This is a genomic window from Mycobacterium sp. SP-6446 (assembly GCF_001954045.1).
GTDB lineage: Bacteria > Actinomycetota > Actinomycetes > Mycobacteriales > Mycobacteriaceae > Mycobacterium.
In genome coordinates, this window is the sequence record NZ_MBEM01000137.1 from 1 (window position 1) to 56,307 (window position 56,307).

The following is a 56,307-nucleotide window of genomic DNA, read 5'->3' on the forward strand; positions in this document are numbered from 1 at the left end:
TGATGCGCGACTATCCCTACCTGACCGCCTTCTTGCGGGCGATGCGAGCCCAGGGCAACGCACAGGTGCGGCGCGGCGGCCCAAAATACCCGGGTTCCAAGGCCTTACGCGACATCGTCACCGGGATCATCGAGGATGCCCGGGCGCATGGGATGCTCGCCCCCGACATCGGCACGGCGGCTACGGCGGAGACCATCTGCGCGCTGGCGCGTGGTCTGTCGGAGCAAGCGGGCACTTTGTCGCCGACGGACTATGACGACACGGTGGACTCGGCGAAAAAATTAATCAGGGGAACGCTTTTCAAGCGCTGATGCGGGCGCGCTTACCGCGCGAAGCGGGCACGGCCGCAAGCGAATCGCCCAGGGTCCACACGGCAACTCCGATCAGCACAAGATCCTTGAGCAGAAATTGGCCGGGTAGCGCCGACAGGACGGGAAGGCCGGCGGCGTGGTGCGCGACCACGCCCGGGGTGGTGAACAAAAAGCTCAGCGTTCCCAAGAACAGCACCACCGCCAGCGTGCTGCCGGCCGCCGAGGCCCGCGGCGATAGCGGCCGCAGCGCAATGAGAAGCGCGGCAACGATTTCCATCGTCCCCAGGCTCCGTGCGACGGCGGTGGCGCTGAGGACGTCGTAGATCCAGCTCATCAGCGGGCTGTGCTCGATCAGCACCCGGGATTCCATCTTCACGTACTTTCCGAACCCGATCCAGGTCAAGACCACTACCAGCCCGTAACGGCTGATGAGCTGTCCCCAGCTGGTCAGCGATTGCGCCACCGGGCGAGATGTTGCGCCAAGGATCGGGCTGTTGTCGGTCATCGAGGAGCGTCCTTCCGGGCATAAATGCTGAGAGCAATTGTTCCTAGAGGACACGATTGGCGACACGATTGGGTTCAGTGACCCAATCGGTCGAGATGAGTTGCAGCCCGGAGATCCGGCCTGGCCTATCCGGCGTAGCGGTCGCGCAGGTTGGCCAGCGTCTTCTCTATACCCGTCGCATTGGCCTTCCGGAAACCCATCCGTTCGTAGTACTTCAGCTTGTTCTTGAGCGCACCGGCGTCGCGATAGTCGAACGTCTCGGTGACCCGGGTCAGGGTCGGCGAAAGCGCCTCGAATTCCCAGCGCCAGCGGTGCCCGAGCGGGTGCCGCCATTCGACCACTTCGTTGGGCTTGAGTTCGGTGATCGTGCTGGTGATGCGGTAGGGCAGGCCGTACATCCTCATCTTCGTCGAAAACTTCGATCCCTCAACGAGTTGCGGCGGCACTTCGATGTTGTCGCGCACCGTGCCCGAGCCGTCCAGCTCGGGGTGGCGCCGGGGATCGGCGGCGAGCGCGTACAGGTCGGCGGCCGGCGCGGCGACTTCGACTCTGCGGCTCACCTGTCGGGGTCCCCGGTCGACGATCGTGACGGTCATGACGTCCTCCTTCCGGCTGTCCGGCAGCGCCAGGTCGAGGCTACGCTTCGGACCGATGAGCCAGTCACTCTCGGGGAAAGTCGCGCTGATCACCGGCGCCGCACGCGGACAAGGCCGGGCACACGCGGTGCGACTCAGCGCCGAAGGCGCCGACGTCATCGCGCTCGATATCGCCGGACCCTTACCCCCCAGCGTTCCCTACGATTCGGCGACCCCCGATGATCTGGCCGAAACGGCCCGGCTGGTAACCGCCAACGGCCCGCGCGTCATCACCGCGGCCGTCGACATCCGCGACGTCGACGCGCTCACCGCCGCCGTCGACAACGCGGTCGGTGAGCTCGGCCGGCTCGATATTGTTGTCGCCAACGCCGGCATCTGCAGCCCGGCGCCCTGGGATCACATCACCCCCGCCGCCTTCCGCGACACCATCGACACGAACGTGACCGGTACGTGGAACACGGTGATGGCGAGCGCTCGTCACATCATCGACGGAGGCCGCGGCGGCTCGATCGTCCTCATCGGCTCGGCCGCCGGCATCAAAATGGAGCCGTTCATGGTGCATTACGTGGTGAGCAAGCACGCCGTCACCGGGATGGCGCGCGCCTTTGCCGCCGAGCTCGGCCGCCACGGCATCCGCGTCAACAGCGTGCATCCCGGGGCCGTCGCCACACCCATGGGCGGCGGCCGGATGCGCGACGCAATCCGATCCGCCGCCGACACCTATCCGTACCTGCGGGGCCTGAACAGGCCACTGTTGCCCGAAGGCACCGCCCAGCCCGAGGACATCGCCGACGCCGTCGCCTGGTTGGCGTCCGACCAATCCAGATTCGTCACCGGCACCCAGGTGTCGGTCGACATGGGCGTTTCCTACTGCTAAATCCTCGCCGGGCACAATCGTGGTGACCTCAGTGAGTGTCGCCGACCGACGCACTATTGGGCGCCGCGCGCCGGCCCTAACGGGAATACCGCGTTGCATCTGAGGTTGTACCCCTATGGGGTATATGCGGAAGGAGCTTCATGACCACCAGCGAATACCGGCTGACCGGGCGCCACGGCGGGCAGGCGCGCATTATCGAGCTGGAAATCGCGGGAATGACCTGCGCCTCGTGCGCCATGCGCATCGAAAAGAAACTGAACACTCTCGACGGCGTCACCGCGTCGGTCAACTACGCGACGGAGAAGGCCACCATCACCGTGCCCGCCGGGTTCGACCCGCGGTCGCTGATCGCCGAGGTCGAGAAGACGGGCTACCGCGCAGCCCTGCCGCCACCGCACGACGAACCCGCGACGAAGTCGAGGGGTGACGACGCCGAGCTGGCCTCGCTTCGCACCCGCCTGATCGCCGCAACCGTGCTCGCCACCCCGGTGATCGCCATGGCGATGATCCCGGCGTTGGAGTTCCGCTACTGGCAATGGGCATCACTGGCGCTGGCCGCGCCCGTCGTCGTCTGGGCGGGCCGGCCGTTCCACGCGGCCGCATGGGCCAACCTCAAACACGGGGTCGCCACGATGGACACCCTCGTGTCGATCGGGACCCTGTCAGCGTTCGTTTGGTCGCTGTATGCGCTGTTCCTGGGTGCCGCGGGGGAACCGGGCATGCGCCACAGCTTCGAATTGACCGTCAGCCGTGGCGACGCCGCCGGCAACATCTATCTCGAAGTCGCCGCGGGCGTGACGTTGTTCGTGCTGGCCGGCCGCTACTTCGAAAAGCGCTCCAAGCGGCGCGCGGGGGCGGCGCTGCGCGCCCTGCTGGAGCTCGGCGCCAAGGACGTCGCGGTGCTGCGCGACGGGTCCGAGAGTCGCATCCCCGTCGACCAACTCGTCGTCGGCGACGTGTTCGTGGTGCGGCCCGGCGAGAAGATCGCCACGGACGGGATCGTCGTCTCGGGCTCCTCGGCCGTGGACGCCTCGATGCTCACCGGCGAGTCCGTCCCCGTCGAGGTCGGACCCGGCGACACCGTCACCGGCGCCACCGTGAACGCCGGCGGCCGCCTTGCCGTGCGCGCCACCCGGGTCGGCGACGACACCCAGCTCGCGCAAATGGCCCGGCTCGTCGAGGCGGCCCAATCGGGCAAGGCCGAGGTCCAGCGGCTCGCCGACCGGATCTCCGGCGTGTTCGTCCCGATCGTCATCGCTATCGCCGTGGCCACCCTCGCGGGTTGGCTTGGCGCCGGATTCCCGCTGAGTGCGGCATTGACGGCCGCCGTCGCGGTGCTCATCATCGCCTGCCCGTGCGCGCTCGGGCTGGCGACACCGACCGCGCTGCTGGTCGGAACCGGTCGCGCCGCGCAATTCGGCGTCCTGATCAAAGGACCCGAAATGCTGGAATCCACCCGCAGGGTCGACACGATCGTGCTCGACAAGACCGGCACCGTGACCGCCGGCAAGATGACGCTCGTCGACGTGATCACCGGACCACACACCGACCGCCGGACGTTGTTGGCCTACGCCGGCGCCCTGGAAGACGCCTCCGAGCACCCCATCGCACGGGCGATCGCCGACGCGGCGAAGGGGGAACTCGGCACGCTCCCGGCAGCCGAAGACTTCGCGGGCGTAAAGGGCAAAGGCGTCCGGGGAGTGGTCGACGGCCACGAGGTCGTGGTCGGGCGGGAGGGCCTGCTGGCCGATCGAGCACAGCACCTCGACGCGACGTTGTCGGCGGCGAAGGCCCACGCCGAGGCCCAGGGCAAGACCGCCGTCGCGGTCGGCTGGGACCGCCACGCCCGCGGCATCCTGGTGGTCGCCGACACCGTCAAACCGACCAGCGCCGAAGCCGTCCGGCAGTTCAAACGCCTCGGGCTGACGCCGGTGCTGCTGACCGGCGACAACCAGACGGTCGCCGAGCGCATCGCCGATGAGGTCGGCATTACCCACGTCATCGCCGACACGATGCCCGCCGACAAGGTCGCCGCCGTCAAGCGTCTGCAATCCGAGGGCAGGGTCGTCGCGATGGTCGGCGACGGAGTGAACGACGCCGCCGCGCTGGCCGCCGCCGATCTGGGGCTGGCGATGGGCACCGGCACGGATGTGGCGATCGAGGCCGCCGACCTCACGCTGGTGCGCGGGGACCTGCGCGTTGCCGCGGACGCGATCCGGCTCTCCCGCCGGACGCTGGCCACGATCAAGACCAACCTGTGGTGGGCCTTCGGCTACAACGTCGCCGCGATCCCGCTGGCCGCGCTCGGACTGCTCAATCCGATGTTCGCCGGCGCCGCGATGGCGTTCTCCAGCGTCTTCGTCGTCGGCAACAGCCTGCGGCTGCGCGGCTTCGCTACCACGATCGACGACGTCGATATGGGATAGTTGGTGTCCTCAACCTCCGGATCTAGCGAAGGTCGCGACTGTTGAGTCACTTCTTCGGACAGCTCTCGTTGCTGCGCGGCTGGTTCCCGGTCGCGGTGCAGGCGATCGCGCTGCTCGTGGCCGTCACCGCCATCGGAGTGCGCAGGCGGCGCTGGCGCAGCTGGGCATTGCCGGTGGCGCTGGGCGTCGCGGGCGCGGCGACGGCGCTGTCGTACTGGTACATCACGTCGCTGGGGGTGGCCGGCGACCCCGCGCCCGTGTCGCTGTGGCTGTGGCTGGCCATGAGCGGACTCGCGCTGGCGGTGCTTCTGCTGGGCTGGCCCGGGGCCCGGTGGTGGCGGCGCGTGCTGGCGCTGCTGGCCGTTCCGCTGTGCGTGTTGTGCGCGGCCCTGGCTGTCAACGGGTGGGTGGGTTACTTCCCCACCGTGCTCGCCGCATGGAATCAACTCACCTCGGGACCGCTGCCCGATCAGATCGACCGGCTCCGGGTGACCGAGATGCAGGTGGCGGGAACCAAGCCCGCCAAAGGCGTTGTCGTGCCGGTGAATATCAGCGCCGACGCGTCGCACTTCCCCCATCGCGAGGAACTGGTGTATCTGCCCCCGGCATGGTTCAACAGCAACCCGCCGCCGCGGCTGCCGACGGTGATGATGGTCAGTTCGGCCTTCAACACGCCCGCCGACTGGCTGCGTCCGGGCGGCGCCTTCACCACCATCGACGACTTCGCCGCGCGCCATCACGGATTCGCCCCGGTGCTGGTGTTCGTCGATCCCACCGGTTCTTTCGACAACGACACCGAGTGCGTCAACGGCACCCGCGGCAACGCCGCCGACCATCTGACAAAGGACGTCGTGCCGTTCATGGTCTCGAACTTCGGCGTCAGCGCCGACCGCGCCAATTGGGGCGTCGCCGGGTGGTCGATGGGCGGGACCTGCGCGGTGGACTTGACCGTCATGCATCCGGACATTTTCAGCGCGTTTGTGGATATCGCCGGCGACCGCGGTCCCAGCATTGGCAGCAAGGACCTCACGGTCGCCAAGCTGTTCGGCGGCAACACCGCCGCCTGGGCCGCGTACGACCCCATCACCGTCATGAACAAACACGGGCACTACACCGGGGTGTCGGGGTGGTTCGACATCCCGTCGTCCTCGGATGCGCAAAACATGGCCGAGGCGACCAATCCCGCGCTCGCCACCGCCCGCACCGACCCGTCCGCCAACCCCGAAGGCCAGGACGCCGCCGCCAAAGCGCTGTGCGACGCCGCCTCCGGCCACGGCATCAGCTGCGCGGTGGTCACACAACCGGGCAGGCATGACTGGCCGTTTGCCGCGCAAGCGTTCGCCGCGGCGCTGCCCTGGCTGGCCTCGACGCTGGGCACCCCCGGCGTCGAGCCCGTGCAGCTACCACAACGGGGCGGCGGCGAGCCGCATTAGTCCACGCTGCGGGCCCGCGACCCCCTCCGCCGGCAATTCACAGCTGACTCTCCCGTACCGGATCCGACATATTGGCGCTGGCAGTGGTACGGTTCGCTGCTGTGGTGGCTGCGCAGTTCGGCAAGACGGGCGTCTCGCGCGTCCGCGTGCCCGCCACAATCGACCTGCAGAGAATCGGGTCGGGTTACCAACCTCGAAAGCTGCGCGGCCGGGTTTGTGAGACCGTGCCATGTTTGAGATGAATCGCCGTCGTTTTCTGGGTTCGCTCGCCGCGGCGACCGTAGCCGGCGTGGGCGCGGCCCGTCTGGTGGTCGATCCCCAGCCGCGAACATTTGCTCAGGCGCCCGCAGCGTCCGTGGCGACGTCGGGCCCGACCGCCCCGGCGGCCCTGTTGCCGCCCCCGCCACCGAGCGCTCGCATTCCGCTGCCCGGTGGCGGAGCGCTGATGAAGCTTCCCGGCGAGGGCGACTTGCTGGCGCTGACGCTGGACGACGGGGTCAGCAGCGAAGTGGTCCGCGCCTACACGCAGCTTGCCAAGGACACCGGCGCACGAATGACCTTTTTCGTCAACGGCGTGTACGACTCGTGGACCGAGAACCTGAAGATGCTGCGGCCGCTGGTTGATTCGGGGCAGATACAGCTCGGCAACCACACCTGGTCGCATCCGGATTTGACGACGCTGAACCAAGGCCAGATCGCGGAACAGATCACACGCAACGACGAGTTCCTGAAGAAGACCTACGGGGTCGGCGCGAAACCGTACTATCGGCCGCCCTATGCGAAGCGCAACGCCGCCGTCGACGCCGTGGCCGCCGAGCTCGGCTACACCGTTCCGACCTTATGGTCGGGTTCGTTGTCGGATTCCACGCTGATCACCGAGGAATACATCCTGAAGATGGCCGACGAGTACTTCACGCCGCAGTCCATCGTCATCGGTCACCTCAACCACTTGCCGGTCACTCACGTCTATCCGCAGTTGATCGACATCATCCGCGATCGAAACCTGCGCACCGTCACCCTCAACGACGTTTTCCTCAGGACTCCGTAGCGGACAGCAACGTCAGCAACGTCTCACGGAATTCCGCCAGCCGGCGCTCACCCAACACCTGTTGCCATCGTTTCTCGAGTTCGATTGCGCTGGAACGCATCACACGCAGCGCTTGCCGACCGCGCGGTGTCAGCTCGATGATTCGGGCCCGCGCGTCGACCGGATCGGGAACTCGACTGACGTAGCCATGTCGCTCCAGCCCGGCTACTGCCTGGGCCACCGCCTGCCGGCTCACCCTGAGTCGCTCCGCGAGATCCGAGGCATGCAGTCCGCCGGCCGCAAGCGGCACGAGTGCGACCGATTGCGCCGGGCGGATCCCGTCGAGTCCCGCTGCAGCGAACGCCGCTCGCAAGCGGGGCGCCCCGGACGCCGTCACCAGGTTCACCAGTGCCGGCACGGTCGGCTCCCACTGGGAACCCGCAGCGCGTCGCATGGTCCTAGAGTCTGCCACCCGCATGAGATTGACAAGTTGCTTGTCAAATTCCGGTTCGGCTGACACGATGGGGCCATGCGATCTCGATGCGTTCGGGTACTGGGCGGGTGTCTCCTTCCGGCGTTGGTCATCGCGCTCGGCGGCTGCCTCGGTGGCGGGCACGCGTCGGGAACGCCGGGCGCACAGTCGATCCCGTTGGGACAGTCCACTCAAACCATCCAGTCGGGCGGGTTGAGCAGAACCTTTCACCTGTACCGGCCGCAGGGGTTGTCCGACGGCGTACCGCTAGTCGTCATGCTGCACGGCGGCTTCGGCAGCGGCGCGCAGGCCGAGCGCTCCTATCACTGGGACGGCGAGGCGGACAACGGGCGTTTCCTGGTTGCCTACCCCGACGGCCTCAACCGCGCTTGGAACGCCGGAACGTGTTGTGGCGAACCCGGACGCGACAATGTCGACGATGTCGCATTCATCGGCGCCATGGTCAGAGCGATCGAGCAGCAGATCCCCGTCGATCGCGCACGCGTCTATGTCACGGGCATGTCGAACGGGGCCATGATGGCCCTGCGACTGGGCTGCCAGACCGACACCTTCGCCGCGATCGCGCCCGTCGCCGGCACACTGCTGACGGACTGCTCGCGAGCGCGGCCGTCGTCCGTCCTCCAGATCCACGGCACCGCCGACGACCGGGTCCCCTACAACGGTGGACCCGGGAAAGCGTTCGCGGCCAACGGGAATCCGCGCGTCGACGGCCCCTCCGCGGAATTGGTCAACGCGACCTGGCGTTCCATCGACTCGTGCGGACCGCCGAATTCCAGCACCGCCGGAAGCGTGACGACGCAGACCGCCGGCTGCCCCGACGGGCGCACCGTCGAGCTGATCTCGGTCGCGGGCGCGGGTCACCAGTGGCCGGGCGGCGAGCCGAGCCCGCTGGCGGAAAGGGTGGCGGGCCTCCCGGCGCCGTCGACGGCGCTCGACGCCACCGACACCATCTGGCAATTCTTTGCCCAGAGCCATCGCTGACGACCGATCTCTAAAAAGTTAGAGAAATGCTCTTCCCCCGGGGCCGCTGCGTTGTTACCGTTTCGTGATGCGTCGGGTAGGGGGAGTCCTCGCTGTCCTGCTGGTGATCGGTTTTGCATTTGTCAGCCCCGGACTCGCACGGGCCGACGGCGACGAACCGCAGTACGCGGAGTTCTACACCCCACCGGATCCCCTGCCGCCGGGCCAGCCGGGTGACCTGATCCGCACCGAGCCGTCGCGGCTGGTGCTGGAGCCGTCGGGTCAACTGGGCGCGATCATGGCCACTGGCACGCGAATCATGTACCGCAGCAAAGACACCCACGGCAATCCGATTGCGGTCACGGGTACCTACTTCGAGCCGTATAACGACTGGCCGGGCGGCGGCCCGCGGCCGTTGATCAGCTACGCGCCCGGCACGCAGGGCCAGGGCAACCAGTGCGCGCCGTCGCGAATGTTCAACCAGGGCATCCACTATTCGGGTGGCTGGGACATCATGTTCAACTACGAGGAGCTGTTCGTCGCCACGATGGTCGCCCGCGGCTTCGCGATCGTGATGACCGACTACGAGGGCTTGGGCACCCCCTCGATGCACACCTACGTGGGCCGGGTGGCCGAGGGGCAGGCCGTGCTCGACGCCGCGCGGGCAGCGATGCGCCTGCCGGGAACGTCACTGGATCCGCATGGGCCCGTGGCCTTTTGGGGCTATTCGCAGGGCGGCGGTGCGGTCGCGTCGGCGGCCGAACTGGCGCCGTCCTATGCCCCGGAGCTCCATATCGTGGGCACCTACGCCGGCGCCCCGGTGGCCGACCTCAAGGAACTGCTGCCCTACGCCGACGGCAGTGCCCTGGTCGGCGTGGTGGGCTACGCAATCAACGGCGCGATCGCCACCTACCCCGAGAATGCCGACGCGATCCGCTCCAAGCTCACGCCGCGAGGTTTGGCCATGCTCGAATCGGCCTCACGCCAATGCGTCGGACAAACGATCCTCGATTTCATGTTTCGCCACCTGCAGCCCTACTTCAACGACAACGTCTGGAAGGTCATCAACGAGGAGCCGTTCAGCAGCATGTTGGATGAGCAGCACGTCGGACGGTACAAGCCCAACGCGCCGGTGTTGATCAACAGCAACCGCTACGACCCGTTGGTGCCGTGGACCGCGGCCAACCAGCTTGGCCGCGACTGGTGCGCTCAGGGTGCCGACGTGGAATTTCGCACCAACGAGGAACCGCCGTTCCTCAACAAGCTCGTCGTCAACCATGCCCTGCCAATGCTCGTCGATGGTGAACCGGCGATGCAGTGGATCGCGGCGCGCTTCAACGGAGAACCCACCGCGCCCAACTGCGGCCAGTTCTAGACTGGTCGCATTGCTGCACGTAGAAAGCACAACGCGCCCGAACGGCGCCGTCAGCTCACCGACGCCGCGATAGAGCTACTCGGCACCGACGGGGTTCACGGCGTCAGCCACCCCAAGGTCGACGAACGCGCCGGGGTGCCCGACGGCACCACATCGTTCTACTTCCGGACCCGAAAAGCGTTGCTGCACGCGGTCGCAACTCGGCTCAACGAACTCGACGTCGCCGATCTGTCGTTGCTGACCGAACTCGCGGGCGACCGGCCGACCGAATTCGCCGGCACGGCGGGCCTGGCCCGCATCGTCATGTATGTCGCCACCGAGCCCTGGCTCACCCGCGCCAAGGCGCGCTACGAGATCGTATTGCTGGCCAGCCGTGATCCCGAACTGGCGGCCACCCTCAACGAGTCCGCGGAGGGGCTCTACGCGCTGGCGCGCGACGTTGTCGCCCAATGGCACCCGGCCGATAGCGTCCCGGATCCCGCACTGGTCGAGGATCAGGCCATAGCCACCATGACGTTCATCAACGGGGTGATGATGACGTTCGTTGCGGGCCGCCCGGCGGTCGAAGGTCCTGAACACCTCGACCGGCTCATCCAGGGAGTCATCGCGGGAGTCGCGCACGTTCGCCGCGACTGACCGTCAACGCTCGTCCAGCATGGCGTCGATGAGCCGGTGCAGCACCTGCCCGGTTTCCCGCCGCGCGCGTTTCGGGTCGTCGGCGGTGGCGATGACCATGGCGGCCTCGTCGAGCGCGCCGATCAGGATGTGGGCCAACGGCCGCATCGGTTGCTTGGCCAGCTGCCCGGCCCGGACGGCCTCGGTGAGCAGCTGCTCGGTCATGCCCAGGCTGTACCGCTGGGCGACGTCGCGAAAGGCCGGCCAGCCCAGCACGCTCGGCGCGTCGAGCAGGATCAGCTGGCGCACCTCGGGATCACCGGAGACGTCGAGCCAGGCGTCGACCGCGGCCCGGATCGCGTCGGCGGGCGTCGCCGCCCCCGACTCGGCGACCAGCGTGGCCATCCGGGCCATCACATCCTGCTCCACGGCCTCGACGACCTCGCCGAAAAGCGCTGCCTTGTCCGCGAATTGGTGGTACATCGCGCCCCGGGTGACGCCAGCCGCCGCGGCGATCTCCGGCGTCCCCACCTCCGCGTAACCGCGCCGGCCCCACAGCTTGCGGGCGGCCGAGATCAGCGCGTCGCGGGTCGCCGCGGAGCGCTCCTCCTGAGTGCGTCTCTTGATTTCCATACAGCCTGTTGGTAACTTACGAACAGACAGCCTGTTTGTAAGTATACCGTTCGAGGTAGGAGTTATCCATGTCGACGATCGACATTAGTGCGGGAACCATCCACTACGAAGCAACCGGACCCGAGAATGGCCGGCCCGTCGTGTTCGTGCACGGGTACATGATGGGCGGCGATTTGTGGCGCCGGGTCGGCGAAAGATTGGGTGATCGCGGCCTGCGCTGCATCGCCCCCACCTGGCCGCTGGGCGCGCATCCCGAGCCCCTGCGCCCCGGGGCCGATCGGACGATCAACGGCGTCGCCCGCATCGTCGCCGAGGTGCTGGCCGCCCTCGAACTCGAGGACGTGGTGCTGGTCGGCAACGACACGGGCGGCGTCGTCACCCAACTCGTCGCCGTGCACCACCCCGAGCGGCTCGGAGCGCTGGTGCTCACCAGTTGCGATGCGTTCGAACACTTTCCGCCGCCGATCCTCAAGCCGGTGATCCTGGCCGCCAAGTCCAAGGCGACGTTTAAGACCGTGGCCCAGGCCATGCGCGTGCCGGCGGCACGCAAGCGCGCGTTCCACGGCCTTGCGCACCGCAACATCGACGAGCTGACGGAGGCGTGGGTGCGCCCGGGGCTATCCGACCCGGCCATCGCCGAGGACCTGCGTCAGCTCACCCTGTCGTTGCGTACGGAGGTCACCACCGGGGTGGCCGCGCGGCTGCACGAGTTCGACAAGCCCGCGCTGATCGCCTGGTCGGCCGATGACATGTTCTTCGAGCTCGGCGACGGCGAACGACTGGCGGCGACCATTCCCAACGCGCGGCTCGAGGTGATCGAGGGCGCGCGGACGTTCTCGATGGTGGACCAGCCGGATCGGCTGGCCGACCTGCTGTCGTCGATCGCGGTGCGCGCCTAGCGGGCCGGCGCGCGTCGGCTAGCGTCTTCGCTATGCCAGACGCGACAGCACCACTGCACGGCCGGCGGATCCTGGTGACCGGTGGGGCTACCGGCATCGGTGCGGCCGCCGTCGGAGTCCTCACCGAGGCGGGGGCCGAGGTCGTCGCCACGTACCACCAAACTCCGCCGCCGGAAGGCCTCGCGGCCGCGTGGCTGCAGTGCGATGTGCGTGACGCCGGCGCCGTTTCGGCGATGGTGCAACAAGCCGTCGACCGCCTCGGCGGGCTCGACGTCCTGGTGAACGCGGCGGGTCTGTGGCAGGCCGGGGTGCCGGGATACATCGGCGGCGACGAGATCTCGTTCCTGTTGGACACCAACGTGAAGGCGACCATCCTCACCAACCAGGCCGTGTACGCGGTGATGAGGGACCAAGATCCCAAGGGCGGCCGGATCATCAACTTCGGATCCTCCGAAGCCGTTATGGGCAGCCCGATCTCGGCGGTCTACGCCGCGACCAAGGGCGCGGTGCAGGCCTGGACGCGATCGGCCGCCAAAGCCTGGGGCGCCGACAAGGTCACCGTCAACGCTTTGGCGCCGGCCGTGCAGACGCCCGGCTCGGACCGTTTCCGGGATTTCCTCGGCCCGGACGCGAGCGCCCTCATCGATCAGCAGATGCAGATGATGATTCCGGTCGGCGGGGCGCTGGGGGATCCGGCGCGCGACGTCGGGCCGATGCTGGTCTTTCTGGCCGGTCCCGGTTCCGGCTTCATCACGGGCCAACTACTGGCGGTGGACGGCGGGCTGATGATGGTGGGCGGCTAAGCGCGATGGCCGATGACACGATGCAAGCGCTGCTGCGCAAGCGCCTGTCGGACTCGGCGGTCGCGGTGAAACACGGTGATTTGCAATGGAGTTGGAGCGAGTACCTCAGCAAGTCCGCGGCCCGGGCCGCGGCGCTGCTCGGCGCCGCCGATCCGCAACGGCCGATGCACATCGGCGCCCTGCTGGGCAACACGCCCGAGATGCTGGCGCAGATGGCGGCGGCCGGTCTCGGGGGGTACGTGCTGTGCGGTCTGAACACGACGCGGCGCGGCGCGGCGCTGGCGGCGGACATCCGGCGCGCGGACTGCCAATTCGTTGTGACCGACGCCGAGCACCTTCCGTTGCTCGACGGTTTGGACCTCGAGGGAACGCGCATCTTCGATAGCTCGACGCCGCAGTGGGAGGAATTCGTCGGCGGCGCCGGGGAGTTGGTGCCCCATCGAAACGTCACCGCGATGGACCCATTCATGATGATCTTCACGTCGGGAACCAGCGGAAATCCCAAGGCCGTGCCGGTATCACACCTGATGGCCGCGGTAGCCGGCGTCGGCCTGACATACCGTTTCGCCCTGACCGAGCGGGACACGTGCTACGTGTCCATGCCGCTGTTTCACTCCAATGCGGTCGTCGCCGGGTGGGCGCCCGGGGTAGCCTCCGGCGCCGCGATCGTCCCGGCGAGGTTCTCGGCGCGCAGCTTCCTTGACGACATCCGCCGGTACGGCGCCACATACATGAATTACGTCGGCAAGCCGTTGGCCTACATCCTGGCCACCGCCGAACGCGGCGATGACGCCGACAACCCGCTGCGGGTGGCGTTCGGCAATGAGGCCAACGACAAAGACATCGAAGAGTTTTCACGCCGCTTCGACGTGCAGGTCGAGGACGGGTTCGGCTCCACCGAGAACGCTGTCATCGTGATCCGCGAACCGGACACACCGAAGGGATCGATCGGCAGGGGCGTCGACGGGGTCGCTGTGTATGACAGCGAGACCGTCACCGAATGCGCCGTCGCGCGCTTCGACGAGCACGGGGCCCTCACCAATGCCGACGAGGCCGTCGGCGAGTTGGTCAACACGACGGGGTCGGGTTTCTTTACCGGCTACTACAACGACCCGGAAGCCAACGCCGAACGCATGCGCCACGGCATGTACTGGTCCGGCGACCTCGCCTACCGGGACGCGGAAGGCTGGATCTACCTCGCCGGCCGCACCGCCGACTGGATGCGGGTGGACGGCGAGAATCTGGCCGCGGCGCCGATCGAGCGACTCCTGTTGCGGCACAGCGCCATCAACCGCGTCGCGGTGTACGCGGTCCCGGATGGGCGCGTCGGCGACCAGGTGATGGCCGCGATCGTCCTCAACGAGGGCCACGTCATCGACCCCGACGAATTCGAGGCTTTTCTCGATGCCCAACCCGACCTGTCGCCCAAGGCCCGGCCGCGATTCGTCCGCATCGCCGCCGACCTGCCCAGCACCGCGACCCACAAGGTGCTCAAACGCCAGCTGATCGCCCAGGGAACGGCGACGGGCGACGGCGAAATCCTTTGGGAGCGCGAACACCGCGGCACGGCCTATCGGGTCGCATCGGACACGCCTAATCCCCGGGTGCCCGGCGGCGGATCTGCCCCTTCGAGCGTCGCACCCGCTTGACCGGATCGCGGGTTGTGCCGCTGGCGATCTCGTCACGCAGCTGCGCAATGTTGGAGATCTCGGCGTACAAGCCGCGGATCGCGTAGTCGAGAACGGCGAAGGAGAACCGCTGCTCCGGATCGTCGGCGATGCCGAGCTCACGGGACCGCTGGCGCGACCACAGCGCCTCGTCCAACCGGGCTCGAGTCGCCTCGAGATGTCGCTCCAGCGAATCGATTACGTGCTCGGGATCGTCGCCGCGGGCAAGCCAGGTCTTGAGAATGACGGGATGCTTGATGACGACCTGGTCCTGGCCCGGAAAGTGCTGGACCCAGCGGCGCAGCGCGTCGAGCCCGGCATCGGTCGTCGCGTACAACGTGATGGCACGCTTGCCGGATTGCGCGGGGGACTCGCTGACCATGCCCCGAGCCAGCAACCGGGTCAGTTCGCGCCGCACATGGCTGACCGACGGCGACCAATAGAAGTGGCCGACCGACAGCTCGGCGCGCATCTTGATCTCACCGGCGGTGAGTTGCTCGTCGTTGGCCGCCAGCACGCCCAGGACGAGGTAGGCGGTTACCGGCAGGCCGTTGCTGGTGCGGGCGGGGCTCACGGCGCCCCGGTGAAGTAGGGGAGGGTCACGTCCGGCCCGACGGCATGAAACTGCACCCGCACCCGCATGCCGACGGCCAGCTCATCGGGCGCGACACCGACGATGTTCGTCAGCATCTGATAACCCTCGTCCAGGGTGACGATCGCCGGCGCATAGGGCGGGGCGAACTCCGCGGTGACAGGCCTGTGCACCACCGTCCAGCTGTAGATCTCGCCGACGCCGCCGCTCCGCTCCCACAGCAATTCGTGCGAAAGGCATTCGCGGCAGTGCTCGGTGGGCGGGAAGTTCGAGTGGCCGCAGTCCTCGCAGCGTTGATATCGAAGCTCCCCCGCCTGGCATCCCTGCCAGAACGGGGAACTGACCGGACTGCTCGCATGCGGCACCGGACCCGTCTGCGGCCGCAGGGACTTTTCGGAAGTCATCGCGGTTCGTCTCCGAGGATCAGGACCGTGGTGAACAGCGCTCCCGCTCCCCCGTTGCTGCAGAACGCGATACGCGCGTCGGGCACCTGCAGGTCGCCCGCGTCGCCGCGCAGTTGTTCAACGGCTCGAATGGCCCGCTGCATCATTTGTGGATTGGACCCGGCATGGCTGAAGGACATGGTTCCTCCGTCGGTGGTGATCGGATGGCTACCGTCGATGGCGATGTGGCCGTCGGCGACGAACGGTCCCCCCTCGCCCTCGCCACAGAATCCGAATGCCTCTAGCTGCCGGATGATTTCGAACGAAAACGGGTCGTAGAGCTCCAGCACATCCACGTCGTCGGGCCGAAGGCCGGCGTGGCTGAACGCGCGCTCGGCCGCGCGCCGGCCGACGACGCCATTGACGTAGTGGCCGTGATCGCCCCGCCGGCCGACGAGGTCCCACGCGGGTGGGTGCTGATACGACGGACCGTGGAAGTCCGCGCCGCTGCCCAACACATAGATCGGGCGGGCCGCCGCGTCCACCTTGTCGACGTTGGCCACAATCAGCGCGCACCCGCCTTCGGATGTGGTGGCGCAATCGAGAAGGTGAAACGGATCGGCGACCGGCCGCGACGCGGTGATGTCATCGGTGGTGAACGGGCCGCGTTGGTAATAAACGGCTTCGGGGTTTCGCGATCCGTTGTTGCGTATGGTCGCCGCCACCATCGACAGTTGTTCGCGGGTTGTCCCGTAGACATGCATGTGCCGTCGAGCGATGAGCGCGAACTCGGCGGCGGTGAACATCCCCCAGGGCGCGACGAATTCGTTCTCGGGCCTGGTCCATGGTGCGGTGGCTTCGTGGTCGCGGTATTCGCCGGCTTGGGCGGCGACGAGCACCACCACGTCTGCCATGCCGTGCTCGATGGCGGCGGCCGCCTCGGTGATCATGCTGACCCCGAAGGCCAACCCCTGCCAGGCCGGGCCGATGCGTAGGTCGTAGATCAGCGTCGTCGACAGCGGGCCGGCGCTGATTCCGTCGACGTCCTCGAGGCTCAGCCCTGCGTCATCGAGAGCTCCGCGAATGGCCTTGAGCGCCAGGCCGCGTGACGTCTCGCCCTCCAGGCGGCGGCCCTGCCGCGTATTGTGCACGCCGACAATCGCCGCCGTGCGCTTCGAGGGGCTAGTTTTCATCCGCGACAACTCCCAGGTAGGTGCCCACGACGTCGTACTGCCGGCCGTCGCGCACGATGGTGCCGATCGTCCTCGCCCGTGTGTCGGCGTGCGCCGCGCCCGCCTCGACGACATCGATCCGCACGTCGACCGGACGCGCCGTTTGCGGGTCGGTGATGTCCACGATCATTGCCACGGCGCGCTCACGCTCGTCCCACTCGACGCTGGTGATCCGGTGCCGCGCAGTCAATTCCATCACCACGGAGTCCTGTCGTACCAGGAAGCGCACCGGTGCGCACAGCTCGCCGGGGCGGGGCGGCACGCACAGCGTGACTGCCATGTCACAGGCCCGCCGGCCGCGCGCTGGTGGCCCCGGATGCCCGCAGCTCGGTGAGCTCTCGTTCGCTGCGTCCCAGCAGGCCCGTCAGGACTTCGGCGGTGTGCTGGCCATACAACGGCGGCACGCGTCGGATCCAGCGCCGTGGCTTCCCGACGAATGCGAAGGGCATTCCGGTGCACAGGAACGAGCCGGCCACCGGGTGGTCGACCGTTTCCCAAAAACCCCGGGCCCGCAGTTGTGGATCGCCCAGCAGTTCCCCCGCCGGCGTGACCGGTGCCGCGGCCACCCCGCCGGCGCGCAGCGCGTCGACCGCCTCGGCCACCGTGCGCCGCGCGGTCCAATCCGAGATCAGCTTGTCGATGTCGTCGGCCCCCGCCCGCCACCCGGCTGCATCCGGCCCGAGTTCGTCCCGATTGATGAGCTTCGCAAGGGACAGGCGGGCGCCGTCATCGGTCGCGGCGAGCGCGACCCACTCGTCGTCACCGGCACAGCGATACACGCCTTGGGGAGTCGCTCCAGGGCCGCGATTTCCGTTCCGCCGCAGCTCGATTCCGTTGCGCGAGTACTCGACCACCGCCTCGGCGGCCACGTTCAGCGCCGACTCCACCATCGTCGACTCGACGTGCATGCCGGTTCCGTCCCGGTCACGGACGACCAGCGCCACGATCGCGGCGAAGGCCGCGTGCAGGCCCGCGATCGGATCGCACACCCCGCGCGGAATCACAGGTGGCCCGTCGGCATGTCCGGTTATCCATGCCATGCCCGTCGCCTGTTCCATGGTTTGCGCGAAGCCAACGCGGTCGCGCCACGGGCCGTCGAGGCCGAACGCCGGCATCCGCACCATGATCGCGCGGGGATTGGCGCCGCGCACCGTATCCCATTGCAGGCCGAAGTTTTCCATCACCCGCGGCGAGAAGTTCTCGATGACGAGATCGCTGGCGGCGATGAGATCCAGGGCAATGCTCCGCCCCGCGTCGGTGCCCAGCTCCACGCTGATGCCGCGCTTGTTGTTGTTGCTGCACAGGAACACCGGGCCCGTTTCCCACCACTGGTCCCAGTCGGGGGGACGGCCGGCGGAGAGCCGCATGCCGTCGGGCCGGCGGACGCCCTCGAGCTTGATGACGTCGGCGCCGAGGGCGCCCAGGAATTGCGTGGCGACGGGCCCCGCCCAGAAGGCGGTGAAGTCGGTTACCCGGATGCCGGACAACGGAAGTGCGTCGGGTTCGGCGGCGCTGGGCCGGCCGGGCCGGGGCGGCCACCGCACGCGGCCGTTGTCGGCACCCAGTTCCGGAGGGCGCCGCGGCGGCATGGTCACGATGGCATCGCTGCGGTACGGTACCCGCGGCTGCAGCCCCCCGGGTTCCGACTCGACGAACACGCCGCGTTCGACGAAGTGGTCGACCTTGGGCAGCGTGGCGGGGGTGCCGATGGGCGCTACCGGGATTCGGAAGGCCACCGCGAGATCGATGATCTCTTGGGTGGTACGGGTTTCCGTCCACCGCGTGACCATGCCGAGGAATTCGTCGCGGCGCTCGACTCGCCCTACGAACGACGCCAGCTCGGCGTCGTCGACCAGATCGGCGCGATCGATCATCACCAGAAAGTCTTGGAACTGTTGGGCGGTGATGGTGCAGAAGCCGACCATGCCGTCGGCCGTGGGCACGATCGACGGCAGTTCCAGGCTGCGTTGCTGCTGAAGGGAATCCGGCCCCAGCACGCTGGCCGACATGGCGGACAGGCCGCCCATCGCGAGGGCCATCGCCTCGTAGGTCGAGACGTCGATGATCTCACCGTTTCCGCCCCGGGCGGCATGGCGTGCCGCGGCCGCGGCCACCGCCGCGGCGAACGCCCCCGCGAGCCACTCGCCCAGCCGGCCGCCCGCTTGCACGGGTTCGTCGCCCGGCCAGCCGCGGCCGGCGGTCGAGCCGCACAGCGCCTGCAGGATGAACTCGTTGGCGACGACGCGGTCGTCGACGTACGGACCCGTCAGCCCGAACGGCGTCACGGCGACCACGACGGCCGACGGCCCGCTATGGGCCGTGATGTCGTCGAGCGTCCAGCCGTCGGTCAGGTCGGTGAGCACGACGTCGGCACCGGCCAGCAGGGCGGCGACCTCGGCGTCGTCGCGGCGGACAACCGACCTCTTGCCCGCCGCCAGGTAGCCGAACAGCGCGCCGGGGGCGCCCCCGGCCGACCACCCGCGCATCGAATCACCTTGCGGTGACTCGATCTTCACGACGTCGGCGCCCGCGTCGGCGAACATCTTCGCGCAGTACGACACCGCGATCCCGCTGGACAACTCCAGCACACGCCAGCCCGCGAACGGCGCCTCGGCGGCCACGCTCAGTTGCCCAGGGTGGTGGCGCGCCCGGCGATGCCGGTGACCTCCGCGGTCACCGGCCCGGATCCCTGCGCCTGCAGCGCGAACTGCGTCATCCGCGTCCAGGTGTCGAGGTCACGCTGGCTGGCCCGATGGCCGACATGGGTCACCACGTCGACGTCGGTGGCCTGGGCGCGCAGGTAGCCGGCCCGCGCGTGTTCTTTCGGGATGTGCCGGAACGGGTCGAACGAGTATGCGGCCATGGCGTTTTCGTGCGTGATCTTGTTGATGACCGCGTCGTCGAGGTGGCCCATGGTCTCGATGACATCCTCGGGCGCGAACGGCCAGTTGCTGTCGGAGTGCGGAAAGTCGGACTCCCAACACAGCATGTCCTCGTTGAACCAGTCCATGTTCTTGACGCCGACTTTGTCGCTGATGAAGCAGGTGTAGAAATGTCGCTTGAACACGTCGGTCGGACCGCCGTAGCCGGGCGGGAACTTCGCCTGCGTCCAGCCCGAGTGCCGGTTGTAGACGTGCTCGGCGCGCCAGAGGAAGTACGGTATCCAGCCGACGTCGCCCTCGGTGAGGGAGAACTTGAGTTGTGGGAAGTCGGCCCAGAATTCGGCCCAGATCAGCTCGGTGAAGGTGAACATGCTCATCATCGACGACGCCGTCATCTGCACGCTGGGCGGAGCGTCGGTCGACACTTGTGCGGATCGCGACGCGGAACCGACGTGGGTGCACAGCACGGTGCTGTTCTCACAGACGGCCTCGAACAATGGATACCAGTATTTGGTGTGAATGCTGGGCATTTCCAAGGCCTCTGGATTCTCCGAAAACGTCACCGCGTGACAGCCCTTGTCCGCGAGCCGCTTGACTTCCTTGGCCGCTTCGGCCACGTCGTATAGCGGCAGGATGCCGCAGGGGATGAACCGTCCCGGGTACGCCGCGCACCATTCGTCGATGTGCCAGTCGTTGTAGGCCTTGATCATCAGCAGGTTGATGTCGCGGTCGGGGCCCTGGTTGAGCACCTGGCCCGAGAAGCCGGTGAAGTTCGGGAAGTTCAAGCCGGCCAGTTGCCCGCCGGCGTTCATGTCGCGAATCCGTTCGTCGACGTTGAAGCAGCCCGGACGCATCTCGTCGTAACTGCAGGCGTCGACGTTGTACATCTCGCGGGGTTTGCCCGCGACGGCGTTGAGGCCCATGTTGCGTCCGCGGATATCGCCGTAGTACCACTGCTGGACGCCGTCGGGCTCGAGGACCACGCGCGGGGCGCGGTCCTTGTACTTCGCGGGCACGTGCGCGTCGAACATGTCGGCCGGCTCGGCGATGTGGTCGTCCACGCTGATCAGGATCAGATCGTCTTTGTTCATGGCGGACTCCTCGCGCATCGAGATGTGACTAGTAGACAATGGTGTTGGTCACAGTGTCAACGGCGGCACCCGGTCGTCCTGCGCCCGGTCACGCTCCGACAAGAGCTGTCCCACAATGGCAAACGCCTCGGCATGCGCCCGCGCAGGGCAATATAGCGCCAGCTACCGACTTGGACTATTAGTCTACCGACTTGGACTATTAGTCCATGTTGTTTGCGTGGCGTGCCACCATGAGGCATGACCGGCCCGAGAGGTGATGCATTGGTCGACAAACCCGTGCGGCCCACCACCGCCGATGTGGCGCGACTGGCCGGGGTGTCGACCGCGACGGTCAGTTACGTACTGAACAACGCCGAAGGCCGCAGAATCTCCGAGCCGACCCGCGATGCGGTCTACCGCGCCGCCGAACTCCTCGGTTACCGTCCCAACCTCGCCGCGCGCAACCTCGCTCGCGGGAAGAGCGGCGTGGTGCTCTACGTGCTGCCGCACGTGGCGGTCGGGGACATGCCGATGCAGGCCGGCAGCCGGATGACCACCGAGCTGGCACGCGTCGGACTGCTTCAGCTACAGATCTTCGAGGCCGAAGACGATCGCCACGTCGTCGAGGCCATCGAGAATCTCGACCCGGCCGCGGTCACGAGCCTGTTCCCGCTGAGCGAGGCGGCCGCGCACGCGGTGAAGGCGGCGGGCGTCCCGCACATCGACGTCGGGACGCTGCCCGCCCTGGGAGACCCGCACCTCTCGGTCGGCGAGCTACGCGTCGAGCACCTGGTTTCGCGGGGCCACCGGCGGATCGCTTTCGCGTACACCGGCAACCGCAGATGGCGCCTCCTGGGTGACTACTGGCTCGAGGGCGTGGCCGGCGCGGCCCTCGCGCGCGACCTTCCGTCGGTCGCCGTCGCCGACGTCACCCAGGACAATGCCGTCGAGGTGGTGACTGGCTGGGTACGAGACGGCGTCACCGCGGTGTGCGCGCAGAGCGACGAGATCGCGTGCCTGGTGCTGCACGGGATCCGCGCCGCCGGCCTGCGCTGCCCGGCCGACCTCGCCGTGATGGGCATCGATGCCACGCCGATGGCGGCGCTGAGCTCTCCGCCGCTGACCACCGTGGAGTTCAACCCGACCGCCGTCGCCGATGCCGCGATCGCCGCCGTCCTGACCGAATTGGGATATGCCGCCCCGGCGCCCCCGCAGCCAACGGACGTCGCCCGCCTGATCGTGCGCGAGTCCACGTGAACTGCGAGTTTCGCAAGAATTTGGTCACGCGCAGGGTTGCCGGAGCCGGGCTGGACATCCGGAGGTTAAGCGCGTAACTTCCGGTAGGTCCCGTGCGTGGATCGGGCGGGGCTTCAGGTCGCAAAGACGCGAGGGGATGGCCATGAAGGTGCAGTCGGTTCTCGACGAGATCCGCGAACGACCCGGTACCGGTGAGACGATCGCAGTCGTCGATCCGGCCACCGAAGAGCAGGTCACCGAGTTCAAGGACTGCGGGCCGGAAGCCGTCGATGACGCGGTGGCCCGGGCGAAGGCGTCCTTCGAGTCGGGGGTCTGGCACAGCAAGCCGCCCAGCGAGCGGGCCAAAATCCTGTGGCGCGTCGGCGAGCTGATCGATCAGAACGCGGAGCTGCTAGCCGAACTCGAATCGCTCAACGCGGGCATGACCCCGCTGCAAGCGCAGGGAACCGTGACCGTCGGCTCCGAGTTTTTCCGTTACTACGCCGGTTGGTGCACCAAGATCGAGGGCATCGCCGCCGACGTGCACACCGGCGGCCTCACCGGCATCGACTCGCATCAGCACGCCTACACCCTGAAGGAACCGTACGGCGTGGTGGGGCTGATATTCCCGTGGAACGGACCGGTTTTCAATTTCTGCGCCAAGCTGGCCCCGGCCCTCGCGGCGGGCTGCAGCAGCGTCGTCAAGCCGGCCGAGGAGACCCCACTGTCGGCGCTGGTGCTGGACAACATCCTCACCGAGGCCGGGGTGCCCGAGGGGGTGGCGAACCTGCTGCTGGGCTACGGGCACACCGCGGGCGCGGCGATCACCGCGCACCCCGACGTCGAGAAGGTCGCCTTCACCGGATCGACCGAGGTCGGCCGGGCAATCGTGCACGCGGCGGGTGCGAGCAACCTGAAGAAGGTGACGCTGGAGCTCGGCGGGAAGTCGCCGGTGGTGGTCTTCGATGACGCCGACCTGTCCAAGGCCGTCCCGATGGCGGCGTTCGGCACCTTCATCCACTCCGGCCAGGCGTGTGTGTGCGGGTCGCGCATCTTCGTCCAGCGCGGTATCTACGAGCAGTTCCTGGAGCAATTGGCGAACGTCGCGAACGGACTGCCGCAGGGCGGCCCCAAGGACGAGGGCAGCTTGATCGGCCCGCTGATCAGCGAGAAGCAGCTCACCCGCGTCCTGGGGTATCTCGATCAGGGCCGCTCCGACGGCGTTGAGGTCGTTACCGGAGGAGAGCGAGTGGACCGGAAGGGTTACTTCGTGCGCCCCACCGTGCTGACCAACGTCGCCACTACGAGCCGGCTGTTCCAGGAGGAGATCTTCGGGCCGGTCGTCGCGGTCATCCCGTTCGACGACGAGGACGAGGCGGTGGCCCTGGCCAACGACAGCACGTACGGCCTGGCCGCCACCGCTTGGACCCGCGATCTGGGCCGCGCCCACCGAATTGCCAAGCGGCTCAAGGCCGGAACCGTGGGGCTGAACTGCCAGATGCAGTTCGACCACTCCATGCCCTTCGGCGGTTACAAGCAATCCGGTTGGGGCTACGAGTCCGGCAAAGCGGGTCTCGAGACCTACCTGCAGACGAAGGTCGTCTGGGCGCAGATGTAACTTCAGAGTCCCAGCCCGAGCGTGCGGCGGGCGCAGATGTAGTAGTCTCGCCGCGTCAGGCTGCGGGTTCGTAACGCAGCATCGTCACGTCGTGCTCGGGGTAGTCGAAGAACACCGGCCGCACCCGCATTCCGACCCGAAGATCGGCCGGATCGACATTGACCATCTCGGTGGAAAACCTTGGGCCCTCGTCCCATTCGACGATGGCGAGCAGCTGCGGCACGGCGTCTGCGAAGTGCGGGCTGACGGGCCGATGGGCCACGGTGTAGGAGTACAAGGTGCCCATTCCGGAGATCTCGCGCCATTCCAGGTCGTCGGCCAGCGTGCGGGGCGCACGCACCCGCGGATAGAACACGTAGGACTGCAGCGACGGCGAGTACTGGATGACGATGCGATGGTCGGCGAGCGCATCCCAAAACGGCGCGGTGGTAGGCGTTTTGACGGGCATCGGGCGTTCGAATTTCATCGTCAGTCCCCTTGCAGGATGAGCGTCGTCTGCTCGGACAGGATGCCGCCGTTGCCGGACACGAAGGCGCGGTTGCAGTCGGCGACCTGCGCCGGGCCCGCGCGGCCCATGATCTGGCGGGTGGCGTCGCAGACGTGGTGCATCCCGCCCGCCAATCCCGCTTGGCCGAAGCCGAGTTGGCCGCCGGCGGTGTTGAGCGGAAAGTCGCCGCGGAAGGTCAGATCGTGGTTGGCGACGAACTCCATGCCCTTGCCCTTTTCGCAGAAGCCCGCGTCCTCCAGCGACAGCAACACGGTGATGGTGTAGCAGTCATAGATCGACACCATGTCCATCTGCTCACGCGTCAGCTCGGTCATGGCGAAGGCGGTGTCGGCGGCCGCGGCGATCGGCGTGGTCAGTAGGTCCGCGGCATACGTCGGGGTCTTGAACGGCACGTGCTCACCGAAGCCCTTGATCCACACCGGGCGATGCCGCGCCCGGCGGGCGAGGTCGGCGTTGGCGACGACGATGGCGGCGCCCCCGACGCACGGCATCACGATTTCCAGCATGTGCAACGGGTCGGCGATCACCGGGCTGGCCAGCACGTCGTCGATGGTGAGCGGTTTGTCCTTCCAGATCGCGCCTTCGGTGTGGTTGGCGTTCACGCGGGTGTCCACCACGAGCTTGGCCATCGCACGCTCGTCGTAGCCGTAGATCGCCGCGTAGCGTTGCGCCACCTGGCCGTACGGGCCGTTCTGCCCGAGGTTGCCGTAGGGTATCTCGAATTCCGCTTGCGGAGAGCCGTATTGGTTGCTGGACGAGCCGAAGAACATCGCGTCGATCATGGGCCTGGGCTTCTTCTTCGACGACGGCGTGATGTAGCGGGCGGGCAGCGCGCACAGGACGGCGTCGCAGATGCCGAGTTCGACGGCCGCGGCCGCCCGCCACACCATGGCCGCGGCGCTGGCCCCTCCGAGGTCGACATGCTCGGCGAATCGCGCTCCCACACCCAGGTATTCGGCGATCGTGGAGGGCACGAAGATCTCCGACTCGGCCAGGTGTGATGCGACGATCCCGTTGACGGCCTCGCCGGGCAATCCGGCATCCTCGAGCGCTGCCGCGGCGAGTTCGGCCCATTGCTCGAGGACGAAGGGTGCCGGCGAAGCCTTATTCAGGCGTTCGGGCGGGAGTTCCACATACCCGACGATCGCCGCGTCTCCACGTAATCCCATGTGCTGTCCTACTTTCGGGGCAGGCCGAGAATCATCTGGGCGATGATGTTGAGCTGGATCTCCCGGGTGCCGCCGCCGATCAACTCGGCGGGCAGGTGCAGATACGGCTGCACGACGGCGGGTTCCGAATCCGCGACCATCGCCGTCTGCCCGGTCAACTGCAGCGTGGCCTGAAAGGTGCGCCGCAGCAGCACGTTCATTGCCACCTTGGCGATGCTGGATGCCGGCCCCAAGGCTTGGCCGTCCAACAGCCGAATCGTTTCGCGAACGCCGAGGGCCTTGACGGCGTTGGTGTACGCGTCGAGCTCGCCGAGCTCGCGCAGTGCGTCGTCGCGGTCGGGTCCGGGTTGCGCCGCGAGCACCCGCAGGGCGGCCGCCCTGTCGAACTTGACGTAGCCGCTGATGGCCGAACGCTCTTCGGCCATCGTGGCGATCGCGAGATTCCAGCCGTCGGTCGGATCCCCCAGCAGCATGTCGTCGGGCACGAACACCTCGTTGAGGAAGACCTCGTTGAAGTGCGCATCGCCGGTGGCCGTCTTGATCGGCTGGACTTCGATCCCGGGCGATCGCATGTCGAGAATGAAGTAGCCGATGCCGCGGTGCTTGCTCGCGGCCGGATCGGTGCGCGCCAGCAGCGCCCCGAAATCCGCGCGGTGCGCCGCCGACGTCCAGATCTTGTGCCCGCTGACGCTCCAGCCGCCGTCGACCTTGGTCGCCCGCGTCGCCAGCGCGGCCAGGTCGGATCCGGCCCCCGGCTCACTGAACAGCTGGCACCAGGCGATCTCGCCGCGCTGCGTCGGCGGGATCAGCTTCTCCTGCAAGTCCTTCGGTGCGGCGCGCAGCACCGACGGAAGGATCCACTCGGCGATGCCCAACGAAGGCCGGACCAGGTCGCGTCGCTTGTCGAATTCCTCGTCGATGATCAACTGCTGCAAGGGGCTGGCGTCGACTCCCCACGGTGGCGGCCAGTGCGGCGCAATCAGGCCGGCCTCGGCGATCGTGGTGCGCTGCGGACCGGTTTCGAACTCCGGGTAGTCGCCTTGGCGCCCCGGCTGGTCGTTGCGCAGTTGCAAAGCGGCGTCCAGGGTTTCGGCCACCCGGGAACGGAACTCCGATTCCGCGTCGCCGAGGTTGACCGACATGTCACGCTGCCGGGTACACGTCAGCTCACCCAGACGGCGGGCCCAACGATTCGCCGGCCCGATCGATGCGGCCAGACTCGTGGCGCGTCGCCAATACAGGTGCAGGTCGTGTTCCCAGGTGAAGCCGATGGCGCCGAACATCGTCAACGAATCGAGTACCAGGTCCGGCGCCGGTGAGATCGCCATCACGGCGGCGCCGGCCGCGGCGAGCCGGTGCTGATCGAGCGATTCGTCGACGGCGCGCACAGCGTCCCAGGCCGCCGCGGTGGCCAGTTCGCTGTTGACCAACAACATCGCGGCGTGGTGTTGCAACGCCTGGAAGGTTCCGATCACCTTGCCGAATTGCTCTCGGGTGCGCAGGTGCGCGGTGACGACCTCGACGCACCACCGCGCGATACCCGCCGTCACACTGGCGACGAGACCCAGGGCGACACACGCCGCGCGGTCGACGTCGATGCCGGTGAGCACGTCGGCCTCTTCCGCGCGATGCTCAGCGAGCCGCAGCGTGCCGACATCGGCGACGAGGTCGGTGCCGTGCACGGATTCGACTGTTGCCGTTGGCTTTCCGGTATCAACGAGAACCCACAAGACCCCGCCGTCCTGGCTGCGGGCGCCGATCAGGATCAGCCGTGCCGCACACGCGCCCATCGTCACGCCGGACGCCCCGCTGACCACCCACTGCGGGCCGTCAGCGCGCGCGAGAAAGTCGCCATTGTCGGGCAGGACGAGCGCGGCGGGTGTTCCGGATGCAAGGTCACGCAGCAGCGATTCCGCCTGCGGCGTGGGGTCGGCCAGCATCGCGACGGCTCCCGCCGTCACCGTCGGCAGCAGCGGTCCGGGCAATAGCGCCTTGCCGGCCGACTCCAGGACGCAGGCGGCGTCGATCAGCCGTCCACCCTGGCCGCCGAGGTGTTCCGGAAGGTGAACGGCGTGGAAGCCATTGGCGACCAACGCATCCCACCATCCGGGAAGCTTGCCGGCCGCCAGCGCATCGAACTCGTCGCGCGTCGAAGAGATCGGGGCGTGCCGGCCGGCGAACCGGCCGACCGCGTCGCTGAGTTCCTGCTGCTCCGGGGAAAGTCCGAGCGGCATCGAAGACTGCTATCCTTCCGTCTTACAAGACGAACCGTCTCGTCTTGTGGCAGATTACGGGGCGGGTCGGTATATGTAAAGCGCGCCCGACCCCGAAAGACTGTGAGAGGCGAGGATCACCGCATGCCAAGCGATCTCGCGCCGCGGCGCCGTAGCGAGAAATCCCGCACGGCGATCGTCACCGCCACGCGCGAACTGCTTCTCGAGCGCGGATTCGACGGCCTGACCATCGAGGCGGTCGCCGCGCGGGCCGGTGTGGGAAAGCAGACCATCTATCGGTGGTGGCCCAGCCGCCCTGCGCTGGTCGCCGACGTCATGCTCGAAGACGCCGACAGGATCCTGGCTTCGGTGAACCACACCGACGACCTGGCCGAGGACCTCGTGGGATGGGTGCGAAAACTTGTCACGAGCCTGACCACCGCCCGCGGCTCGGCCATGCTGCGCACCCTGACCGCCGCCGGCATGGAGCATGAGGAGACGGCGGTCAAATTGCGCGCGGGGTTCTCCTCGCCGCTGCACGAAAGCGTCCGCAACCGGCTTCTTGCCGACGGCGTCGACGAGGTGACGGCCGATTCTGCCGCCGACGCCATTGTCGGCGGCGTGGTGTATCCGATTCTCTCTGGCGCACAACCTTATTCGCGGCGGCGGGCAGAAACGACCACCCGGATAGTCGTCGAGGCCCTCGGCCGCCGGCCCTGACAACCCACCCGAATCGGCAGCGCGAGCGCGAGACATGGTCTAGGTATGAAGCTATGACGCTAAATGAGGCGCCGGCGTCGTCCGACGCCGCCCCGAAGACGCTCGCCGCGTGGCAGTTCTTCCAGCAGATGCTCGCCGACGTCACCAAGGTGGTGACCCAGGATGCTGAGTCCGAGCGAGAGCTCCTCGAGGGGCTGCGGGTCATTGCCCGGGTATCGTCGTTGTGCTCGCAACTATCGGTCGAGGCCGACCTCGACCGGCCGTCGTTCTTCGACATGTGCTCGGACAACCGAATGATCGGCGGCCCCAATCCCGACGGCAATTACTACCTGGCGATGATCCGCGGCGACCGGCGCTATCGGATCACCGGCGTCCGGGGCACAAGCGCCTATCTCGGATTCCAGATCCTGGCCGGAACCGGGCTTACCCCGCGCCGGATGTCCAACTACGTCAGCGACACCGACCTGGCCCTGACGTCGGGCGAGTTCGCGCTCGTCCTGTCGGCGGACGAACCGTCCGATCTCGGTGGCGCGTTGTGGGTGCAGATTCCCGACGACGCGTCATCGGTCGTCGTGCGGGAGTACCTCGCCGACCGCGCCTCCGAGGAGCTGGCCACCCTGCGGATCGAAGCGCTCGATCCCGGCCCGCTCGCTCCGCTGACCGACGACGAACTCGCCGAGCAATTCACCGCGATGGCATGGACGCTGATGAAGCTCGTCACGCTGCACCGCACCATCAAGCCCGAGCTGCTGGAGCGCCCCAACACGCTGCTGACGGCAGAGGCCGCGGACCTAGGTGCGGCCGATACCACCCCGGACAACCTGTACATGATGGGCACGTTTCGGCTCGATCCCGGCGAGGCGCTGGTGCTCGACATCGCGCCACCCGATACCAGGTACTGGAACGTCACGCTGGAAAACGTGTGGCATGAGTGCCTGGAGCCACGTCGGCGGCACAGCTCGGTGACCAACCGGGGGGTGCGACCGGACGCGGACGGGCGCGTGCGCATCGCGATCTCCGCACAGGACTTCGGTTTTGGCCACTGGCTCGACACCGGTGGGCGGCATCGCGGATTCGTGGTGCTGCGCTGGCTCGACAACCCCAATCCGCCCGACATCACGGTGACGGTGCGCCGGCAGGGGGAACCGACATGATGCTGAAGGAGAAGTTCGACCCGGACCGGCTCATCGCCGCCGCCTGCGAAGAAGCGGGCAGCGACGACTTCGGCGCGGACGGCTGGCGGCCCGGGCTGGAGCGTCTCACCGACGCGCTGATCAACGAGGCACGGCTTTCGGACCTCGGTGTCGAGATCGCCTGCCTGGATGTGATGCGCGCCCTGAAGAATCGGCTCGGCGTGATCGCGTGGCGCACGAAACACCCTGAGATCGCCCGCGAGCCAATCACCCAGCCGATCTTCATCGTCGGCCAACCCCGCTCCGGAACCACGATCCTCTACGACCTGCTCGCCCAGGATCCCGAGCTCCGTGCCCCGCTGACCTGGGAGGTCGACGAGCCCTGCCCGGTACCGCAGCCCGAGACGTATCACACCGATCCACGCATCGCGCAGGTGCAAGCCAGCATCGAGCTCTCCGAGCAGATCGTTCCGGGCTTCCTCGCATTTCACCCGATGGGCGCCCTCGTCGGGCAGGAGTGCGTCCGCATCACGGCGAGCGAATTCACCAGCATGATCTTTCCGGTGCAGTACCGCCTGCCGAGCTACTCGCACTGGCTTCTCTATGACGCCGACTACGCCGGTGCGTACCGCTTCCATCGAATCTTCCTGCAGCACCTGCAGTCTGGCGTTCCCGGTCAGTGGCTGCTGAAGTCGCCCGCGCATCTGTGGCAGTTGGATGCGCTGCTGACCGAATACCCCGACGCGCTGATCGTGCAGACGCACCGCGATCCGCTCAACGTCATCTCGTCGATCGCCGCGCTGACCCACCACCTGCGACGGATGTGCAGCGACGAGTCCAACATCGCCGAATGCGCGGCGCAGTCCTACGAAGAGATCGTCGTCGGCCTCGATCGGGGGATGACGCTGCGCGACGGCGGCGCGGTGCCCGCCGGCCGGGTGATCGACGTGCTGTTCACCGATTTCATGAACGACCCGTGGACCACGATCAACGACATCTATCGGAGGCTGGGCCGCGAGCTGAAACCGGAGGCCGCACACAAGATGCGCGAGTTTCTTTCGGCTCATCCCGGGGACGGTGGACGGGGTCGCTACACCTGGTCGGATACCGGTCTGGACGCCGGCGAGGTGCGGGAACGGGTGCGTGCCTACCAGGACCGCTACGGCGTGCCGACCGAAGAGTTGCGGTAGGGAACAGTCTCAGCCGGCGACCGAGGCGTCGTAGATCGATTGGATCGCCGTGTCCAGCGTGGCGTTGAACTGCTCGTCGGACTGGTCGGCGGTGAGCCCCTCGGTCAGCGCGCGGCTGAAGCTTGCGATCACCCCGGTGTTCTGCGCGAGCAGCTTGTTGGCCTCCTCGCGCGAGTAGCCGCCCGAGAGTGCCAGCACCCGCATCACCCGCGGATGTTCGACCAACGGGCGGTAGTGATTGACCGCGCTGGGCAGGCTGAGCTTGAGCATCACCCGCTGTCCGTCCGGAACGGTTTCGAGTTGCTTGGTGATTTCGTCGCGCAGGATGTCCTCGGCCTGCGCCTTGTCCGCGATCGAGATGGTGACTTCGGGTTCGATGATGGGCACCAGTCCGTGCGACAGCACCTGGTGGGCCACCTCGAATTGCTGGGCGACCACCGCGGCGATGCCCTCGGCGTTGGCGCCGCCGATCACCGAGCGTTCTTTGGTGCCGAAGACGCCCTTGCCCGCGGCCCGGTCCAGCAGCTCGTCCAGCCCCGGCATCGGCTTCATCAGCTGCACTTCATCGGAGGCCTCGGCCAGCCCCTTGTCGATCTTGAGGATGGGCACCACGCCCTTGGTCTCCCACAGGTAGGTGGTCGACGGCTTGCCCTCGATGTCGCGGTCCATGGTCTGCTCGAACAGAATCGCCGCCAGTACCCGGTCACCGGTGAATGCCGGGGAGGTGATGATCCGCGAGCGCATCTCGTGAATGAGGTCGAACATCTCTTTCTCGGAGGAATAGGCGTCCTCCTCGATGCCATACAGGCGCAACGCCTTCGGCGTCGAGCCACCGCTCTGGTCGAGCGCTGCGACGAATCCCTTGCCCGACGTCATCCTGTCTGCTTGCTTTTCGTTCGGCATGGAATTCTCCACTCCCTTGTGGTCGTCGCGCCCCTTTCGTCACGGTGCGCAATCAGGCTCGGATCGTGTCGATCATATTTCGGCCGGCCACAGCCCGGACAGGCGGTGGTCAGGCCTCGGTTGCCTCCCGCTCTGGCGACGCAGTTTTGCCGGGCCACAGCGCCATGCGGTCGAGAAGCCCGTCACGCAGCACGAGCGTGTGAAACAGCACCGCGCAGACGTGCGCGGTGAAGGTCAGGAAAAGTAGGAGGGCGAAGATGTTGTGGGCCTGCCGAAGCACGCCATAGACATCGATATTGTGTGGCGCGATGCCGGGCAGCTGAAATGGCCCAACCATGCCGACGGGAAACCGCGCCGCCGAGAGCATGGCCCAGCCGATCAGGGGCTGGATGAGTAGCAGGGCGTAGAGCTGGTACTCCGACCACGACGCGATGCGGCGCTCGGTGGGGCCCATGGTGGCCAGGAAGGGCGGCAGCCGGTGGGTGAGCCGGTTCGCCAGGCGCACCACGGCGAAGATCAGGATCAGCAGCCCCAGCGGGCGGTGTATGGCAAGGAGCAGCGGGTAGTAGCTCAGCGAAGCGATCATGGTCACCCCGATGAGCAGCTGCGCGATGACCATGGGCGCCATCAGCCAGTGCAAGATTCGGGAGGGGAGGGCGAAACGCCCACGGGCGGCAGGTGTTTCGTTCGTCTGGTCGGTCATGGGAGGACCCGGCCCACGTTGATCTCACTGGCCGACTTGGGTTCCTCGGCGCGGCGGGTGAAGGAACGCGCGTAGACCGCCGATCTCGCGGCAAGCAACGGGTCGTCGGAGGCCGCGATGCCGTCGGGCAACACCAGGGGGTCGAAGTTGATATCGCGGGCGTTGCCCGCCGCCTCGGTCGCTACCGCGGTGATCGTGATGGTGCCGGCGTCGATGGAGCGTCGCGATTGCGGCCAGGGTTTGGTGGCGTCGTTGGTCGGATCGCCGGGCTCACCGATCGTGAGCATCAGCCGCCAGTTCAATGGCCGCAGCGCCAACGCCCCGATGAGGTCGTCGAACAGGTAGTCCTTCCCGACCGACGACGCCGGGGCATGTGCCACGCCGGTTTGCAGCGGGACGGCGGACCAGCGCACGGGAACGGTCGCGCCGGCGCCGTTGGTGAAGTGAAAGGCATTCAGACCGTAGAACGTGCTGTCCGCGAATCCCGCGCTCGGCGGTGACTGCTTGATGATCTTCATGGCCGCGACGGTCTCGGGGTGGCGGGCGAGGAATGCGGCCATCGCCTGCGGGTCGGCCTTGCCGCTGCCGGCCATGGGCCTGGACGCGAGCAACCGTTCGTAAAACCCCTGCGGGGTGCTGTCGGCGAAAACGGGAATGTTGATCATCGCCGTGCGCCACTGCTGGCCGTTTGGAGTCTGGAAAAGGAGCCCCAATCCGCGGACCACGTCGGGCTTGTCGGCCTGATCCGGCAGGCCGCCGGACAGCGAAAACCGACCGATCACCGGAACGCTGCCCCGCGCGAAGACCGCCGCCCGGCAGATGGCCGCGCCGGCGCCGGTGCTCGCGAAATACCCTGTGGCGGATAGCCCTTTGGCATGGTTGCGCCGAAATCCGTCGTGGTGGCCGTAGACATGTTCGAAGCGGTCGGCGAACCCTGAAGGCGTGAGTTGCGCGCCCGGCCGGAGCCAGCCACCGGCATAGGCAAAGCCGCCGACGTCCACCGCGGCGAAACCGGCGACCGCACCCATCCCGAGCAGCGCGCTCCGCCGGGTCAGCGCGCCGACGCGGGTGGGCTTGGCTTCGGCGGGGTTGTCGTCCCGCTCGCCTTCCTGGTCACCGGTTTCCATGCCCACCGTCCTTTCGGTGCTTTCCCGGTGGAGGCTACGGTGCGGCGCCGGACTTCGTTCAACGTGCGGGTGCTCGGTGCGGCAAAGTTCAGCTAGATGTCATCTGGCCCGCGCGAGAACGAGGCCACCTTGCCGTAGCCGGCGGTCAACACCATCGTGCCGTGCGGCAACGCGGCGAAGAAGGTAGGAGATGGTTTCGTCCGCGGCGGAGTGGCCCATTAGTCGCCTTCTAGGTCAGGTAATCGCCTGCGCTGCAATGGGATTCGACGATAGAAAGGCCAGCAACAACGCATCCCGTAACATCGGCGCCATGGAACCGAGCCGCTGGTGGGGCGACGACCGCGCGATCCTCGATGACGAGGAGGCCCGCCGGCGCATCCTGGACGCCGCCGGCCGCTGCATCGTGCGCCGCGGCAGCACTCAGTTCCGGGTGGGCGAGGTGGCGGACGAAGCCGGGGTGTCGCGGTCGACGGTGTACCGGTACTTCCCGGGCCGCGACGACGTCCTGCTGGGCCTCCTGCTGATGCGCATCGACAACGCGCTCGGTGAACTCGTGCGCTCGCTGCCCGCTCCCGACGACCCGGTTCGGTCGGTGCCCGAGATGGTGCTGGCCCGCGTCGAGTCGGTGGATGGCAATCCGCTGAACGAAGCGCTGTTCGCGGCCGAGAGCACCGCCGTGGCCACCGCCCTGGAGAAGGGGTCGGAACCGATCGTGGAGTTACTGCTGCGGCACTACGAGCCGTTGCTGACTCGATGGAAGCGGGCGGGCCGTCTCTACGACGATCTCGAGGCCCGGTCGATCGTCCAGTGGCTGCACACGGCCACGTTGTTTCTGCTGGCGCCCGCGTGGCGGCGCCGCCCCTCGGCCGACAAACGTGAATTCGTCGAGCAGTTCGTGGTGCGCGCCCTGGTTCCGCCAATCAGACAATAATCGGGTATTGTCTGATGTCCAGACGTCCGGTTATTTTTGTCTGACGGCGCCGGTCGAGCGCTCCGCGACACTGATCGGCGCCCGAATCAGGACGGTACGACATGAAACACGCTGTGGGCCAGGCCTTCTCCGCCGTGGGCCTGGCCGCCCATCTGGGCCGCGGCCTGGGCCGGGTGACCGCGGACGCGGTAGTCGCAGGCCGGTTGGGGTTACCCCGCACGGTCGACGACGTCGACGCCTCGGTCCTGTCCAAGATCATGGGCAAGACCGTCAGGTCGGTGCGTGTCCTGGGCAGCGACGCGGGGACGTCGTCGCGGGCGCGGTTGGTGCTGACCGGAAAAGACGTACCCGAGTCGGTGTTCGTCAAGCTCGCGGCACAGACCGCCGCCACCCGTTTGATGGGTGAACTCGGCAGGCTCGGGCACACCGAGGTGCGTTTCTACAGCCACCTCGCACCGGAACTGACCGGCGTGCCCGAGTGCTACGGCGCCGCATTCGACCCCTGGACGGGCCGCTATCTGTTGGTCCTGGAAGACCTCCCGGCCGAGTCGTGTGAATTCCCCGACACGTTGCACCCGCTCTCCCCCGACCAGGCCAGCCTCATCGTCGAATTGCTGGCCGAGTTGCACGCCACCTTCTGGCATCGCCTGCCCCGCAACGGGCGCGGCCCGCTGGGATGGCTCTACACGCCGTCGGGCGACGTGACGTCCCTGCTGACCGGTTCGCTGATGCACGCGTCGATCAAACGCCTCGCCGATCGCACCGACATCCCCGTCGAGCATGGCCGCTTCATCGCCGACAACTACCGTGCCGTCGCCGCGGCCATCGACACTCCCCCGCATACGGTCATGCACGGCGACGCGCATCCGGGCAACATGTACTTCTACGGCGGCAAGGCGGGACTGCTGGACTGGCAGGCCGTGCGGCGCGGACACCCCTCGCGCGAACTGGCCTACACCCTGATCACCAGCCTGACGCCGGAAGACCGCCGCGCGACCCAGCGCGAGCTGCTCGACGACTACCGTCGTGCGTTCGCGGCCGCCGGGGGACCCGGCCTGGACCGCGACGACCTGTGGCTGCGGTACCGCCAGGGCGCGCTGTACGCATATGTCGCCCCCCTGATCACTGCCGGAATGGGCGGAATGCAGGTCGAGGGCATCGCGATGGAAGGACTCCGGCGCGGGGTCGCGGCGCTCGACGACCTGGACACCGTCGCGGCGCTGAAGCGTTCCCTGTAGCCGCGGCGAAATTCGGCCGAACCTATTGCCATAGCCGCCGGAGGAGTTACGCTACTTCGAGTAGCGAAATACCTACACATCTCACTCGCAACGCATGGCGACGAGAAGGAGAGTTTCGTGTTCGACCTCAAGATCACCGGTGGCACCGTCGTCGATGGCACCGGCGCGGATCGCTTTCGCGCCGACATCGGCATCAAGGATGGCGTGATCGTCGACGTCGTCCGCCGCGGACCCAGCGACGCCGAAATGGGCGGTGAGGCCGCCGAAACCATAGACGCGACAGGCCATGTCGTCGCCCCTGGCTTCGTCGACATCCACACCCACTACGACGGCCAGGTGAGCTGGGACAGCCTGCTGGAGCCGTCCAGCGGCCACGGCGTCACGACGATTGTGACCGGCAACTGCGGCGTCGGCTTCGCGCCGGTGCGGCCCGGCACCGAGCAGTGGCTGATCGAGTTGATGGAGGGCGTGGAGGACATCCCCGGCACCGCGCTGACCGAGGGCATCACCTGGGGCTGGGAGACCTATCCCGAATACCTCGACGCGATCGGCAAGCAGAAGTTCGCGATCGACGTCGGGAGTCAGGTAGCCCACGGCGCCATCCGCGCCTACGCGATGGGTGAGCGGGGCGCCCGCAACGAGCCGGCCACCCCCGACGACATCGAGGCGATGGGCCGGCTGGTCACCGAGGCGATCGAAGCCGGTGCGCTGGGATTCTCCACGTCGCGCACGATGGGCCACCGTGCGATGGACGGCGAACCCGTGCCCGGAACATTCGCGGCCGAGGAAGAATTGTTCGGCCTGGGCCGCGCCATGGCCGCCGGCGGTCAGGCGGTGTTCGAGCTGGCCCCGCAGGGATCCGCGGGCGAGGACATCGTTGCCCCGAAGAAGGAACTGGACTGGATGCGGCGGTTGGGCGCCGAGATCGACCGGCCGGTGTCGTTCGCCCTGATCCAGGTGGACGCCGATCCGAAACTGTGGCGCGAAATGCTGGACCTCTCCGCGGACGCGCACGCCGCGGGCAGCCGGTTGCACCCACAGGTCGCGGCGCGCCCGTTCGGCATGATGATCGGTTTCCAGGGCCATCACGGTTTCAGCCACCGGCCCACCTATCGCCGGCTGCAGGCCGAGTGCGGCCGCGAGGAACTCGCCCAGCGCCTGGCCGATCCCGCGGTGAAGGCCGCGATCCTGTCGGAGGACGACCTGCCCGCCGACCCCACCCTGCTGTTCGACGGCATGTTCGCCCTGGTGCAGCACTCCCTGCACCGCCTCTACGCGCTCGGCGACCCGCCCGACTACGAGCCGACCCCCGACCGCACCGTCGCGGCGATCGCCACGGCTCGCGGCGAGGACCCGCTGTCGACCCTGTACGACCTGATGCTCGAGCGGAACGCGACCGCCATGCTGATGCTGCCGCTGTTCAACTACGCCGAGGGCAACTGCGAGGCGATCCGGGAGATGCTGCTCCATCCCGCCGGGGTGCTGGGACTCTCCGACGGCGGCGCGCACTGCGGGATGATCTGTGACGCCTCCTACCCCACGTTCCTGCTGACGCATTGGGCGCGCGACCGCAGCCGAGGCGAGAAGTTGCCGTTGGAATACGTGATCCGCAAGCAATCCCGCGACACCGCACACCTTTTCGGGCTCACCGATCGCGGCACGATCGAGCCCGGCAAGAAGGCCGACATCAACGTGATCGACCTGGACGCGCTGAGGTTGCACCCCGCGGCGATGGCCTTCGACCTGCCCGCGGGCGGGCATCGGATCCTGCAGGGCGCGAGCGGATATGCGGCGACGATCGTCAGCGGGACGGTGACCCGGCGCCACGATGTCGACACCGGCGCCCGTCCGGGTCGCCTGGTTCGGGGAGCGCGTTAGGGTCCGGCGCATGAAAGTGGCCGCCGGCAACCCGGCCCGCACCCGCGACGAGGATGCGATCGGCGTCCCGCCGGCAGGCCCTACCCTGGTGCCGGCCGAGCGCTACTACTCTCCGGCGTTCGCCGCGCTCGAGATCGAGCGGATGTGGCCGAAAGTGTGGCAGGTCGCCTGCATGCTCGACCACGTCGCGGAGCCGGGCGACTATTTCGAGTACCGCTGCGGGCCCTACGGCGTGCTGATCGTCCACGGTGACGACGGCGTGCTGCGCGCCTTCCAGAACGTCTGTCGCCATCGCGGCAACTCGATCTGCGCCGGCTCGGGTTCCGGACTGCGCGAGCTGAAGTGCGGCTATCACGGCTGGACGTGGGACCTCGCCGGCGCGCTCAAGCGGGTGCCCAACCGCAAGGGATTCGGCGCGCTGCGCATGTCGGACTTCCCGTTGATACCGGCCAGGGTCGATACCTGGGAGGGCCTCGTCTTCGTCAACCTCGACGTCAACGCGATGCCGCTGATCGACTACCTGGAGTCGGTGCCCGACGACATCGCCTGGTGCAACCTGGGCGACTTCCGCTGCTACGCCACCCTCACCGTCGAGGTCAACGCCAACTGGAAGACGATTGCCGACGGCTACAGCGAGACGTATCACATTCAGACGCTGCATCCCGAACTGCTGCGCTGCGTCGACGACATCCATGCGCCACAGCAGATCTGGGGTCATACCGGCAAGTCCGATCAGCCCTACGGTGTGCAAAGTCCGCGCTTCGACGGCGCATTGAGCGATGAAGAGGTTTGGGACGCCTACGTTTACACGCAGGGCGCGCTCATGGGCGCGGCCGAAGGCACGCCCTTCCCCGCCGATGAACTCCAGCCCGGACAGACGGTGCAGGACCTGATCGCGGCACGCACGCGGGCGTTCGCGGCATCCCGCGGTGTCGATCTCGCCTGGGCCGACACCGACCGGATCACTCGGCTGCACCAGTACAACGTGTTCCCCAACATGACGCTGCTGGCCAACGCCGACCACCTGACCATCATGTGCTCGCGACCCGGGCCGGACCCGGACCACGGCGAGTTCGTCATGTTCTTGATGACGCGGATGGCGCCGGGCGCGGCGCACAACAAGCCGACGGACGTCCGCATGAGCGCCGGCGATGCCGAGCCCGGCCTGGTTCTAACGCAGGACATCCGCGTGCTGCCGGGCTTGCAGCGCGGCTTGCACCAACCCGGCTTCACCCACTTGGTCCTCTCGGGCGAGGAGCGGCGGGTGATCAACATGCATCGCAACCTCGAGCGCTACCTCGACCTGCCCGAGGCCGAGCGGATCGCCGCGACGGCGTCCGCGGATCGCGGTGAAGTAATTGGCGCGGAGCCTTCGAAATAGCCTCCGAGCGAATTAGAATCCGGCTGTGGCGATCCCGTCGAACCCGTGCGGTGGCGAGTGGGGGCGGCTATCACATCGGCTAGAGATGCAGTACCAGATTGTCGGCCGCAGGGGGGCCCGGCGGCTGTGCAAGCGCTTCGCGCAGGTGGGCGTCAGAACGCGGCCGGACCGGCTGCAGCAGATGCTGGCGGGCATGCCCGGCTCGGACGACGAAGTGACCGACGTCAGGTTCGCGTTGATCGCGTCACAGCTGAATCGTCAAACGCGGGCCGCGAAGCTGAAGCGCCTGCAGCGGCACGGCACCCGCTCGCTGTTGTTCGCGGGCCTGGTTCTGGTCGTGTTGAACTTCCTTTTCTGCGTTGCCTACGTCTTGTTGAACCTGGCCCAACAGGCCACGCCGCTGTAAGACTGTCCGCCGTCGATCGCACGGTCAGCGCGGCCACAGCGCCTTCCTCCGGAGCTAGTTTGGCTCGAGTCTGAAAACCGCGCATCGACCCGCGAGGGCCTCGAACTCGTCGGCGGATCCCCGGCTGACCAGTCCTGCGCGCTTAAAGAAGCCGACCCCCCTCGGTACCTTTTCCGGAAACGCGCGCAATACCGGGCGGGCCTGCTCCGCGCTCAGTTCGACGAAGCTGACGCGCTGCGCTCTGCGGCCCCGGGTGACGGTCCCTGCGCCGGCGGCGCGAGCATTGAGCACCCAATCCGCGTTCGCATATCCACCGACGACGTAGAGGCCGTCGTGCAGCGTGAAGGGAGTCGCGGGCGTGCTGCGCGGCTCACCCGATTTGCGGCCCGGCACGGTCAGCACCCGCACCGGCCCAGGCGCGATTCCGGCTCTGTGCATGGCCATCATGACCTTGTTGACCGGCTTGAGCCAGGCGGGCGGTTTCGGATCAGACATCGCTCCATTCGTATCAACCAGGCTGATACATGTCAAGGTAGCTGACACTTATCCTGCTGCACCAAGCTCAGGTGAATGCGGTCGCGGCTACTCTTCGTTGACGTGACCGGCATGCGATGAGCGCGCCGGCCCGTTGCGACCTCGCCGTCGATCTGGACCGTTCCGCCCGTGGCGTGGTGCTGTCGCTGCCAGTCGGAAATCGCCTGATGCGCAGCGTGATCGAGGTAGTTGACCAAGAGATGGACGGTGACCGTGGTGCGCTCGGGGACGGACGCCAGCACACCGGTTAGCCGCGGCAGTGTCAGGAACGTGCATGCTCCCTCGATGACCACGCGCCACTCTTCACCAACCGGCTCGGCCTCGACCCGCGCCCGTATCACCCGCCAACCGGTCAGGACGATGGCCACGATGAGCCCGATCAGCACGCCGTGCAACAGGTTGAGAAAGACGACGCACACCGCGGTCACGAGGTAGACGGCGATGTCCCCGTTGCGAAGGGCGTTCTCGACGTGCGCGGGCTTGAGCAGCTCGATCCCGATGACGATGAGCAAGCCGGCCAGCGCCGCCGTGGGAATCTGCTCGACCAACTCCGCGAACGGCAAGGCGAACAGGAGGACCCAGACTCCGTGCAGGATCGTCGAGGCGCGGGTCTTCGCGCCCGCGTTGACGTTGGCCGCGCTGCGGACGATTACCCCGGCTATAGCTAGGCCGCCGATTGCGCCCGACACCAGGTTGGCCGCGCCCTGACCGATCAGCTCGCGGTCGAAGTCGGTGCGCGGCCCATTGTGCATCCGGTCGATCGAAACGGCGGTGAGCAGGCTCTGCACGCTGGTGATGAGCGTGACGGTGATGACGCCGATTGCGACGGCTCCCCAGTTTCCGTGAGGCAGCGTCGGGAGTTGCAATGCCTCAAGGACCGAACCTTCCAGTTCGATACGGGGCACGTCGAACGGAAAAACCACCGAAACGCTGGTCACCGTCACGATGGCGACCAACGGTCCGGGGATGCGGGCCAGTCGGGGCGGAGCCCAACGCCATGCGATCAGAATTGCGATCACGAGTACGCCCAGAATGACGCCCGGCCGGTGCGCACCGAGAATCTGCGATGGTAGGCCACTGACATTGGCCCACGCCGAGCTTTTGGATTCGCCGCCGAGTAACACGTGCGTTTGTTGCAGCGCGATCGTGATTCCGATACCGGCCAGCATCGCGTGCACGACGACCGGCGAGATAGCGAGCGCGGCACGCGCAACGCGGCTGAGCCCCAACAACACCTGCAAGACGCCGGCCGCCGCGGTAATCAAACACGTGACACCCCAGCCGAACTCAGCGATCAGGTCGGCCACGATGACCGTCAGCCCCGCGGCTGGACCGCTGACCTGAAGCGCGGACCCCCCTATCGCACCGGCAACGATTCCCCCCACTATCGCGGCGATCAAGCCGGCAAGCACCGGCGCGTTAGAAGCGATCGCGATACCCAACGACAGCGGGAGCGCTACTAGGAAAACCACCAGCGACGACGGCACGTCGTAGCGAACAATCTGTCTCAACCGGCGTCCTACGGGTTCGTCTTCGATGACCGGTTGGGCGACCTCGTCGGTTTGCTGCATCGGTCCTTCCTGACGCGGACTGCACTGTAAATGCTTGGCGCACTGGTGATTACAACAGGCGCGAAGAGTTCCTGGCCTGCACTGAAACGGCTGACTCCCCGGTTCGAAGGTAGGTGGCGCGCCGCGCGGGCGGCAACTCGGCAAGCCGTGCGCATAGCGAATGCAAATCTTTTGGTTCGTCTATTTGCGGCGAATCGCCGCACTCAAATGCGCTGTTACATAGTCGTAACTATTGCGCCCGAAGCATATTCGCTCTAGGCCGGGCCCCGCCCGTCACCCGCCAACGTCACGAGAAGTCGTGTCCCACCCAACGGGCTCGCGTGCAAAGACGCTTTGCCGCCATGCAATTCGGCCTGCTGGGCGACGAGCGCCAGCCCCAATCCGGACCCAGAGCGCGACGCCGTCGACCCGCGGGAGAAGCGTTCGAAGACCGCGGCGCGCTCTTCTTCGGGAATGCCGGTGCCGTTGTCGTCGATGGCGATTTCCACGCCGTCGCCGGAACTGGTTAGGTTGAGCCGGATTTCGGTGGCGCTACCGTGCTTGACGGCGTTGGCGATGGCGTTGTCGATCACTAGTCGCAGGCCCGTGGGCAACCCGACCATCAGCACTGTGGGCGAGGGCACCAGCGATACCTGCAGGCCCGGGTAGATGCGCAGCGCGTCGTGTGCGGCCCGGTCCAGTAGCTCGGTGATGTCGAACGGAACGAAGTCATCGACGGTGGTCAGATCGCCCTGGGCCAGTCGTTCGAGTGCCGTCAGGGTGGCCTCGATCCGGCCCTGGGTGCGTATGACGTCGCTGATCACCTCTTTGCGCTGTTCGGCGCCCAACTCCAAGGTGGACAGCACCTCCAGGTTGGTGCGCATGGCGGTCAGTGGAGTGCGCAGTTCGTGGGAGGCGACGGCGGCGAAATCGCGGGCCGATTCGAGCGCCGCCTTCGTACGCTGCTGCTCGTTGCCGATGCGGGCCAGCATGCCCTCGACCGCTTCGGCGATCTCCACCGCCTCCCGAACGCCGCGGACCTGAACCTCGTCGGGGCTGGATTGGGCATTGATGGCGCGGGCCTGCTGGGCGAGCAACAGAAAAGGATTGACCATGATCAACGAGATCACCCAGCCGACAAGGATCGTCCCGCCGATGACGCCCGAACAGATCAACAACACCCTCAGGTGGAGTTCGTCGATGCGATGTTGAGCTTCGGCCAACGGCGCCGCAAGCGCGATCGATGCCGGGCCCGCGGTGAAGGTGCGGACCCGGTATTGCACGCCGTTGATGGTCGTGTTGGCGTAGCCGTTCGGGAGTTGGGGCAGGACGATATTGCCCGGCACCGACACGGTCGTATCCCCGATGCGCGCGGTGCGCACCAGGTTTCCATCCGGCATGGGCCGATCGGGGTTGGTGAGCTGTGCGCTGTTGAGCAGCGAATTGATATCACCGAGGCTGGTCACCGAATCCAGCCGGCGGTCGAGTTGGCTGTACTGGTCGTTGGTGACGCCGATCCACACCCACAGGCCCAGGAGGACAACGAGGGTCATCACCGATAGCGCGGCCACGATGACGATCGTGCGCAGCGACAGCACGCGCATCGGGAGCCGTATATGACGAAAAATGCGAATATCAGGCTCCCTCTATTGCCCGCGAAGTGCCCGGTCGATGTCGTGGACGATAGTAACGACGGCGGTACGGCGCGAAAGGGTGGCGTGGCAAGGCGCTCGCGATCGACGGTGGTTTCTCGGTGAGCTAGCCGTCGACGGGCCGGCTGACGAGGTCATTTGCCTCGACGCTAGGTGAGTGAGTACTCTCTCACCATGCCTCCATCGGGACGCGATCGGCTGCTGGGCGAGGCGCTGAAGCTGTTTGCCGCCAAGGGGTACGCGGCGACCTCGGTGGCCGACATTCAGCGCGCGTCCGGCCTCGCCCCGGGATCGGGTGCGCTCTACAAGCACTTCGGCTCGAAGCGTGAGCTGCTGGAGGCCGCCGTCGCGTACCGGATCGACAGCATCGTGGCCGCGCGAGAGCAGTACGACGCCGGGCAGTCGGGCAGCGTCGAGGAGGCGGTGCGCACGGCGGGCGAGCTGATCTGGAGCAACCTGCGCGAAAGCGAGGATCTGCTCAAGGTCATGTTGCGCGAGCCCGCCGAGGTCGGCGATCTCGAGAAAAAGACGTGGCAGGTCATCACCGACAACGCCTACCAGCGCTTCGCCGACGAATTGGCGGCGTCAAATCGCTCCGGCCGCACCTGTATCCCGGACCCCGAGGCGGCCGCGGCCGTGGCAATCGGGTCGCTTTCCTACGCCGCAACGCTGCAGGCCCTGACCGGCCGTTCTCCCGGAAACATCGACGACGACCGTTACTTCGAGGCCTGGGTCAACCAGACGGTCAGCGTCCTAGCGCAATACACGAACCGCAAAAACCGTTGACCACAACATATTTCAGGAGCAAGCCGTGACCTTTTCACTACAACTGAGCGACGACGTCATCGAGGTCCGAGACTGGGTGCACAAGTTCGCCAGCGAAGTCATCCGGCCCGCCGCGGCCGAATGGGACGAACGCGAAGAGACCCCATGGCCCGTGATCCAGGAGGCCGCCAAGGTGGGCCTCTACTCCCCCGATTTCTTCGCGCAGCAGGCCGCCGAGCCGACCGGGCTGGGATTTCTGACCACGTTCGAGGAGATGTTCTGGGGCGACGCGGGTATCGCGCTGTCCATCCTCGGCACCGGGTTGGCCGCGGCGGCCTTGGCGGGCAACGGAACTCCCGAACAGCTGGGCCGCTGGCTGCCCGAAATGTTCGGCACGCCTGAGGATCCCAAGCTCGGCGCGTTCTGCTCGTCGGAACCCGACGCGGGGTCCGACGTCGGCGCCATCCGGAGTCGTGCGCACTACGACGAGGCGGCCGGCGAGTGGGTCCTCAACGGCACCAAGACCTGGGCGACCAACGGCGGCATCGCCAACGTGCACATCGTGGTGGCGTCGGTCTATCCCGAGCTCGGCGCGCGCGGCCAGGCCACCTTCGTCATCGGGCCGGACACCCCGGGTCTGGCCCAGGGGCAGAAGTTCAAAAAGCATGGGATCCGCGCTTCGCATACCGCCGAGGTGGTGCTCGACAACGTGCGTCTGCCCGAGGACGCGATCCTCGGCGGCCGGGAGAAGTTCGAGGCCCGCGTCGCGCGGGTCAAGTCCGGCGCCTCCGCGGGTGGCCAGGCGGCGATGAAGACCTTCGAGCGAACTCGGCCCACCGTCGGCGCGATGGCCATCGGCGTGGCCCGGGCCGCCTACGAGTACGCCCTCGAATACGCCTGCCAGCGCGAGCAATTCGGGCGCAAGATCGGCGAATTCCAGGCGGTGGCTTTCAAGCTGGCGGACATGAAGAGCCGCATCGACGCGTCTCGCCTGCTGGTGTGGCGGGCCGGCTGGATGGCGCGCAACAATCAGAACTTCGACTCGGCCGAGGGGTCGATGGCCAAGCTGGTGGCAAGCGAGACCGCGGTCTACGTCACCGACGAGGCGATCCAGATCCTCGGCGGTAATGGATACACCCGCGACTACCCGGTGGAGCGGATGCACCGCGACGCGAAGATCTTCACCATTTTCGAGGGGACCAGTGAGATTCAGCGACTGGTGATCTCGCGGGCGTTGACGGGGCTGCCGATCCGTTAACCCGCGCTGCGAGACATGATGGCCGGATGACCTACGAGATCCGCGTCCTCGACAGTGAGGACGACCTCGTCGCCGCGGCCAACCTGTTTCGCACGGCGATGGTCGGCTTCCCTCCGCTGCCGAATTTGCAGCCCGGCCAGATCAGCAAGCTGCTCGAGCCCGGGCGCACCGTCGGGGCGTTCGCCGCAGGACAACTCGTCGGCACCGCGGACGCCGTGACGAGCGGGCTGACCCTTCCCGGCGGGGCGGTCGTCGGCCACGCCGCCGTCTCCCACATCGGTGTGCTGCCGTCGTTCACGCGCAAAGGCATCGCCACCGCGCTCATGGATCACCAGCTGCGCGACATCGCGGCGCGGGGTGAGGTGGTCGCAACGTTGCGCGCATCGGAGGCGACGATCTACGAGCGCTACGGCTACGGCGTGGCGAGTTCATCGCAAACCGTCGAGGTTCAGACGGCGCGGGCAGCGCTGCGACCGGGCGTCGGCCCCGGCGCCCCGGTGCGCCTCCTCGACACTGCGCAAACATTTGACGTCCTGCCGCGGATCTACGCCGAGAATCGTCCGTCGCGGGCGGGAACCATCGATCGCCCGGACGTGTGGTGGGAGAGTTTGCGGCTGCGGACCGAATCGTCCTCGGGCCCCGCGTATGTCGCGGTATCGGGCGATCCGGGAGTCGAGTCAGGCTTCATCCGCTACCGTCCGGTCGACACCGAAAGGTGGTTCGTCAGCGATCAGCGCACCGTCGTGGTCGAAGATTTCTTCGCGCCCACCCCCGACGCGTACCTGGGGCTGCTGCGTTTCCTGCTCGGCCTCGATCTCGTCGACCGCGTGATGTTCTGGATGCTGCCGGTCGACGATCCGCTGCCCTGGCTACTGGTCGACCGGCGGGCCATGAAGATTTCGGCGGTGCATGACGAGACGTGGTTGCGCGTAATCCATGCCGAGAAGGCGCTGGCAGCCCGCCGGTACGTGGGCGACGACGCCGTCACCATCGCCGTCAATGACCAGCTGCTGCAGCATAATTCGGCCAACTTCGCCATCGCGGGCCACGGCGCGGAGCCAACGAATCGGCCCGCCCAAGTGCACGTCGGTGTCGAGGGGCTCGCCGCCGTTCTGCTCGGCGGCGCCACCTGGCGCGGTCTGGCCGTCGCCGGGCTGGCACGGGCCGACGATCCCGCGGCACTCGCGGCCGCTGATCGGCTGTTCGCGGTGGCCGAAACGCCGTACGCCGGATTTTTCTTCTAGGCCGCGCTCCGGCTGAAGCTCGCGCGCAGCGATTCGAAGCCCTGCAACGTGTTGTTCAAGAGCCGCACAGGCTGGTCAACCTGGATCCGTGTGACTTTGGGAATCATCGCTCGCAGCAGCGCGTGCATCTCCATCTTGGATAGATACATGCCCACGCAGGCGTGGGCGCCGAAGCCCCATCCGAGGTTGGCTCCCTTGCGGTGCAAGGAGAAGACCTCGGGTTGTTCGAATTGTGTCTCGTCCATGTTGGCTGACGCGTAGAGCAGTGCGACTCGTTGACCACGACGCAATGGAGTGCCGTCGATCTCGGTGTCTTTCTTCAGCATTCGCGTGAAGCCGCGCACCGGTGAGCCGAGGCGAACGGCTTCGACCGCGGCGGCGGGCACCAGCTCGGGGTTGTGCCGAAGCTCCTCCCACACCTCGAGTTGGGTGCCCAGGCTCCACAGCAGTTGCGCGGACGCCAGGATCGTTGTGTCCAGGCTCGGACCAATGAAGTCGATCACCATGGCCTTGGCTTCCGACAGCGTCAACGTGCCGGCCTGTCCTGCCGCGAGGACCGACTCCGCCCATCCGCCTTGCTTGACGCTCTCGGAGCGGATCGATCGCGCATAGCGCCAAAAACTCAGTCCCACCGGCGCTGCCCTTACGGTGCGGGTGTTGGTCGGGCCCAATACGTCGAACCCGCCGCGGCCGTATTTCAGCATGCGGCGGTGGTCGAGGTCGACGCCGACGAGATCCGCGACCACCCGGATCGGCAGATAGGCGGCGAAATCGGATACCCCGTCGAACTCCGGGCTATCGCATAGCCGGTCGACGATCGCCGTCGCCTCGGCTTGCAGAACCGGCTCGATTTCGGAAAGTGCCTTGGCCGAGAGGGATTGCAGCAATACGCGCCGCCGCTTGGAGTGAGCTTCGCCGTCGCTGGCGAGCGTGGTGCCCGCGGTCAGCACATTGGTCACCGGATTGGCGGCCACGCCGTTGCCGCTGCAGTAAGTCTCGTCATCGCTAAGCGCCTGGCGCACATCGCGATAGCGGCCCATGACCCAGAGTCGGTGCTTCGGCAGCCATACCACGGCCCCCGCATCGCGGATCTGGCGGTAGGTTTCGGCCGGCCTCAGCAGCGTCTCTTTGCCGTAGAGATCGACGGGCAAGGTCGGCGCCCCCGCCGCAGCACCGCGACGCAACATGGTCAACATTGAACACGTGATCGTCGTGATCGGCGCGGGAATATGCGGACTTGCGGCCGCCTACGAGCTCGCGCGGCGCGGGGAAGACGCGATCGTGTTCGAGCGCGGGGAACCGTTCGCCGGGCAGTCCGCTGGGCTGGCGCGGATCTTCCGCATCGCGCACCGGCGTCCGCTGCTGTGCGAGCTCGCGATGAAGGCCCGGGTGGGTTGGCAGCGCTGGGAGGCCGAGTTGGGCGCGGGGCGGCTGCTCGGCTCGGAAGGCTTCATCTCCGTCGCCGCCCCCGATGACACCGCGGCGGCCATGACCGAGGCCGGGGCGGCATTCGCCTGGCTGGACCGCCGCGGGATCGAGGCGCGAATCCCGTTTGTGGCGGCGCCGTGGGAGACCGGAGTGTTCGACCCGCTCGGCGGGAGCCTGCGCATCCGCCGCGCGCTGGGCGCCGTCGCACGGCGGGTCCCCATTCACCACGGCGAGGTGGCGTCGGTCGGTGACGACGGCACGACGGCACTCACCGACGGCACCGTGGTGCGGGCCGAGCGGGTGCTCATTTGCGCCGGGGTAGAGACGCCGGCGCTGTTCGGACCGCTCGGGGTCGAGTTCGGCCCGCACGTTCGCTTCACTTACGAGGGTGCCGACGCCGTTGGCGCCGCGTGCCTTTCCGCTGCCGAGGGTTACGGGTTGCCGCTCGGCAGCACCGGCCAGTGGGCCTTCGGCCAGGAGGTGCCGGATCCGGCGACCGTGCGGACGCTGTTTCCGTCGCTGCACCCGGTGGGCCGGGTGGATTGCTTCACCGTTCGCGCCCCGTGGCTCGACTCCCTCGGCGACGGGTGGACCGCCGCACGCCGTGGCCGGGTCGTGGCGTTCGTCGGCAGCAACCTCATGAAGTTCGGGCCGCTGCTCGGTGAGTTGCTCGCGGAGGCCCTGCTGGGCGACGAGCTACCCGGCGACCTGACGATCAATTAGGCCAAGCTCAGCGCTGCGCGACCGCCCGCTGCGCTTTGGAATGCGGAAGGGGGCTCACTCCAACGTGTTTCGCACCCCGGCTTGCGGCTCGGCCATCGTGACCTACGCACGATGACTAGGCCGATCAGCGTCGCGCATTGGTCGATCCGTTCTGCGCGCGAAAAATATCGCGGTGGCTAACGCCCAATTCGTCGGTCATGCTTGCACCGCCGGGCGGGCGCCGGGCCCGGGCCTGGGCCGTAAGTCTCGCGCGGTGACCGGTACGCCGTCATGGCTGCAGCGCATAACCAGCTCGACCGGGTACCCGCAATCGCGGTGGATGATCTCGACGGGCGGGCCGTCGGGGTCCGCCTCCCAGCGATCGCCCCACTGCATCAACGCGATGATGGCGGCCTGCAGATCAAGGCCCTTGTCGGTGAGGCGATATTCGTGGCGTTCGCGTTGCCCGGGTTCTCGATAGGGCACGCGCTCCATCACTCCCGATTCGACCAGTGTGTTGAGGCGTTCGCTGAGCAGATTGCGGGCGCACCCGACGTGGGCCTGAAACTGTTCGAAACGCCGCGCTCCGTAGAAGGCTTCCCGTAACACCAGCAGTGTCCACTTCTCTCCGACAATGTCGAGCGCCCGTTTCACTGAGCAGTTTTCGGCGCTATACCCATCTCGGACCGCGGACACGACCCCAGCATAGCAGGGTTTGACTTTGCAACTCAGGGTCCATTATGCTGCGTTGTGAAAGTAAATCCAGAGCTTTGCTCGCGAACTGGAGGCCTGCGATATGCCCATGCTGGATGCGTACATCCCCGACGGTGCGTTGCCTGCTCACGTGGAGGACGAGCTCTTGGCCACGCTGACCGACGTTCTGCTTGAGCACGAAGGCGCGGACCCCGCCAATCCGGCAGCTCGGGACTTGGCCAAGGTGTGGTTGCATCGCCCCGCGGCCGTACTGCACGCCGGTCAACGGCCCGCGATGCCGCACTACCGAGTGATCGCGTCGGTGCCAGAAGGCCAGTTCGACGACGATCGCCGGGCGAGCATGGTCGCCGCGGTCACCGCGGCAATCCTGGATGCCGAGGACGGGCGTTACGACCGCGACCCGTTGCGTATCTGGGTGTTCGCCAACGAGATTCCCGACGGCACGTGGGGTGGTGGTGGACGCATCGCAAGGTTGGCGGACATCGCCGGCATCGTGATGGGTGATCGCGACAAGGGCCGTGTCTATGCCAACCAGCGACTGGCCGGGCGCCGGTCGGTGTCGGCCTGAAATATTGGGCGAGCTGCGCTATCGCACCATCCGACGCTCGAGAACGCCCAAGGCGGGCCGCGCTGCCGCCGTCAGCCGTGCGGCGCCTCGGAGATCTTGGTGTCCGGCTTGCCCACCGTCTGGCAGTACGTCAACGCCGACAGCCGAGTCGCCGAGATCTCAATATTGCTCGGGTCAGCCCCGTTCTTGTCCTTGAGCATCTTGGTGACTTCGTCGTTCTGTTTCTTCTCGTCCTGAGTGGTGAAGTCTTTGCACTTCGTGTCGCCGCCGGTGTTGATGATCTGTGAGGCTGAACACGCCCCGGACAGCAGGGCAGCGAGCGCGATCGTGGCGGCCGCAATTTGCTTTGTCATTTGCCCTCCTGGATTGCTTGTAGTGGTGTCTGTACACCAATTCGGCTGGTTTCAAACGCGGCGGCGAGGTTTGCGCCAGTCGGTGGGCGCGTTTGCGGGCGCGCGCGGGATGCGTCGATCCAACGGGATCGGGTGGGCGCCGCGGCCCGTGCAACCTTCGGCTGAGTGGGAATAACAGTCGGGGCGCCCTCGTCTTCTACCGTTTGTCGGCCCGGCAGCGAGCGCATGACCGTGGGGAGGAAAAATCAGTGATCTCGTCGGATGTGCGCACCGGCCGGCCTCCGCCTATCGCAGTCAGTGACCAGCGCCGCGGGTCCGACGAAACCCGGGCGGTGTTCACCGGCGTGCTGGTTCTCTTGCTGTCCACGGGCTGGGTGGCCAACCACTTCGTCGCGCTGATGCCGTTGATCGGCGAGCGCCAACACCTCGACGCGGCCAGGCTCGACGCGATCTTCGGAATCTACGCGCTGGGATTGCTGCCCGGACTGCTCGTCGGCGGCCGGGTATCCGACGCGCTCGGGCGTCAGTCGGTGGCGCTGGCGGGCTCGTCATCCGCCATTGCGGGCACTTTGGCGATGCTGGTTTCGCAGCACCCTGACGTATTGCTGGTGGGACGGTTGATCGTCGGGATCGGTGTGGGTCTGTTGATGAGTTCCTGCACCGCGTGGGCGTCCGATCTGAAGGGTCCCGCGGGTGCGGCCACAGCGGGCGCTGTGTTGCTCTTGGGTTTCGCCATCGGCCCGTTCGCCGCGGGTGTGATCGCGCGGGCCGGACAGCCCGGCGTGCGGGTGTCGTTCGGGCTCGCCGCCGCGATTGTCGTGCTGGCGATGGCCATCACCGTGGTGGCGGTGCGGCGCACGGGCGCGACGCCGCCGGCAACGGCACGGGGCTGGGAGCCGTCGCCGGTAGCGCGGCAGGGGACCGCGTGGGCGCTGAGTTGGGCCATGCCCCTGGCGCCGTGGGTGTTCGCCTCGGCGACGTTGGGGTTCATCGCGATCCCTACCCGGGTACACACCGGGCTCGCCGCTCCGATGGCCGTGGGCGCCGCGACGCTGGTCGTGAATGGCGTCAGTGGGCTAATCCAGGTGTTGGCGCGTGTGTTTCGCTGGGGCCCACACGCCGGCACCACCGGTGCCGCGCTGGCCGCGCTCGGTTACGCGGTCACGGCGGCCGCCCCGCCGACAATATCGCTGGCCTTGGGCCTGCCGCTGTTCGTGGTCCTCGGGTGCGCGTCCGGACTCTGTTTGCGCGAGGGCTTGATCGACCTGGAAGCCGCGGCGCCGCAACGCATCCGGGGTGCGCTCGTCGGAGTGTTCTATGTGCTGACGTATGTCGGCTTTGGCCTGCCCTTGATCTTGGCGACGGTAGGATCGGGCGTCTCCGCGACGATTCTCGGCGTGATGGCCGTCCTGGCGCTGGCAACGGCGGTGAGTCGGGCGGTGCGGCTGCGCCGAGATGCTCACCGCCCGAGTTGATTCAGGCGAGTTCGATGGCTTCCTGTTGGATCCGTTCGAACTGAGCGCCCATCGCCTCGGACAGCGCGGTCGCGCCGGACAGCGGCCGCACCATCACCATGAAGTCGTCGATCAGACCGTCCTCGTTGAAGTGCAGGAAATCGCAACCGGTGATCTTCTTGCCCGCCACCGTCGTCTCAAACACGAACGCGTGGTCGTGACCGTTGGCGTCGTTGATTTCGCGGATGTAGTGAAAGTCCTCGAAGATCCGCAACACTCCGCGCAGGATCGCCGCGGTTATCGGCTTGCCGACATACGGCTTGAAGGCCACCGGGCTGGTGAACACCACGGTATCGGCCAGCATCGCGTGGATGGCCGCCTCGTCGCGCTCCTCGACTGCCTTGCGGAACGGATGCATCAGGACACCTCGCATGGTCAATTGTTGGGTCCGCTCGATTGACGCTAGAACGGATTGACTGCTTCTGCCAGCATGGTAGGAGTGGCTGACATCACCGAATTGATCCTCGCCGACCACAATTGGTTCCGCGAACAATTCGCCAGGCTGGACGACCTGCAGGCACAGACGCCGGAAGACCATCGCGCAATCGAGCGGGTGTGGCGACCGCTTGCCGACAAGCTCGACGTGCATGCCTACATCGAGGAGAAGATCTTCTACCCGCAATTGCTCAAGCGCGGCGCCGACGATCCCGAAGGCGAGACGCTCGACGCCATCGGCGACCACAACGACATTCGCGACGGCGTGCGCGACGCGAAGGCGGCCTCGATCGGGAGTGAACCCTGGTGGGCGGCCGTCGGCCGCACCCGGATAGCCAACGACGACCACATGGCCGAAGAGGAACGCGAAGGCTTGTCGGACTTTCGTCGGCACGCCCCCATCGGCCTTCGTGAAGCGCTCGGGCGGCAGTACAGCGAGTTCATGGCGCGCCATCCCACCACCAGGGGACTGCCGATCACCGATCGCGATCCCGAAAGCTACGTCGAGGACGTCGAGGACAGCGCGCCGCCCAAACGCACCGACTATTCGCTTCGGATCGGCAGCCTGAAAGGCCAATGAGCCGGTCAGATCGGAAGGAGATCTCCCATGGCCCGCGAAAGCCACGGCACCCCACCGACGCCGCCCAAGGACGCCCGGAAGGCGACCGAGGAGCAGCGTGACCTGCAGGAGAAGCTGGACCATCAGGACGAGGATCCGGACGCCCCGGGTGCGCATCAGTCGCGCCACGACCTACCGGACGAAAGCACCCGTTAGATCGGTGCAGCAGGCGCGCCGAACCAGGTGGTGAGCGCGTCGGCGAGCTCAGGCCCGGCCCGGTCACCCACCCAGGCGACATGCCCGTCGGGCCGGATCAACATCGCGGGCGCGGCGGGAACCGCACCGAGCGCTGGAAGCTCCCAATCCCCAACGTATTTCGCGTCGACCAATTGGACTCGATCGGCCCATGGCGCGATGTCGACATCACCGGGCGCGCCGAGGTTGAGTAGCACCGGACGGGCGTCGTGGAGCAGGGCGAAAACCCGCGTCGGGCCGTTGGCGGTCACGAGGTCGAGATCGGGCATGCGGCGCCCGAGCAGCGGGTGGCCCTCGCCGAGGTCGTAGTGGATGTCGAGGCCGGACATCATCGCGGCGAATCGGCGGCGGGCCTCGTCGAGGCTGAGGAGTTCGGAAACGACGTCGCGCAGGGCCTTGGTCCGGTCATCGAGGAGGCGAAGGAGCGCGATTTGCGCCATGGTGTTGCGCAGCACGCGCGCCGCGACCGGGTGCCGTTCGGCATGGTAGGTGTCGAGGAGGCTATCGGGCGCCGTCTGCTTGATCACCTGCGCCAGCTTCCATCCCAGGTTCACCGCATCCTGCACGCCGGTGTTCAGTCCCTGTCCCCCTACCGGGTGATGTACATGCGCGGCGTCGCCGGCCAACAGGACGCGCCGGTCGCGGTAGGCCGCGGCCTGACGTGTCGCATCGGTGAACCTGGAAATCCAAGTGGGACTGTGGATCCCGTAGTCCGTTCCGTACACGGCGATGAGTGCCTCGCTCAGATCGCGTAAGGTGGGTTCGCCGCTTGGTCCGAGGTGCCGCTCGGTCACCATGACCCGAGCCGGGCTTCCGTCCGCCAGCGCATGAACGCCGAGGGCGTCGTGGCGGATGCCCCATTCCGGCGGTTGGTCTGCCTCGAAGGCCATTTCGACCTCGGCGATCAGATAGCTCGTTGTCGGATCCCAACCCGGAAAGTCGATGCCTGCCGCTTTGCGCGTCAGGCTGCGCCCTCCGTCGCAGCCGACGAGATACTCCGCCCGCAGAAACTCGCCGTGAGCCATCTCAACGTCAACGCCGGTGTCGTCTTGCGCGATACGCGTCACCTCACGTCCGCGATAAATCGGCACGCCCAGTTCCTCGACCCAGGCCGCCAGTATCCGCTCGATGTCGTTCTGCCACAGCGCGAGCCCGTAGGGGTGCCGGGTGGGAAAATCGCTGATGTCCAAACGAATTTGGGCGAACCCGGCGACCTGGGCTACCTGCCCCTCGGAAAGGAATCGGTCGGCGATTCCGCGCTGATCGAGAACCTCGATCGTGCGTGAATGCAGACCACCTGAACGCGAGCCGATCACGTCTTGGCTGGCGCGCCGCTCGACCATGGCGACGTCAACGCCGCCCAAGGCCAATTCGCCCGCCAGCATGAGCCCTGTCGGGCCTGCCCCGACGACCACCACCGAAACATGCACGTCGCAACCCCCGACCGAGTGAGTTATGGCTTCGGCCAACGATTTTGCGATAAGACCCCGGTCTTGCCGCAAGCCCCCCGGTGCGCTATATGTTGAAAGTGAGGGGTTTAAATTCGCGCGGAGCGCTCCTAGAAAACCGCGAGCCAGATGGCGATGTACTGGCAGATCGCCGCCACCGCGGTGCACGCGTGGAAGAGTTCGTGATAGCCGAAGGTCGTCGGCCAGAGCCTCGGCCAGCGTAGCCCGTAAAACAGCGCACCGATGCTGTACAACGCGCCACCCACGGCTAGCAGCACCGCCGCGGGCAATCCGGCGTTGTGCACGATCGTTCCCGCGTACCAGACCGCGACCCAGCCCAGCAGCAGGTAGAGCATCAAGCTCAACCAGCGCGGGGCGGTCGGCCAGAACAATGTCAGCGCAATTCCGGCTGACGCGCCGCCCCACACGATCGCCAGCACGACATCGCCGGTCCCGCGCGGCATGTCCAGCCGCGCGAACGGTGTATAGCTGCCGGCGATGAGAACGAAGATCATCGAGTGGTCGAGCCGCCGCATCCAGTTCCGGACGACCGCCGATTCCCAGTTGACGCGGTGATAGACGGCGCTGACCGCAAACAACGCGACTATCGCGAGCGTGTATGTCAGGGTCGAGTGCCCGGCCCGCTTGGATACCTCCGCCCACGACACGGCCACCAGCGGCATACCCGCAATGACAAACGCGATAGCGCAGTACTGGTGGATCCAACCGCGTAGCCGTGGCTTGGTCAGCACACCGGAGGGTCCGAGATCGCCGGTGTCCAACTCGACCGGCCCAAGTGACTCGGGCCGGGAGATCGAATCCGTCTGGTAGCTCATCAGTCCCCCTCCCACAGGATTACGCCTTCAGTTGCTTTGTCCCCCGGCAACGTGGGCTTCTCCCTATATCGTCTCGCCGGGCTTTTCGTTACGGCTATGTGCCACCTACGAATTGGCTGACCGCAGGCACGTCGATCACCGTCGGTTGCGACGGCTGCGGAGTGATTTCGAGGAGGCCGTCGTCGGACTGACCGAAGCCGCTGATCAACAGGGCCTCACAGTTGTCAGCGCCGTCCTCGTAGCGCGGGTAGAGATAGTTGCCGGAGACGCGGTGATCGATATGAGAGGGCGCCAGATACAGCGCCGCGTTCTCCATCCAGCCCATTTTGGAATCCTCGACAATGATCGGCATGTCACCGGGAAGCTCGGCGAGCACCCGCCGGAATTGCTCGACATTCATCGATCGCTGCCCTCCCTCGCTGCGTGACCTGCCCTTGACGGCCTTGGCGCAGATGTCCTCAACATGGAGCGCCAGGCTAGGAGCGGGACGCTGAGAGCCCGCTGAGAAGGTCCCTGAGCTCGGCGGGCCCGCGCTGCAGAATCAGACTGTGTGGATGTCTGCGCTCCGCCCGTTTCGGCGCATGGGGTTCCTGCGATTGGTGCACCCCCGCAACTTGGGCATCCCCGCTCGCTCTGCCGCGGTATCGGCGATCGTCGTCTTGGTGGGACTTGCTTTTGCGGGCGCGGGTTTGGACGCCATCCTGTACCGGTCGTTGTTGGCGGGTGTCGACGACGCCAGCGCCGGCAGAGTCCGCGACATTGCGCAGGTGCTGCAGACCAATTCGCTCAACGAGCTCGACAGCGACCTTTTGACCACCGATCAGCGCGTGGTAGCAATCCAAGTGATCGCTCCCGACGGCAAGGTGATAAGGCGATCCGGGTCTGCACCGCAAACACCACTCCTGCCCATTAGCGGGTTCGACTCCAATTTGCGCCGCGGCATGCCCGACGATGCGGTGCCCCATGACGACATGCGCATCAGCGGTCAACGGGTCGACACTCCATCCGGTCAATACACGGTGCTCGTCGGAGGCGGCAGCGAGGCAGTCGAGGCGACCGCACGGGTGGTCGCGCTGCTGTTGGCTTGCGGCGCCCCGATCATCATCGCGGTGGCAGCCGCCGCGACCTACTGGCTCGTCCGCCGCTCACTGCAGTCAGTGGACGCGATCCGAAGTAGGGTGGCCGAAATCTCGACGTCCGATTTGGCCGAACGGGTGCCCGTGCCCAGCAGTCGCGACGAGATCGCGGCTCTGGCCCTCACGATGAACGAGATGCTGTCGCGCATCGAAGCCGGCCACCGCGCGCAAAAACGGTTCCTGGGCGACGCCTCGCATGAACTGCGCAGCCCGCTGGCAACCA

The 56,307-nt window shown here is 67.1% G+C and carries 55 protein-coding genes and 1 pseudogene (1 of these 56 only partly in view); 30 read left to right on the plus strand and 26 right to left on the minus strand.

The window, feature by feature from the left end:
• Window positions 1–311: pseudogene (locus A5736_RS26320) on the plus strand (TetR/AcrR family transcriptional regulator); the annotation flags it as partial.
• Here the strand turns inward: A5736_RS26320 and A5736_RS12025 are convergent.
• Window positions 301–816, minus strand: coding sequence for a DUF417 family protein (locus A5736_RS12025; protein ID WP_076246370.1), 516 nt, complete (start codon window positions 814–816; stop codon window positions 301–303). The pseudogene A5736_RS26320 and the gene A5736_RS12025 sit on opposite strands and share 11 nt — an antisense overlap.
• A gap of 125 nt (window positions 817–941) precedes the next feature.
• Window positions 942–1,412, minus strand: coding sequence for an SRPBCC family protein (locus tag A5736_RS12030; RefSeq protein ID WP_076121609.1), 471 nt, complete (start codon window positions 1,410–1,412; stop codon window positions 942–944).
• A gap of 55 nt (window positions 1,413–1,467) precedes the next feature.
• On the opposite strand from A5736_RS12030, the gene A5736_RS12035 reads away from it, so the two are divergent.
• From A5736_RS12035 to A5736_RS12050, 4 genes are all read left to right on the plus strand, one after another.
• On the plus strand, window positions 1,468–2,289 hold the full coding sequence (locus A5736_RS12035; RefSeq protein WP_076121334.1) for a mycofactocin-coupled SDR family oxidoreductase: 822 nt from the start codon (window positions 1,468–1,470) through the stop codon (window positions 2,287–2,289).
• 140 nt (window positions 2,290–2,429) lie between these two features.
• Window positions 2,430–4,715 (plus strand): cation-translocating P-type ATPase, encoded by a 2,286-nt coding sequence (locus tag A5736_RS12040; RefSeq protein WP_076246372.1) that lies wholly within the window; start codon window positions 2,430–2,432, stop codon window positions 4,713–4,715.
• A gap of 41 nt (window positions 4,716–4,756) precedes the next feature.
• Window positions 4,757–6,148: an alpha/beta hydrolase family protein gene (locus A5736_RS12045; protein WP_076246373.1), complete on the plus strand. Its 1,392-nt coding sequence runs from the start codon at window positions 4,757–4,759 to the stop codon at window positions 6,146–6,148.
• A gap of 238 nt (window positions 6,149–6,386) precedes the next feature.
• Window positions 6,387–7,196, plus strand: a complete 810-nt coding sequence (locus tag A5736_RS12050; RefSeq protein WP_076246375.1) for a polysaccharide deacetylase family protein — start codon at window positions 6,387–6,389, stop codon at window positions 7,194–7,196.
• Here the strand turns inward: A5736_RS12050 and A5736_RS12055 are convergent.
• Window positions 7,183–7,629 carry a MarR family winged helix-turn-helix transcriptional regulator gene (locus A5736_RS12055; RefSeq protein WP_076121327.1) on the minus strand — a complete coding sequence of 149 codons (447 nt, stop codon included), beginning with the start codon at window positions 7,627–7,629 and terminating at the stop codon, window positions 7,183–7,185. The two genes, A5736_RS12050 and A5736_RS12055, sit on opposite strands and share 14 nt — an antisense overlap.
• Window positions 7,630–7,704: 75 nt before the next feature.
• Here A5736_RS12055 and A5736_RS12060 point away from each other — a divergent pair, with 75 nt between their 5' ends.
• From A5736_RS12060 to A5736_RS12070, 3 genes are all read left to right on the plus strand, one after another.
• Window positions 7,705–8,649 (plus strand): PHB depolymerase family esterase, encoded by a 945-nt coding sequence (locus A5736_RS12060; protein ID WP_076246376.1) that lies wholly within the window; start codon window positions 7,705–7,707, stop codon window positions 8,647–8,649.
• A gap of 67 nt (window positions 8,650–8,716) precedes the next feature.
• Window positions 8,717–10,003, plus strand: coding sequence for a lipase family protein (locus A5736_RS12065; RefSeq protein ID WP_139333275.1), 1,287 nt, complete (start codon window positions 8,717–8,719; stop codon window positions 10,001–10,003).
• Window positions 10,004–10,012: 9 nt separating this feature from the next.
• Window positions 10,013–10,639 carry a TetR/AcrR family transcriptional regulator gene (locus A5736_RS12070; RefSeq protein ID WP_256386099.1) on the plus strand — a complete coding sequence of 209 codons (627 nt, stop codon included), beginning with the start codon at window positions 10,013–10,015 and terminating at the stop codon, window positions 10,637–10,639.
• A 3-nt stretch (window positions 10,640–10,642) separates the two neighbouring features.
• On the opposite strand, the gene A5736_RS12075 is transcribed toward A5736_RS12070, so the two are convergent.
• On the minus strand, window positions 10,643–11,251 hold the full coding sequence (locus tag A5736_RS12075) for a TetR/AcrR family transcriptional regulator (RefSeq protein ID WP_076246380.1): 609 nt from the start codon (window positions 11,249–11,251) through the stop codon (window positions 10,643–10,645).
• 68 nt (window positions 11,252–11,319) lie between these two features.
• On the opposite strand from A5736_RS12075, the gene A5736_RS12080 reads away from it, so the two are divergent.
• Genes A5736_RS12080 through fadD1 form a run of 3 tightly spaced genes read left to right on the plus strand, consistent with a single transcriptional unit; the run spans window position 11,320 to window position 14,602 of the window.
• A complete protein-coding gene (locus tag A5736_RS12080) occupies window positions 11,320–12,150 on the plus strand; it encodes an alpha/beta fold hydrolase (RefSeq protein ID WP_076246381.1) in 831 nt (276 codons plus the stop codon).
• 32 nt (window positions 12,151–12,182) lie between these two features.
• Window positions 12,183–12,953 carry an SDR family NAD(P)-dependent oxidoreductase gene (locus A5736_RS12085; protein WP_076121315.1) on the plus strand — a complete coding sequence of 257 codons (771 nt, stop codon included), beginning with the start codon at window positions 12,183–12,185 and terminating at the stop codon, window positions 12,951–12,953.
• Between the two features lie 5 nt (window positions 12,954–12,958).
• Window positions 12,959–14,602, plus strand: a complete 1,644-nt coding sequence (fadD1, locus tag A5736_RS12090; protein ID WP_076246383.1) for a fatty-acid--CoA ligase FadD1 — start codon at window positions 12,959–12,961, stop codon at window positions 14,600–14,602.
• Here the strand turns inward: fadD1 and A5736_RS12095 are convergent.
• From A5736_RS12095 to A5736_RS12120, 6 genes are read right to left on the minus strand one after another with little or no spacing between them, the layout of a single operon-like run.
• Window positions 14,547–15,194: a PadR family transcriptional regulator gene (locus tag A5736_RS12095; RefSeq protein WP_076246384.1), complete on the minus strand. Its 648-nt coding sequence runs from the start codon at window positions 15,192–15,194 to the stop codon at window positions 14,547–14,549. The genes fadD1 and A5736_RS12095 overlap by 56 nt on opposite strands.
• A complete protein-coding gene (locus A5736_RS12100) occupies window positions 15,191–15,616 on the minus strand; it encodes a Zn-ribbon domain-containing OB-fold protein (protein WP_076246386.1) in 426 nt (141 codons plus the stop codon). The genes A5736_RS12095 and A5736_RS12100 overlap by 4 nt, the downstream gene beginning before the upstream one ends.
• Window positions 15,613–16,788 carry a thiolase family protein gene (locus A5736_RS12105; protein WP_076246387.1) on the minus strand — a complete coding sequence of 392 codons (1,176 nt, stop codon included), beginning with the start codon at window positions 16,786–16,788 and terminating at the stop codon, window positions 15,613–15,615. The genes A5736_RS12100 and A5736_RS12105 overlap by 4 nt, the downstream gene beginning before the upstream one ends.
• Window positions 16,778–17,107 (minus strand): hypothetical protein, encoded by a 330-nt coding sequence (locus A5736_RS12110; protein WP_076246389.1) that lies wholly within the window; start codon window positions 17,105–17,107, stop codon window positions 16,778–16,780. Before A5736_RS12110 ends, A5736_RS12105 begins: the two co-directional genes overlap by 11 nt.
• Before the next feature lies 1 nt (window position 17,108).
• Complete coding sequence (locus tag A5736_RS12115) at window positions 17,109–19,448, minus strand: CoA transferase (RefSeq protein ID WP_076246390.1); 2,340 nt, start codon at window positions 19,446–19,448, stop codon at window positions 17,109–17,111.
• A 2-nt stretch (window positions 19,449–19,450) separates the two neighbouring features.
• On the minus strand, window positions 19,451–20,800 hold the full coding sequence (locus tag A5736_RS12120) for an amidohydrolase family protein (protein ID WP_076121607.1): 1,350 nt from the start codon (window positions 20,798–20,800) through the stop codon (window positions 19,451–19,453).
• Window positions 20,801–21,037: 237 nt separating this feature from the next.
• Here A5736_RS12120 and A5736_RS12125 point away from each other — a divergent pair, with 237 nt between their 5' ends.
• The gene (locus A5736_RS12125; RefSeq protein ID WP_076246392.1) at window positions 21,038–22,036 is read left to right on the plus strand and encodes a LacI family DNA-binding transcriptional regulator; all 999 of its coding nucleotides are present in this window, start codon (window positions 21,038–21,040) and stop codon (window positions 22,034–22,036) included.
• Between the two features lie 142 nt (window positions 22,037–22,178).
• A complete protein-coding gene (locus A5736_RS12130; protein WP_076121605.1) occupies window positions 22,179–23,633 on the plus strand; it encodes an aldehyde dehydrogenase in 1,455 nt (484 codons plus the stop codon).
• A 55-nt stretch (window positions 23,634–23,688) separates the two neighbouring features.
• Here the strand turns inward: A5736_RS12130 and A5736_RS12135 are convergent, their stop codons facing one another.
• From A5736_RS12135 to A5736_RS12145, 3 genes are read right to left on the minus strand one after another with little or no spacing between them, the layout of a single operon-like run.
• Window positions 23,689–24,099, minus strand: coding sequence for a Zn-ribbon domain-containing OB-fold protein (locus A5736_RS12135; RefSeq protein WP_076121298.1), 411 nt, complete (start codon window positions 24,097–24,099; stop codon window positions 23,689–23,691).
• Window positions 24,100–24,101: 2 nt separating this feature from the next.
• Entirely contained in the window at window positions 24,102–25,310 is a 1,209-nt protein-coding gene (locus tag A5736_RS12140; protein WP_076246393.1) for a thiolase family protein, read from the minus strand.
• An 8-nt stretch (window positions 25,311–25,318) separates the two neighbouring features.
• Window positions 25,319–27,544 carry an acyl-CoA dehydrogenase gene (locus A5736_RS12145; protein ID WP_076246395.1) on the minus strand — a complete coding sequence of 742 codons (2,226 nt, stop codon included), beginning with the start codon at window positions 27,542–27,544 and terminating at the stop codon, window positions 25,319–25,321.
• Between the two features lie 123 nt (window positions 27,545–27,667).
• On the opposite strand from A5736_RS12145, the gene A5736_RS12150 reads away from it, so the two are divergent.
• The 3 genes from A5736_RS12150 to A5736_RS12160 are packed head-to-tail and all read left to right on the plus strand — an operon-like array spanning window position 27,668 to window position 30,566.
• Window positions 27,668–28,243 (plus strand): TetR/AcrR family transcriptional regulator, encoded by a 576-nt coding sequence (locus tag A5736_RS12150; RefSeq protein ID WP_076246396.1) that lies wholly within the window; start codon window positions 27,668–27,670, stop codon window positions 28,241–28,243.
• A 53-nt stretch (window positions 28,244–28,296) separates the two neighbouring features.
• Complete coding sequence (locus tag A5736_RS12155) at window positions 28,297–29,397, plus strand: DUF1214 domain-containing protein (RefSeq protein ID WP_076246398.1); 1,101 nt, start codon at window positions 28,297–28,299, stop codon at window positions 29,395–29,397.
• A complete protein-coding gene (locus tag A5736_RS12160; protein WP_371328378.1) occupies window positions 29,397–30,566 on the plus strand; it encodes a sulfotransferase in 1,170 nt (389 codons plus the stop codon). The genes A5736_RS12155 and A5736_RS12160 overlap by 1 nt, the downstream gene beginning before the upstream one ends.
• A 9-nt stretch (window positions 30,567–30,575) precedes the next feature.
• On the opposite strand, the gene A5736_RS12165 is transcribed toward A5736_RS12160, so the two are convergent.
• The 3 genes from A5736_RS12165 to A5736_RS12175 form a co-directional block, all read right to left on the minus strand.
• Window positions 30,576–31,469, minus strand: a complete 894-nt coding sequence (locus tag A5736_RS12165; protein WP_076246402.1) for a fructose bisphosphate aldolase — start codon at window positions 31,467–31,469, stop codon at window positions 30,576–30,578.
• A gap of 109 nt (window positions 31,470–31,578) precedes the next feature.
• Complete coding sequence (locus tag A5736_RS12170; protein ID WP_076246403.1) at window positions 31,579–32,172, minus strand: cytochrome b; 594 nt, start codon at window positions 32,170–32,172, stop codon at window positions 31,579–31,581.
• Entirely contained in the window at window positions 32,169–33,299 is a 1,131-nt protein-coding gene (locus A5736_RS12175; RefSeq protein WP_305800076.1) for a catalase family peroxidase, read from the minus strand. Before A5736_RS12175 ends, A5736_RS12170 begins: the two co-directional genes overlap by 4 nt.
• A gap of 310 nt (window positions 33,300–33,609) precedes the next feature.
• On the opposite strand from A5736_RS12175, the gene A5736_RS12180 reads away from it, so the two are divergent.
• The 5 genes from A5736_RS12180 (at window position 33,610) to A5736_RS12200 (ending at window position 39,133) form a co-directional block, all read left to right on the plus strand.
• Window positions 33,610–34,230 carry a TetR/AcrR family transcriptional regulator gene (locus A5736_RS12180; RefSeq protein WP_076121601.1) on the plus strand — a complete coding sequence of 207 codons (621 nt, stop codon included), beginning with the start codon at window positions 33,610–33,612 and terminating at the stop codon, window positions 34,228–34,230.
• Window positions 34,231–34,331: 101 nt separating this feature from the next.
• Window positions 34,332–35,468 carry a phosphotransferase gene (locus A5736_RS12185; RefSeq protein WP_076246405.1) on the plus strand — a complete coding sequence of 379 codons (1,137 nt, stop codon included), beginning with the start codon at window positions 34,332–34,334 and terminating at the stop codon, window positions 35,466–35,468.
• 117 nt (window positions 35,469–35,585) lie between these two features.
• Window positions 35,586–37,346 (plus strand): amidohydrolase family protein, encoded by a 1,761-nt coding sequence (locus A5736_RS12190; protein ID WP_076246407.1) that lies wholly within the window; start codon window positions 35,586–35,588, stop codon window positions 37,344–37,346.
• 10 nt (window positions 37,347–37,356) lie between these two features.
• On the plus strand, window positions 37,357–38,727 hold the full coding sequence (locus tag A5736_RS12195; protein WP_076246446.1) for an SRPBCC family protein: 1,371 nt from the start codon (window positions 37,357–37,359) through the stop codon (window positions 38,725–38,727).
• 25 nt (window positions 38,728–38,752) lie between these two features.
• Window positions 38,753–39,133, plus strand: a complete 381-nt coding sequence (locus A5736_RS12200) for a hypothetical protein (RefSeq protein WP_233147905.1) — start codon at window positions 38,753–38,755, stop codon at window positions 39,131–39,133.
• 54 nt (window positions 39,134–39,187) lie between these two features.
• On the opposite strand, the gene A5736_RS12205 is transcribed toward A5736_RS12200, so the two are convergent.
• From A5736_RS12205 to A5736_RS12215, 3 genes are all read right to left on the minus strand, one after another.
• Window positions 39,188–39,628, minus strand: coding sequence for a nitroreductase family deazaflavin-dependent oxidoreductase (locus A5736_RS12205; protein WP_076121274.1), 441 nt, complete (start codon window positions 39,626–39,628; stop codon window positions 39,188–39,190).
• Window positions 39,629–39,660: 32 nt separating this feature from the next.
• The gene (locus A5736_RS12210) at window positions 39,661–41,238 is read right to left on the minus strand and encodes a SulP family inorganic anion transporter (protein ID WP_076246408.1); all 1,578 of its coding nucleotides are present in this window, start codon (window positions 41,236–41,238) and stop codon (window positions 39,661–39,663) included.
• Between the two features lie 254 nt (window positions 41,239–41,492).
• On the minus strand, window positions 41,493–42,821 hold the full coding sequence (locus tag A5736_RS12215; RefSeq protein WP_076246410.1) for a sensor histidine kinase KdpD: 1,329 nt from the start codon (window positions 42,819–42,821) through the stop codon (window positions 41,493–41,495).
• 222 nt (window positions 42,822–43,043) lie between these two features.
• Between A5736_RS12215 and A5736_RS12220 the strand changes: the two genes are divergently transcribed.
• The 3 genes from A5736_RS12220 to A5736_RS12230 are packed head-to-tail and all read left to right on the plus strand — an operon-like array spanning window position 43,044 to window position 46,136.
• Window positions 43,044–43,655, plus strand: coding sequence for a TetR/AcrR family transcriptional regulator (locus A5736_RS12220; protein WP_076121270.1), 612 nt, complete (start codon window positions 43,044–43,046; stop codon window positions 43,653–43,655).
• Between the two features lie 25 nt (window positions 43,656–43,680).
• Window positions 43,681–44,892, plus strand: coding sequence for an acyl-CoA dehydrogenase family protein (locus A5736_RS12225; protein ID WP_076121268.1), 1,212 nt, complete (start codon window positions 43,681–43,683; stop codon window positions 44,890–44,892).
• 26 nt (window positions 44,893–44,918) lie between these two features.
• The gene (locus A5736_RS12230; RefSeq protein WP_076246411.1) at window positions 44,919–46,136 is read left to right on the plus strand and encodes a GNAT family N-acetyltransferase; all 1,218 of its coding nucleotides are present in this window, start codon (window positions 44,919–44,921) and stop codon (window positions 46,134–46,136) included.
• Here A5736_RS12230 and A5736_RS12235 read toward each other — a convergent pair.
• Window positions 46,133–47,323 (minus strand): cytochrome P450, encoded by a 1,191-nt coding sequence (locus A5736_RS12235; RefSeq protein WP_076121264.1) that lies wholly within the window; start codon window positions 47,321–47,323, stop codon window positions 46,133–46,135. The two genes, A5736_RS12230 and A5736_RS12235, sit on opposite strands and share 4 nt — an antisense overlap.
• A 16-nt stretch (window positions 47,324–47,339) precedes the next feature.
• Here A5736_RS12235 and A5736_RS12240 point away from each other — a divergent pair, with 16 nt between their 5' ends.
• Window positions 47,340–48,287 carry an FAD-binding oxidoreductase gene (locus tag A5736_RS12240; RefSeq protein ID WP_076121595.1) on the plus strand — a complete coding sequence of 316 codons (948 nt, stop codon included), beginning with the start codon at window positions 47,340–47,342 and terminating at the stop codon, window positions 48,285–48,287.
• A 195-nt stretch (window positions 48,288–48,482) separates the two neighbouring features.
• Here the strand turns inward: A5736_RS12240 and A5736_RS12245 are convergent, their stop codons facing one another.
• Window positions 48,483–48,920: a helix-turn-helix domain-containing protein gene (locus A5736_RS12245; RefSeq protein ID WP_254848348.1), complete on the minus strand. Its 438-nt coding sequence runs from the start codon at window positions 48,918–48,920 to the stop codon at window positions 48,483–48,485.
• 148 nt (window positions 48,921–49,068) lie between these two features.
• Between A5736_RS12245 and A5736_RS12250 the strand changes: the two genes are divergently transcribed.
• On the plus strand, window positions 49,069–49,548 hold the full coding sequence (locus A5736_RS12250) for a Tautomerase enzyme (RefSeq protein WP_139333276.1): 480 nt from the start codon (window positions 49,069–49,071) through the stop codon (window positions 49,546–49,548).
• Window positions 49,549–49,619: 71 nt separating this feature from the next.
• Here A5736_RS12250 and A5736_RS12255 read toward each other — a convergent pair whose 3' ends face one another.
• Window positions 49,620–49,901 (minus strand): hypothetical protein, encoded by a 282-nt coding sequence (locus tag A5736_RS12255; protein ID WP_076246414.1) that lies wholly within the window; start codon window positions 49,899–49,901, stop codon window positions 49,620–49,622.
• A gap of 248 nt (window positions 49,902–50,149) precedes the next feature.
• Here A5736_RS12255 and A5736_RS12260 point away from each other — a divergent pair, with 248 nt between their 5' ends.
• On the plus strand, window positions 50,150–51,376 hold the full coding sequence (locus A5736_RS12260) for an MFS transporter (protein WP_076246416.1): 1,227 nt from the start codon (window positions 50,150–50,152) through the stop codon (window positions 51,374–51,376).
• 1 nt (window position 51,377) lies between these two features.
• Here A5736_RS12260 and A5736_RS12265 read toward each other — a convergent pair whose 3' ends face one another.
• Window positions 51,378–51,773, minus strand: coding sequence for a nuclear transport factor 2 family protein (locus A5736_RS12265; protein ID WP_076058827.1), 396 nt, complete (start codon window positions 51,771–51,773; stop codon window positions 51,378–51,380).
• Window positions 51,774–51,854: 81 nt separating this feature from the next.
• On the opposite strand from A5736_RS12265, the gene A5736_RS12270 reads away from it, so the two are divergent.
• Complete coding sequence (locus tag A5736_RS12270; protein WP_076246417.1) at window positions 51,855–52,430, plus strand: hemerythrin domain-containing protein; 576 nt, start codon at window positions 51,855–51,857, stop codon at window positions 52,428–52,430.
• Between the two features lie 27 nt (window positions 52,431–52,457).
• Entirely contained in the window at window positions 52,458–52,625 is a 168-nt protein-coding gene (locus A5736_RS26325) for a hypothetical protein (protein WP_175611253.1), read from the plus strand.
• On the opposite strand, the gene A5736_RS12275 is transcribed toward A5736_RS26325, so the two are convergent.
• The 3 genes from A5736_RS12275 to A5736_RS12285 all read right to left on the minus strand — a co-directional run bounded on the left by A5736_RS12275 (window position 52,622) and on the right by A5736_RS12285 (window position 55,348).
• Window positions 52,622–54,094: an FAD-dependent monooxygenase gene (locus A5736_RS12275; protein WP_256386098.1), complete on the minus strand. Its 1,473-nt coding sequence runs from the start codon at window positions 54,092–54,094 to the stop codon at window positions 52,622–52,624. The genes A5736_RS26325 and A5736_RS12275 overlap by 4 nt on opposite strands.
• Window positions 54,095–54,222: 128 nt before the next feature.
• Complete coding sequence (locus A5736_RS12280; RefSeq protein WP_076246419.1) at window positions 54,223–54,948, minus strand: hemolysin III family protein; 726 nt, start codon at window positions 54,946–54,948, stop codon at window positions 54,223–54,225.
• Between the two features lie 94 nt (window positions 54,949–55,042).
• Window positions 55,043–55,348: a hypothetical protein gene (locus tag A5736_RS12285; RefSeq protein ID WP_076246421.1), complete on the minus strand. Its 306-nt coding sequence runs from the start codon at window positions 55,346–55,348 to the stop codon at window positions 55,043–55,045.
• 154 nt (window positions 55,349–55,502) lie between these two features.
• On the opposite strand from A5736_RS12285, the gene A5736_RS12290 reads away from it, so the two are divergent.
• A protein-coding gene (locus tag A5736_RS12290) for an ATP-binding protein (protein WP_371328377.1) crosses the window boundary here: on the plus strand, window positions 55,503–56,307 show its 5' portion. It continues 602 nt past the right edge of the window; 805 of the gene's 1,407 nt are visible here — the first part of the coding sequence; it begins with the start codon at window positions 55,503–55,505; its stop codon lies beyond the right edge, outside the window.

Bases quoted from the DNA above. Each gene is read 5' to 3' on its own strand.
- A5736_RS12155 (WP_076246398.1), top strand. From the start codon at position 28,297: ATGACGCTAAATGAGGCGCCGGCGTCGTCCGACGCCGCCCCGAAGACG.
- A5736_RS12180 (WP_076121601.1), top strand. From the start codon at position 33,610: ATGGAACCGAGCCGCTGGTGGGGCGACGACCGCGCGATCCTCGATGAC.
- A5736_RS12075 (WP_076246380.1), bottom strand. From the start codon at position 11,251: ATGGAAATCAAGAGACGCACTCAGGAGGAGCGCTCCGCGGCGACCCGC.
- A5736_RS12140 (WP_076246393.1), bottom strand. From the start codon at position 25,310: ATGGGATTACGTGGAGACGCGGCGATCGTCGGGTATGTGGAACTCCCG.
- A5736_RS26325 (WP_175611253.1), top strand. From the start codon at position 52,458: ATGGCCCGCGAAAGCCACGGCACCCCACCGACGCCGCCCAAGGACGCC.
- A5736_RS12040 (WP_076246372.1), top strand. From the start codon at position 2,430: ATGACCACCAGCGAATACCGGCTGACCGGGCGCCACGGCGGGCAGGCG.
- A5736_RS12025 (WP_076246370.1), bottom strand. From the start codon at position 816: ATGACCGACAACAGCCCGATCCTTGGCGCAACATCTCGCCCGGTGGCG.
- A5736_RS12065 (WP_139333275.1), top strand. From the start codon at position 8,717: ATGCGTCGGGTAGGGGGAGTCCTCGCTGTCCTGCTGGTGATCGGTTTT.
- A5736_RS12255 (WP_076246414.1), bottom strand. From the start codon at position 49,901: ATGACAAAGCAAATTGCGGCCGCCACGATCGCGCTCGCTGCCCTGCTG.
- A5736_RS12160 (WP_371328378.1), top strand. From the start codon at position 29,397: ATGCTGAAGGAGAAGTTCGACCCGGACCGGCTCATCGCCGCCGCCTGC.
- A5736_RS12050 (WP_076246375.1), top strand. From the start codon at position 6,387: ATGAATCGCCGTCGTTTTCTGGGTTCGCTCGCCGCGGCGACCGTAGCC.
- fadD1 (WP_076246383.1), top strand. From the start codon at position 12,959: ATGGCCGATGACACGATGCAAGCGCTGCTGCGCAAGCGCCTGTCGGAC.
- A5736_RS12195 (WP_076246446.1), top strand. From the start codon at position 37,357: ATGAAAGTGGCCGCCGGCAACCCGGCCCGCACCCGCGACGAGGATGCG.
- A5736_RS12265 (WP_076058827.1), bottom strand. From the start codon at position 51,773: ATGCATCCGTTCCGCAAGGCAGTCGAGGAGCGCGACGAGGCGGCCATC.
- A5736_RS12170 (WP_076246403.1), bottom strand. From the start codon at position 32,172: ATGACCGACCAGACGAACGAAACACCTGCCGCCCGTGGGCGTTTCGCC.
- A5736_RS12165 (WP_076246402.1), bottom strand. From the start codon at position 31,469: ATGCCGAACGAAAAGCAAGCAGACAGGATGACGTCGGGCAAGGGATTC.
- A5736_RS12055 (WP_076121327.1), bottom strand. From the start codon at position 7,629: ATGCGACGCGCTGCGGGTTCCCAGTGGGAGCCGACCGTGCCGGCACTG.
- A5736_RS12130 (WP_076121605.1), top strand. From the start codon at position 22,179: ATGAAGGTGCAGTCGGTTCTCGACGAGATCCGCGAACGACCCGGTACC.
- A5736_RS12035 (WP_076121334.1), top strand. From the start codon at position 1,468: ATGAGCCAGTCACTCTCGGGGAAAGTCGCGCTGATCACCGGCGCCGCA.
- A5736_RS12250 (WP_139333276.1), top strand. From the start codon at position 49,069: ATGCTGGATGCGTACATCCCCGACGGTGCGTTGCCTGCTCACGTGGAG.
- A5736_RS12280 (WP_076246419.1), bottom strand. From the start codon at position 54,948: ATGAGCTACCAGACGGATTCGATCTCCCGGCCCGAGTCACTTGGGCCG.
- A5736_RS12145 (WP_076246395.1), bottom strand. From the start codon at position 27,544: ATGCCGCTCGGACTTTCCCCGGAGCAGCAGGAACTCAGCGACGCGGTC.
- A5736_RS12060 (WP_076246376.1), top strand. From the start codon at position 7,705: ATGCGATCTCGATGCGTTCGGGTACTGGGCGGGTGTCTCCTTCCGGCG.
- A5736_RS12220 (WP_076121270.1), top strand. From the start codon at position 43,044: ATGCCTCCATCGGGACGCGATCGGCTGCTGGGCGAGGCGCTGAAGCTG.
- A5736_RS12230 (WP_076246411.1), top strand. From the start codon at position 44,919: ATGACCTACGAGATCCGCGTCCTCGACAGTGAGGACGACCTCGTCGCC.
- A5736_RS12150 (WP_076246396.1), top strand. From the start codon at position 27,668: ATGCCAAGCGATCTCGCGCCGCGGCGCCGTAGCGAGAAATCCCGCACG.
- A5736_RS12085 (WP_076121315.1), top strand. From the start codon at position 12,183: ATGCCAGACGCGACAGCACCACTGCACGGCCGGCGGATCCTGGTGACC.
- A5736_RS12120 (WP_076121607.1), bottom strand. From the start codon at position 20,800: ATGAACAAAGACGATCTGATCCTGATCAGCGTGGACGACCACATCGCC.
- A5736_RS12030 (WP_076121609.1), bottom strand. From the start codon at position 1,412: ATGACCGTCACGATCGTCGACCGGGGACCCCGACAGGTGAGCCGCAGA.
- A5736_RS12210 (WP_076246408.1), bottom strand. From the start codon at position 41,238: ATGCAGCAAACCGACGAGGTCGCCCAACCGGTCATCGAAGACGAACCC.
- A5736_RS12215 (WP_076246410.1), bottom strand. From the start codon at position 42,821: ATGCGCGTGCTGTCGCTGCGCACGATCGTCATCGTGGCCGCGCTATCG.
- A5736_RS12100 (WP_076246386.1), bottom strand. From the start codon at position 15,616: ATGACTTCCGAAAAGTCCCTGCGGCCGCAGACGGGTCCGGTGCCGCAT.
- A5736_RS12110 (WP_076246389.1), bottom strand. From the start codon at position 17,107: ATGGCAGTCACGCTGTGCGTGCCGCCCCGCCCCGGCGAGCTGTGCGCA.
- A5736_RS12135 (WP_076121298.1), bottom strand. From the start codon at position 24,099: ATGAAATTCGAACGCCCGATGCCCGTCAAAACGCCTACCACCGCGCCG.
- A5736_RS12080 (WP_076246381.1), top strand. From the start codon at position 11,320: ATGTCGACGATCGACATTAGTGCGGGAACCATCCACTACGAAGCAACC.
- A5736_RS12125 (WP_076246392.1), top strand. From the start codon at position 21,038: ATGACCGGCCCGAGAGGTGATGCATTGGTCGACAAACCCGTGCGGCCC.
- A5736_RS12175 (WP_305800076.1), bottom strand. From the start codon at position 33,299: ATGGAAACCGGTGACCAGGAAGGCGAGCGGGACGACAACCCCGCCGAA.
- A5736_RS12105 (WP_076246387.1), bottom strand. From the start codon at position 16,788: ATGAAAACTAGCCCCTCGAAGCGCACGGCGGCGATTGTCGGCGTGCAC.
- A5736_RS12185 (WP_076246405.1), top strand. From the start codon at position 34,332: ATGAAACACGCTGTGGGCCAGGCCTTCTCCGCCGTGGGCCTGGCCGCC.
- A5736_RS12205 (WP_076121274.1), bottom strand. From the start codon at position 39,628: ATGTCTGATCCGAAACCGCCCGCCTGGCTCAAGCCGGTCAACAAGGTC.
- A5736_RS12235 (WP_076121264.1), bottom strand. From the start codon at position 47,323: ATGTTGCGTCGCGGTGCTGCGGCGGGGGCGCCGACCTTGCCCGTCGAT.
- A5736_RS12285 (WP_076246421.1), bottom strand. From the start codon at position 55,348: ATGAATGTCGAGCAATTCCGGCGGGTGCTCGCCGAGCTTCCCGGTGAC.